The organism is Prevotella aurantiaca, from assembly GCF_015262605.1.
GTDB lineage: Bacteria > Bacteroidota > Bacteroidia > Bacteroidales > Bacteroidaceae > Prevotella > Prevotella aurantiaca.
Map to the genome: position 1 here is coordinate 1 of NZ_JABZSJ010000010.1, position 55773 is coordinate 55773.

A 55773-nucleotide genomic window follows, 5' to 3' on the forward strand; every position below is an offset into this window, starting at 1 on the left:
CGATAACCAGAATCGTGGAAAAGGATTATTATCAGCATAACTTCTGCCTTTGACATTGTAGAATTTCGATGATATTTCCTTTTTCCTGTAGGTTTTAGTGTATATTTTGCTGTCATTGCATCAAAAAACTTGCAGAAGTCGTCTGCCATATAAAATATTTCAGTAACTCCTCCATAGGTGATTATTACGGTTTTTATTTATAACTATTTGTATATTAGCTCCTTAATGCTACAACGATTTTCACTAATCACCAAATCCATAGACACTTATAATTCGTCGAACTCACGGTAACATGAAAGCAAAAACAAGAGAGACTGCAATCTATAAGAGGCTTTACGCGGATACCATCAGTAGTGAGAACATTAATCTTAATATAAAGATTTACACGCTCATAACAGCTGTTTTTTAGGGAATCTCTGCGCTTTCTCTCCTTGCATTAGAGCAGAACGGAGGGAGGGAAGAACTGTTCAGATGTAAAGATTATTCCCATCTGCTTTTTAATCTACGATCTTTTGATGTGTAAAAGGGCATATTTTGCAATGCAAAAGGACACCTTTTACAAGCCCGTTTGTAACCTATTGATATCTTGAAGGTTACAAAGGAGATAAAGAAGGGATATGGTAGGGAAAGTGAAAGATAGCGAAGTGAGAAGTGTAAGGATTTTTGTTTCTGTTCGTTCCGTTGTGTTTTTCAAAGTAAGGTCAGTGTGCTTTGTCATCAGGGTAGCGGCTTTACCGATTCAAAAGGTGGGTGAACAGACTGAGAAACGGACGTGAAGAAGACGAAAAAAACGGCGGGATTGGCAATAAAAAATGTGCCTTTCAGTCGGTGATTTTTTAACGTTCCAACGACAGTTTACAAAGAATTAATTGTGTTTCAGCAACAGAACCATGACCAATAATATGGACCATTATGGATATACTGTAAGCTGAGAGTCTACTTAATAGATTCAGCTCGCACGCTCTATGTCCTCCTTTAAAAAGGACAAAGAGCTTCACGAGCTGTAGAAGGAGAAGTTTTCAATTCAACTTATATCACTTCTCAAATAGATTACCGATATCCTTATGCTATAGAAGAAGAAGTTTTTATCTCAACTTATAGCCCTTGAATGCATAGAAAAGGATATAAGAGAAGCTGACAAAACAGATCCCATACGCATATTGAATGTTGCTAACATCCTTAATAAGTCCGAACAACACAGTGATAACAGCACCACCGATAAGTCCCATTGTCATTAGTGATGAGCCTTCCTTGGTATATTTACCCAAGTCCATAAGAGCCAAAGGCCAGAATGCTGGCCACATCAATGAGCAGCCTAATGCCATAATACCTACAGCATAAATACTATAAACACCCGGGAGTAACAATACAAGTAGCGTTCCAAACAGTGCAACGAAGGAACAGATCTGTAAGGCTTTCGTCTGTGAAAGATACTTAGGAATAAGAATAATACCTACGATATATCCTATACTGATGCTGATTGGGGTAATCCATGAGTACGTATGAGGATGAGGAAGACCTAATTCACTTGCATAATCTATAAGTGTACCCAAGACGATGGTCTCTGAACCAACATAAAAGAATATGGCAATTGCTCCAAGAACAAGATGTGGGAACTGGAAGACAGAATGCTTACTGTTTGCGTAGTCGGATACTGCTGAATCTGCATCAGCGTCATCTTCTCCAGCAGCTTTCACCTCTGGCAATGGTGATATAAGTGCTACGACACCTAAGATTACAAATAAGCAGATTATAACCAAGAACGGTTTGTCAAGATCTTCCAAGCCAACACCTCCACTATTACTTGCAAAAAGAGCAATAAACAAAGGTGATACAGGCCATGCTAACTTGTTTATCATGCCCATAATAGAGATTCTTTTTGCTGCACTTTCCGTTGGTCCAAGGATTGTTACATAAGGATTTATAGCAGATTGTAGGAACGTATTAGCTGTTCCACAAAGGAAAGATGCCAATAAAAAGATAATGAAACTCCTTTCAGCTGCAGAGAGAATAAAAACTCCGAAGGCTATAGCAAACATGGCAAAAGCTGCAGCCATCGTACGCTTATACCCAATTTTACTTATCAATAAGCCTGCTGGATAACCAAAGATAAGGAATGGTAAGAACGTAGCACCTATAAGCATATATGCTTCTGTGGACGAAACGCTTAGCGAAACCTTCAATACTGGTACTAATAAGGAATTGATTCCCAATGCAAAGCCACAAGTAAAGAACATGAAAGCAAGGAAAAGCATTGGTGTAATGAAGTTGTTTTTTTCTTTCATAGAGAATCTTTTTTGAATTAAAAATTAATTGTTATGTTTTAAAAATCCGCTTTTTTTGACTATAGTTATCTTTAAAATGCAAAGTTACTACTTTTTTTAATAATAACATACACTATCTTTGCGTTATTATAGACTATATTTACATTTGCAGAAAAAGATGGTAATACTTGATAGAAAGATAGTACATAATGTGCAAACCATGTGCAGTCACATTACATACACTGAGTTTAATCTACCATTTCATAGACATTCCGAATATGAACTCATCCTGTTTACCAGCGGAAGTGGGACTGAATTTGTTGGAGAGGGGGTTGCTGACTACAAAAAGGGCGACGTTGCACTTATCGGAAGTAATATTCCCCATCTGCATTTATGCAAAAGTAGAATGGGAAATAGCCAAGAAACAGAAGCTATGGAACATAGTACAAGTGAAACAATACAGTTCAGTCCAGGCATATTTCCACCCGATATTCTTAACCTACCAGACTATGAACATATTGCTGATTTGCTATCGAAAAGCCAGTATGGCATACGTTTCTATGATGAAGGATTATATGAGGACCTCCTCTCAAGGTTATCTTTGTTCGATTCACAGTCCTATACAAGGCGTCTGATTGCTTTGTATGAGATTCTCGAAAGATTATATAACTGTTCACAAACAAAGCTATTATCACCAATAGCATTCAGCCATTACAAAGCTCCTAATACCGATACTGCCATTGACAAGGTATTCACCTATTTATATAATAACTTCCAGAAGAAGATTGTTCTGGCGGAACTTGCTGACTTTGTTAGTCAGAATCCGACGTCACTTTGCCGATATTTTAAGAAATGTACCAACAAGAGTATATTCCAAGTACTTGCCAATATACGCATTGAATATGCTTGTAAATTACTAACTCATTCGAACCTTACGGTCAATGAAGTGGCTTTTAACTCGGGATACAATACACCAACACTGTTTTACGAACAATTCTTAAGAGAGATACATCTAACCCCAAATGAATACAGACAACACATTAACGCTGAGAAAATCAGCAACCATATGAATATAACAATTGGTTCGCCGCAAGACTCAACACATAGTAAATAACGTGAGTTCGACGGATTCAGAACGATGTAAGGGGAGTGTAAATGATCCTTTGTACATTGATGCACGGCTTCTTTGGAAACAGGCAATAGGCAGCAATTGCCCCTAATAAGTTGACGATGAAATTGTCAAAGCATCTATGTCTGGAGTGTTCCACCTGCGAAATGTTCTTAAGTTCATCATTCACAGTCTCTATAATGGCTCTTTTTCTGAGTAAAAGTCTGTCTGAAACACTCATTAACGCTCCTTTCATGTTACTTTTCAATTTGGTAATAAGCTGTATTCCGTCAACGAAAAGCCTTTGAAAGAGGTTAATAGTTTTAAAACTATTATTGGTATATTTTGTTGTGCTTATTATGAGCTATACAGATACTGTTTCTTGGGGACTTTGGAAAAAAAATCCATTTCATCTTGGTATGCTCTTTATAGTGATATTTGATAGAATACAAAACAAAATGCTTTTCCCTGACGAAAATAAAAAATAATATAAACGCGCCAATAGAAATAGTTTTATTGGCGTGTTTGCTTTATTTTTATTTCTTTCCTGTACTCAATTATTTTTTCGAACAATAATTCCTAAGTAGCGATAAATTGCCCATGCAATGATAGAAGTAAAGGCATAGACAAGTAGGAAAGCGATAACAACACGATAGTATTGGCCTGAATAACCCATACCGATACGTTGTAATAAAGAAGAAACAATAAGTGGTATGCCTCCAGAAAAGAAATAATAAACAATGCTACGCTGCCCTGTCCATTCTAACCATGTAACGTTTCCTAACTGTTTAGCTAAACTAACAAGGAATAAAGTGCAAATAAAGGTATCGAAAATAAATATGCACCAATTGTTTACTTGTATGGGTTCGATAAGCAGACTTATGCCTTGCGTATGTTCATATACTTTTATAATTACTAAAAGTATAAATAAAAAGAAAGATGATGATAGGTTGTGGAAACGGTGGAAAACATTTTCCCATTTATGGTAAAAATAGCCAAAACAAAGGATAGGGAGTGCCATACAAGCATTTTCTATTTGCCAATAAATATTGGAATAACGTGTGGAAAGAAAATAACAAGCTACCGACCCTATAAGAGAAAGTATTAATAATCCCCAAGTTTTACCTTTGCATGCCCATAACACAGTGGAAAAAACAAATTCTGCTACAATAAGAGCCGCTATGAACCACGATGCTTGTCCTGTAATAACAGAAAGTAAGGTTTCTGAAATATCGAATCCGTGTGCAAAAGCTTTAGGAATAGCGATAAAGGTTGTAAAAACAACATAAGGCAATAATAGATATTGTGCAATGGCTTTAAGCTTATGTTGCAGCAAAAATGGTGTGTCTTTATAAAAAAGATAACCTGAGAGAAAGAAAAAAGCGACCAACACATTGGCTACATAATAATTGTAGCCGATAATGTTGTCGCCTGTATAATATATTTCAGTATGGTCGAGCAATATAGCCACCATACAAAAACCTCGCAATAGGTCTATCCAGTGTTTGCGTTTATTTTGTTTTAATTCACAACTGCTATCTTGCATACTGTTCCGTTATTACCTTCTTGGTCGGCTGTTTGCACCATGTAAACTCCCGATGCTACACGTTTTCCGTTTAAATCGTTGCCATCCCATGTAAATGTACCGCCATTACTTGTACCTTTTGCTACGAGTACGCCATTTGTGGTAACAATTTTTACATCAGAATTGTAAGCTAAACCAACAACTGTTATCAAACCTGTGTAACCTGGACGTACAGGATTAGGATAAGCATAAGTGTCTTCTCCGCCTGGATTATCAGATGGTTTTGTAGCATCACTCATATACGAGCATAATCCTTTTTCGGTTCCGATGAAAACTTCGCCTGTTTTGTCGTTGATGGCAATACTTTCTATATCGTTTGAAAGAAGTTTGCTGTTACTGCTTAGGAAGTGTTGTACCTGTTTCATGTTATCGGCACTGATAAGATAAACACCATTTCCATTTGTACCAAACCATTTTCTGCCGCCACCATCAATAGCTATGCTCGAAATATCTACACCAGCCAATAAATAATCAGCAAGATTTGTTCCGTCGTTACGTGGTATTTTTATTTGTTCGAAAATAGCATCTGAAGGATTTTGCATCTGGTCTACATTAAGACGAAGTGGTCCAACATTTGTTCCAACCCAAATATTTTGATAAGCATCTTCTACTACGCAACGCATTTGAATTACCATGATAGGCGCACCATCTTGGTTTTTGAAATTCTTGAAAACACTTAGCTTGTCGGTTTCGGGATTATAGCAAAATAAGCCTGGTGCTTCGTAGTGGTTGTTTACAAACCATATTAAACCGCGACTATCAAGAATTGGACGACGCATTACTTGCAGAGTTAATTTACCATTCATAAGTTCTGGTTTAGAATGGTCGGTCATAGTTCCGTCGGGCGATAACTTTAATAAAGAAGTTTCTCTGGTACCGCAATTCAATATCCATAAATTATTTTTTCTATCGAAAATCAATCCTTGAATAGGCACATAGTCGTTGCCCAAATCTTCATTAGTAATAGTATTAATAGTGGGGTGCAGAAGACTATTTTCTTTATTGAAATACTTCTTTAATTTGCCATCTAAAAATTCGTATAATCCTGCTCGTCCTCCTACAAATACGTGTTCAGGATTCTTCGGGTCTACTGCTAAACAGTTCATATCGTGATAGTAATAACCCGTTATTTTGTCTAATTCGTCTTGGAAGATACTCCATTCGTCTTTTTTCAATATCTGAATGGTTCCAGGTTGGTTTAGTCCTATTGCTCCTGGTTCGAATGCTCCACCTGTTGAATAAAGACGATCGTTAAGATATTGCATGAAGAAAAAACGATTGTATTTAGGACCACCTGGTTGTAAAGCTTTTACTTTCTCCAATAATTCAGGTGCAATAGTTTTGTTTTGTGCTACATAGTTACTTACCCATTGCCAATTGTTTTTATCCAATAGATTATCGGAAAGCAATGCTCGGAAGATTCCTTGTTCGCTGCTTGCAGCATAAATATAGTTTCCTTCTATAAATGTATAGTTTACATTGAAACCAAGATTGTAAGTATCGCTTATTTCGGCCTTGCCTACATTTACTTTTAATATGCCAAATCCTGTTGAGATATAGCAATACGCCCCATTTGTATAAAGACTATTTATCTTTTTATTGGCTGTCATTGCTTTTCTGTAATAATCGGAAAGGCTTATAATTTCGCCTTTTGAGGTAAGAAGATCAATATTTTGGTCCGAATAAGCAATTACCAATCGCTGGGCTACATTGTTCCATGCAATAAATTCAATGTGAGTATCATTCAGTCCATTTATCTTGTCGAATGTCTGAATACTATTGTCCTTTTCGTTATAAGTGTAAAGGTCATTAGATGCAAGTACATAAAGCAGATTGCCTCCTTTCTCAATCCATTGCACATTACTATATGCCATATAGTTTTTCCATGTACCTGTACCACTGCTAAAACTATAGAGTGGAAACATAAGAAGCAAGCAAATAATTGCAAGTATATTTGTTCTTTTCATCATTTTCTGATCGAATTATAGTGTAAGAAATAAATAAGCTTATAGATATTAAACAAGAAAACGCTTGGATTATTGCCTTTAAGGTTGTGTTTTAACGGTTTATGTAGAAGTTTATAAAGCCACACCCCTACCCAACTGATGTGCATTTTACGCAGTTTTTCAGCCATTTCTAATAGGTTAGAATAGCCTTTCAGTTCAGTTTGGAAAATAGAAAGGGTGCGCAATGCCTCTTCTGTTTTGCGTAGAAACACTGCGTTAAGTTCAAAATCGTCGAATAAAACAGGATTGTCGATATGGTTGATTTGGGCATTTAATGCTTTGAAGCGTTTTCCAAGCAGTACATCTTCAAAGCCATATTGCTTTATATCTTCATTATAAGGTGTTGTTCCTACCAATTTTCTGTGAGCCATGAAATTGGTACTGAGGTGCTGATAAGGTGTTTTTCTTCTATTTTTAGCACTGATTGCTTCTTTTGAAGCATGTTCATAACGGTATCTAAGGTTGTTGTTCCATCTGTTTTCGTCTTCAACAATACTAATACCACCCACCACAACATCGCCTTCGGCTTTTAGATAATTGTGTATGAACCGTGTATTGTTAAGGGAAAGGTCGCCATCAATAAATAAAATCCATTCTTTTGACGACTGAGAAACAAGATAATTGCGGATAGCCGACCTACCAATATTTTGTTCTCGTTCTATATATTGAACGCCTTCAAGTTGCGAAATAACTCTGTTTTTTATTATAAACCTTTTATCAGGCGATGCATCGTCGGCAACAATAATTTCGAAATCTGCCCCTTCTGCTACACACTGTCGTTGCAATTCACTGATAAGTGCAGTGCAATCACAGTTATAAGTGGGCAGCAGAATGGACAAACTTTTATTCATTATATTTGCTTTAGATATTCGGCAAGCTTACGAACGGCACGAGCTCGGTGCGAAATTTGGTTCTTAATATCTTCTCCAAGTTCCGCAAAACTCTTGTCATAGCCTTCAGGAATAAAGATAGGGTCGTAACCAAAACCTTCTGTTCCCGATTTTTCTGTAGCAATATGACCTTCTACTCTACCTTCAAATTGATGTTCTTTACCATCAATAATTAAAGATATTACTGTTCGGAAGTGAGCTTTTCTATTTGTTGTATCGCCTAATTTACAAAGCAATTTGCGCATATTTGCTTCGCTATCGTGATCGGTATGTTCATCGTATCGTGCTGAACGTACACCAGGTTCACCACCAAGTGCATCTACTTCGAGGCCCGTATCATCGGCAAAGCAATTCAAACGATAGTTATCGTAGATGTAATGCGATTTTATACTTGCATTTCCTTCCAACGTATCGGCTGTTTCTGGTATGTCCACATCACAGCCAATATCTTTTAACGATACAATATCAAAGTCGTTTCCAAGAATGTCTTTAATCTCGGAAAGCTTGTGTTTATTATTTGTAGCAAATACTATTTTCATTTTATTGTTCGTTGTTTGTTTCCGATTGATTGTTCGGATAGACTTGAGACAGCACCTTTTCAGCATTCTTAGTGCTTACTTTTATTTTGTCGAAGCCTTCTCCATAGACACCAATTACTGAACTTTGGCTGACAAAAGCCAATGGGTCGATAATCTTGACAATGCGGAATATAGACTGACTTTCGTTGCGTTTTGCCATTAAGCAAATTACTTTTACGTCCTTTCCAGTGTACCAACCATGTCCATCAAGTATTGTTATGCCTCGGTCGCGTTCTTGCATGATAGCGTCAGCAATTTCTTCATACTTCTTTGAAAATATGAGAAACTGCACAGATTGGCGTCTTAAGTTCATTACGTGGTCAAGTATGAAGCACTCAATAAACATGGTACATAAACCGAAAACGACTTTATGCAGACGTTTAAGATAGCTTCCAAACTGTGGGAAAAGCATACAACTGCCTATAATACATATATCGACAGCCATTAGAACTTGGCCTAATGAAATGTTTTTATATTTGTTTATACAGGCTGCCACAATATCTGTACCGCCCATACTGCCACCATTGAGGAAGATTACAGCCATTCCTGTACCTGTAATACAACATCCCACAATGAGAGACATAAACTTTTGGTCTTCACCTAATATCTTTATAAAATTTCCGCTCGCATCTAAAGGCATTAGTTCTTGTGCAAACTTTAGCATGAAATACAAGGCCACAATAGCATAAATAGTCTTCATCAAGAACTTTATGCCCAAGATTTTCAATGCAACGCCTAACAATGCGAGGTTGACAATCATATAAGTGTTCTCCAGTTTAAACTGTGTTGCATAGTAAATAATAGCCGATAAACCTGTTACGCCACCTGTTACAATCTCGTAAGGCATTAAAAATACTGTGAATGCCGATGCATATAGAAGCAGACCTATTGTTATTAAGACATAGTCTTTTATCTCGCTTCTGATTAATTGTTGATTTATTGTCATATCCTGATAATTATTAGGCACATTCGTGATTGTTCTTTCAGTTCACGAATGTGCCCTATTTAAAATTTATTTATAAACGATGTTTACAATCTTCTTTGGTACAACTATCACTTTTACGATAGTTTTTCCTTCTGTGTATTTCAAACTTCTCTCATCGTTTACAGCTGCTTTTTCAATATCTTCCTTGCTTGCATCAGTAGGGAAAGTCATCTGAAAGCGTGCTTTTCCATTGAAAGAAATGGTGAGTTGAACCTCGTCTTCAGTCAGATTAGCTTCGTCCCAAGTTGGCCATTGTGCATCGCAAACACTATTCTTCTCACCAATCGCCTCCCAAAGTTCTTCAGCAATGTGTGGAGCAAATGGAGCTATTAAGATAAGTAAACTGCGTAATAAGCCACGATTGTTGCACTTTTGCTGTCCCAACTCGTTTACACAAATCATGAAAGCAGAGATCGCAGTATTGTAAGAGAACTGTTCTATATCGCCAGAAACCTTCTTTATAAGCTTATGAACACTCTTCAGCGACTCTTTTGAAGGTTCGTTGTCGTTTAATTCCTGTTGATATAGCTTCCAGAACTTCTTCAAAAAGCGGAAACAACCATCAATACCATTGGTGTCCCAAGGTTTACTTGCTTCGACAGGACCAAGGAACATTTCGTATAAACGCAAGGTATCGGCACCATATTGCGCTACAATGTCGTCGGGATTGACAACATTGAACATCGACTTCGACATCTTTTCCACTGCCCAACCGCAGATATACTTACCATCTTCAAGTATGAATTCGGCGTTTTCGTATTCTGGACGCCATGATTTGAAAGCTTCAATATCGAGTACATCGGCATGAACAATGTTCACATCTACGTGGATTGGTGTTGTTTCGTATTCACCTTTCAATCCATGACTTACGAATACGGGAGCTTTAGAGTGGTCGTCTGAATTGATACGATATACAAAGTTAGAACGTCCTTGTATCATTCCTTGGTTCACCAACTTTTCGTATGGTTCTTCTTTGCAGCTATAACCATAGTCGTGAAGGAACTTATTCCAGAAACGACTATATATCAAGTGTCCAGTTGCATGTTCTGTTCCACCCACATATAGGTCTACATTCTGCCAGTATTCATCTACTTCCTTACCCACCAAAGCTTTGTTATTATGTGGATCCATATAACGAAGATAATAGGCAGAGCTACCTGCGAAGCCTGGCATTGTATTCAATTCCAATGGGAAGATAGTTTTATTGTCTATCAATTCCTTGTCTACAATCTTCTTATTCTGTTCGTCCCAAGCCCAAGCTTTTGCTCTTCCCAATGGTGGTTCACCTGTTTCGGTTGGTTCAAATTTGTCGATTGAAGGCAATTCGAGCGGTAAGCATTCCGCTGGAACCATATAAGGCATACCATCTTTATAATAAACTGGGAAGGGTTCGCCCCAATAACGCTGACGTGAGAAGATGGCATCGCGCAGGCGATAGTTCACCTTCACCTTGCCTAATCCTTGTTCTGTAACATACTTTTTTGTTGCTGCAATAGCTTCTTTCACCGTAAGTCCGTTCAAAGAAAAACCTCCTTCAACAGATTTTACTGGGCTATTAATAACAATACCTTCCTTTGCGTCGAAGCTTTCTTCCGAAACATCAGCACCTTCAATAAGTGGTCTGATTGGCAAATTGAAGTGTTTAGCAAATGCATAGTCGCGACTATCGTGTGCAGGTACAGCCATGATTGCACCTGTGCCATAGCCCGAAAGCACATATTCTGATATATAAATAGGAAGACGTTCACCTGTGAATGGGTTTATGCCGTACGAACCCGTGAAGACACCAGTAACTTTTCGGTCGGTCATACGATCGCGTTCTGTACGTTTCTTTACGTATGCCAAATATTCTTCTACTTCTGTTTTCTGCTCTTCGGTTGTAAGTTCTGGAACCAATTCGCTTTCTGGTGCAAGTACCATAAAGGTTACACCAAACATGGTATCGGCACGTGTTGTAAAGATAGTAATGTCGTGTTCTATTTCTTTATTCTCATCTTTGCTGGGTGTAAGGCTTTTAAATACAACCTCTGTTCCCTCTGAACGGCCTATCCAATTGCGCTGTGTTTCTTTCATAGACTCTGTCCAGTTTACCTTTTCCAAGCCTTCCAGCAAGCGTTGAGCGTAAGCTGATACGCGCAGACACCATTGTTTCATTTTCTTTTGAACGACAGGATAGCCTCCACGTTCGCTAACTCCATCAACAACTTCGTCGTTTGCCAATACCGTTCCCAAGCCAGGGCACCAGTTTACCATTGTTTCGCCAAGATAAGCAATGCGGTAGTTCATCAGTATTTCTTGCTGTTCTTTCTCGCTCATGCTTGTCCAATTTCGGGCAGAGAATATTTTTTCTTCACCTTGCGCTACGTTGAGATTGAGTGTTCCCTCTTCTTCAAAATGGAGAATGAGGTCGGAAATAGGTTTTGCCTTACCATCGTTGTTATCATAATACGATTCAAACATACGTTGGAATGCCCACTGTGTCCAATGATAGTATTCAGGATCGCAGGTGCGCACCTCACGATCCCAGTCGAAACAAAAGCCTATTTTATCTAATTGTTCACGATATCGTGCAATATTTTTATCAGTTGTAATGGCTGGATGTTGTCCTGTTTGAATGGCATACTGCTCGGCAGGCAATCCGTAAGCATCGTATCCCATTGGGTTTAGCACGTTGAAACCCTGCAAACGCTTATAGCGAGCATAAATATCGCTGGCTATATAGCCGAGAGGGTGTCCCACGTGTAGACCAGCTCCCGATGGATATGGGAACATGTTAAGCACGTAGAACTTTTGTTTGTTCTTATCTTCAACAACCTTATAGGTTTTGTTTTCAACCCATTTCTTCTGCCATTTCTTCTCAATGTCGGTGAAGTTGTATTCCATTCTTATGTTTGTTTTATTTTGATTACGTCGTTTGTGAACCATAATTTTGGTAAGGCGAAAACGCTTCTCCCTACCCTACAATTAGTTCAAGTAAATAACAATGTGTTACTATCCAATTTGCAAAATTACTAATTTTCATAGGGATAACAAGTCTTTTACCTAATTAATTTAGTGAAAAGCAGAAAAGAAGGGGCGGTTACATATAATTGTTTGGCAGAAATATGATAGGAAATAATTTTCCTTTTTTGTTGGACGAGAACGTTGTTATTGGAGATTTGGGAGTGAATTAACATGTCTCTGGCAATAAACGATAATGGTTATATCTATAATTTATAGTCTTTCTAAAGTCCCTATTAATCTTTAAGCTGATAGGTGGAAAATGGTTTTGTTTTTGTAAATATAATCTCCTTAAAAAATAGTAGTTTCGGTTTTGTATTATAAAAGTGCCTGTTTTGCCTTGCAATATAGGCACTTTTGCCTTGCAAAACAAGCCATTTTATAACGTAAAACAATGGGTTTTATAAAGCGTTGGTAAAGAGATTGTTATGCGAAATATATGCTTTAGAAAATATTTTACATGCTTTTATTCTATGTAAATTAAAGGTTATGAGAAGGAATTGATACTTCTTTATTTTACAATAGAGTATGATTATTTAGGTTTAATTAGGTTGTAAAATAAACTAAATTACAAGTTTAACCGTTCAATAATGGCATTTGGACTAATACTATTCATGCATTTAAAGTCGCCACGGTGGCACGGTTTGTTACCGAATACAGAGCAAGGGCGACATTCCAATTCGGTGTTTTGCACGGCATCTTCCTCTTTTTGGTTCCAACCGAGGAACCCACAGTAAGGGTGAGTGGCTCCCCAGACGCTTACAACACGCGTTCCAACGAGAGAAGCAAGATGCATATTGGCACTGTCCATAGAAATCATGGCATCAAGATGGCTAATTAAAATAAGCTCTTCGTTAAGTCCATGCAGCACTTCAGAAGCGCAAATGCAGCCTTTATACTTTGATGCCCATGTGTTAAGGATTTGTTTTTCTTCCTTTCCGCCTCCAAAAAAGAACATGCGGAGATTGGGATATTTCGTAGAAAGCACCTTTACAACTTCTTCCATCTTCTCTTTTGGATACATCTTTCCATTGTGAGCAGCAAAAGGAGCAATACCTATCCAGCGTTCGCCATTAGGTTTTTCACCTATTATATTAGGGAGCTGTGAGAGCTGGTTGCCACCATTTGCAAATAAAGAGTTATAAGAAAGATTGATGGGATAGCCCAATTTAGTTAATACTTCTGCATAGTTTTGGAACGATGTGGGCTGTTGTTCCATAACTTTATCCTTTTTCCGGCACAGCTTTCGCTTACCATTCTTGTGCTTATCAATGTGTGCTGTTTTGTTTCCTGCAAGGAAAAAGCGTATTCTTATGTATTTTGAGCGTAGCACATTATGGAAATCGGCAATGGCTGTAGGCTGTTTTGCCTTCAGCCTGCCGTATAGTTGGTTCAGTCCCTTGATGCCTTTGTATTCGTTTTTCAAGTCAGCTGCAAAGAAATCTACATTCTTTGGCATATTGCTGAAAAATGCTTGGGCAAATGGACGAGAAATAACGCTGATGCGAAGATTGGGATATTGATGTGCAAGAGAATAGACCACAGGGACCGTCATAGCAACGTCGCCCATAGCAGAGAAGCGTATGATGATGATGTGGTTGGTCTTCACCTTTTACTTTTTGTATAGTACAGGGTTGGTAGCAGGGTCGTTGTACATCTTCATTTGGCGATAAACCTTCATGTATTTACGTCCTGCTTGGATGTCATCAAGCAATTGGTCGATAGCAGTTCCTAGGTCTACTTGTTGTTCAAGTAGTACGTTCAACTTGTTTTTGCACTTTTGAATGTGTTCTGCAGAGGCATCGGTGCGTTCAGCTTGCTCCTTCATATGATATATTTTGAGTGCAAGAATAGACAAACGGTCTACTGCCCATGCTGGACTTTCAGTATTGATGGTAGCTCCTTCTTGTACTTTCACGTCAGAATATAATTGGCGGAAGTATGAGTCAATCTGTTCTACAAGGTCTGTACGGTCTTGGTTAGAACGGTCAATACGACGCTTTAGACTCATTCCATCTTCTGGAGCGATGTGCGGATCGCGTATAAGGTCTTCGAAATGCCACTGAACTGTATCAATCCAGCACTTCAAATACAATCTGTTTTCAATAGAATCTCTTTCGTATGGATTATTAATAGGTGTGTCTACATTGTCCGTGATGTGGTAATCGCGGATAGCTTGACTAAAAATCTCATTACAATGTTCCGTGAATGACATATTTTTTCTCTTTTTATTTTTTCTGCAAATATAGCTCAAATAAATCATATACACAAAATAAAAGCAAGGCATTTTTACATATGAAAGACCCTTTATGATAAAAGATATATTACAACGATACACGAAAGGTGGTTAAAATGATTCACCGAAGAAGTACAAGTAAGTTTCTAATCATCTGTTATAATGTATTGATTTAGCGCAATATAATAGCAAAAGTGCTATTTTTATTGCACAAATGCATATAGTTTGTGCATAGATAAGTGCTTTTTTAAGCAAAAAATTTGCGTGTATGGAAAAATTATCTTTCCTTTGCAGCCGAATTTTAGAGTTAGAAAGTTAATATTAAACATTTTAAAACTTACGATTATGTCAGAAATTGAATCAAAGGTAAAAGCAATTATCGTAGATAAGCTTGGTGTAGACGAAGCAGAAGTTAAGCCAGAAGCAAGTTTCACAAACGACCTCGGCGCTGATTCTTTGGATACAGTTGAACTTATTATGGAGTTTGAGAAGGAATTTGGTATCTCTATTCCAGACGATAAGGCAGAAAAGATTGCTACTGTAGGCGATGCCATTGCTTATATCCAAGAGAACGCAAAGTAAGAAGATATATAAATGATGGTTGGGAGCTTCGGCTTCCAACTAACTTTTAATCTTTAACATTTACTTATTTCTTACTTAGGTTTCGTTCATTCAGAGTCTAAGACAAGAAAAGGAAGTTAAGGAGTTAAGCTAATCGTTTTACTTACGTTTTAGAACTGTTATAGTAGAACTTATTGCTTAACTCCTTAATTTTATTCTCTGAAAAGAAACCAAAGGCGTCTCGTAAAATCACGATGACAGAATTTAAATTAGCAAATTAATGGAACTAAAAAGAGTAGTAGTAACAGGACTTGGTGCAGTTACTCCATTGGGAAACAATCCTGAAGAAACATGGAAAGCAATGCTCGAAGGTAAGAGTGGTGCTGGTCCTATTACTAAATTCGATACAACTAATTTTAAAACAAAGTTCGCTTGTGAGGTAAAAGACCTTAATGTGAACGATTATATCGATCGTAAAGAGGCACGTAAACTAGACCGTTATACACAATTGGCACTCGTTAGTGCTATTCAAGGCGTAGAAGATTGTGGAATAGATTTGGAAAAAGCAGATAAAAACCGCATAGGTGTGGTTTATGGTGTAGGTATTGGTGGTATCAAAACCTTTGAAGAGGAAATCAGTTATTATGCTCTTCATAGAGAAGATGGTCCTAAGTTCAATCCTTTCTTTATACCAAAGATGATTGCCGACATTGCTTCTGGACACATTAGCATTCGTTTCGGTTTCCATGGTCCTAACTTTACCACAACATCGGCTTGTGCTTCATCTACAAATGCCATTGGTGCAGCGTTCAATTTAATTCGATTGGGCAAAGCTGATATGATTATTAGTGGTGGAGCTGAGGCTGCTATTACCGAATCAGGAGTAGGTGGCTTTAATGCAATGCACGCCCTTTCAACTCGCAATGACGATGCAGAACATGCTTCTCGTCCTTTCTCTGCAAGCCGTGATGGCTTTGTTATGGGTGAAGGAGCAGGCTGTTTAGTTCTCGAAGAGTTGGAACACGCAAAGGCTCGTGGCGCTAAGATATACGCAGAGTTGGTTGGTGAAGGCGAATCAGCCGATGCTCACCACATCACAGCGTCACATCCAGAAGGTTTAGGAGCGCACTTGGTAATGCAAGCAGCTCTCGATGATGCAGGTTTGAAGCCTGAAGACATCGACTATATCAATGTTCATGGTACATCAACTCCTGTAGGTGACGTATCAGAAGTAAAGGCTATTGCTCAGCTTTTCGGTGAATCAGCCTTCAAACTCAATATTTCGTCAACAAAGAGTATGACTGGACACTTGCTTGGAGCTGCTGGTGCAGTTGAAGCAATGGCTTGTGTGCTCTCTGTTCAAAACGATATTATCCCTCCAACCATTAACCATGAAGAGGAAGATAAGGACGAAGAAATTGACTACAACCTGAATTTTACGTTCAATAAGGCCCAGAAACGCGAAGTACGTGCTGCACTTAGCAATACATTCGGCTTTGGAGGCCACAATGCTTGCGTGATTTTCAAGAAGTATGCTGAATAAAATTATCGATAGAATAAAGCTCCCTTTCCGCAAGGAAAAGGAGCTTTATTTGTCTTTATACCAAATAATAGGGGTGCTTCCCCATAACCTTTCCTATTATAAAACCGCTCTTTTGCACAAGAGTGTGGCTCGAAGGAACGAGAAAGGGAAGCCCGTTAATAACGAACGCTTAGAGTTTCTGGGCGATGCCATATTAGATGCCATTGTGGGCGATATTGTTTATGCGCGCTTTCCTGGTAAACGTGAAGGCTTTCTCACCAATACTCGCTCGAAGATTGTGCAGCGCGAGACCCTTAATAGATTAGCCAACGACTTGGGAATAACGAAGTTAATCTTATCGAGTGGACATTCTCAATCACACAATAGCTATCTAGGTGGTAATGCTTTTGAGGCTTTAGTGGGCGCATTATACCTTGACCATGGCTACACAGCCTGCATGAAGTTTATGCAACGACAAATCTTAGGCGACCTTATCAATATTGATAAGCTAGCTTATAAGGAGGTAAACTTCAAGTCAAAGCTTATAGAATGGACACAGAAACACAAGGTTTGCCTTGAGTTTAAGCCGCTTTCTTTCGGTAAGGATAAGGAAGGTAGCCCTACTTTTAGCTTCCAAGTTGTGCTGGAAGGCATTGCTTGTGGTGAAGGAAATGGCTATTCGAAGAAAGAAAGTCAGCAAGAAGCTGCTAAAGTAACCCTCCAACGTATTCGTAAAGAGGCAAAGTTTGCTGATAAAATCTTTGCTGCCAAGAAGCAACGCATTGCTTTGGAAGAACCAGGAAGTTCCAATACTATTGAAACAACGGAGGAAGAGGCACTTATTTTGCAATCGTCTGTTGAACCAAACGATACCCTTTCTGTTGTAGATGAGCAAGAACAAGTTTCTGTTACCGAAATTGACGAGAAGGAAAGCATAATAGCTGAGGCTGAAGCGAAGGCGTTTGAATAAAGCTATAATAGCAATACGGCCAAACGCAAAGTATCCCGAAGAATTGAAATTGAAGTGTAAAATAATGTTCTTTTGGTAATCAATATCAAAATAAAGCAGTATTTTTGCACTACAAAGAAATAAACGTTTATTTAGAATATGGCATTAAAATGTGGTATAGTAGGTTTGCCAAACGTTGGCAAATCTACACTTTTCAACTGTCTGAGCAGTGCCAAAGCACAGGCAGCAAACTTTCCTTTTTGTACAATTGAACCTAACTTGGGTGTTATCACTGTGCCCGATGAGCGCTTGAACAAGCTCGCTGAGATTGTTCACCCCGGCCGAATTGTGCCTGCTACCTGCGAGATAGTAGACATTGCTGGTCTTGTTAAGGGTGCAAGTAAGGGCGAAGGACTGGGCAATAAGTTCCTTGGCAACATTCGAGAGTGTGATGCAATTATTCATGTTATACGCTGTTTCGAAGACGATAACATCGTTCGTGAAGGTGGAGCAGCCGTAAATCCAGTTGAAGACAAAGAGATTATAGATACCGAACTTCAGCTTAAGGACCTTGAAACCATCGAGGCTCAGCTTGCTAAACAACAGAAAGTAGCTGCTGCAGGCAACAAAGATGCTAAGGTTATGGTAACCGTCCTTGAAGCTTACAAGGCTGTTTTGGAGCAAGGAAAGAATGCTCGTAGCGTGCAATTCGATAGTAAAGAAGAGCAACAAGCGGCTCACGATCTTTTCCTTCTTACTACAAAGCCTGTTCTTTACGTTTGTAATGTAGACGAAAACAGTGCCAAAGATGGTAACGAATACAGCAAGCAAGTAGAGAAAATAGCTGCTGAGGAAGGTGCAGAAGCGATGATTATTGCTGCAAAGACGGAAGAAGACATTGCATCGTTGGAGAGTTACGAAGACAAGAAGCTCTTCCTCGACGAGCTTGGATTGGAGCAAAGTGGTGTAAACCGCCTCATCAATAAGGCTTATCACCTCTTGAATCTTCAGACATTCATCACCGCAGGCGAGATGGAAGTAAAGGCATGGACATTCCATAAAGGCTGGAAAGCTCCTCAATGTGCAGGTGTTATCCATACAGACTTTGAGAAAGGATTCATTCGTGCAGAGGTTATTAAGTACGAAGACTATCTCAAGTATGGTTCTGAAGCAGCCGTTCGCGAAGCTGGAAAGCTTGGTGTAGAAGGCAAAGAATACATTGTTCAAGACGGAGACATCATGCATTTCCGTTTCAACGTATAATTTTAAGGAGGATTAAATAATGCTGAATAATCTGCTTTATATAGCATGGCAGCCTAACGAATACCTTGTACGCTTCGGCTCGATGGGCATTCGTTGGTATGGAATGTGCTGGCTTGTGGGCTTTGCCGTTGCATATCTCCTTATGAGATGGCTTTTTAGACGCCACAAGATAGCCGACGAAAAGTTCGAGCCTATGTTTCTTTACGTCTTCCTTGGGGCGTTTATAGGTGCTCGTTTGGGTCATTGTTTCTTTTACGAACCTAAGGAATTCTTCGATTCATGGCAGCATTTTATAGAGATTTTCCTTCCAATTAAGTTCCTTGCAGGCGGTGGTTGGAAGTTCGTAGGCTATCAAGGATTAGCTTCTCATGGTGGTGTTGTCGGCCTCCTCGTAGGTCTTTACCTTTATATAAAGCGTACAAAGCTGAATGCTTGGGTGGTTTTAGACTTTATGGGCATCTGCTCTACCGTAACATCGGTGTTTATTCGCTTGGGCAATCTAATGAATTCGGAGATTATAGGAAAGGTAACTGACGTGCCTTGGGCGTTCATCTTCTACGATGTTGATACTTATCCACGCCACCCAGGACAACTTTACGAGGCGATAGCTTACTTTGTTTTCTTCTGGATAATCTTCCTTATTTATAGAAAATATCCTAAGAAAGTGGGCACAGGACTTTACTTCGGACTATGTCTTGCGCTGATTTTCACTTTCCGTTTTTTTATCGAATACACGAAGGAAGTACAAGTAGACTTCGAATCAAATCTGCCTATTGATATGGGACAGATACTCAGTATACCATTCGTAATACTGGGAGTATGGTCGATTATGAGGTCGAGAGGTAAGGAATACAACGGCTAAAGTAATTGAACAATACCAGAAATAATTCACAATGACGGCTCTGCAAGTTTATTGCAGAGCCGTTATTGTTAGTGGGCAGAAAGGTTCTTATAAAACTTTATGGAGGAAACAAATTACTTATTGTAGCCTTCGGACATGAACTAAAGGCTGGTTTGGTTTTATATCAAAGATACTTTGTTTTTGTAAAGAAAACAGTATAAAATAACAATAGAACCACTTTGACTTTACAAAAGCGGCTGTTTTGCGATGCAATATAGGCTCTTTTACCGTGCAAAACAGCCGCTTTTGGAACGCAAAACAATGGGTTTTGCAATACTTTGATACAGAGATAGTTAAGCGATAAATATTATTGAAATAAATCTTTACACTTTATTTACTGTTCGGAAGTACAATTCGCTTGATTTCGTTGAGCTTGTTCAATGCCTCAACAGGCGTAAGGTTGTTGATATCTAAGCCTATAATCTCGTCTCGTATCTGCGTTAATACAGGGTCGTCAAGTTGGAAGAACGAAAGCTGAACCCCTTCCCTACTCTGCTCAAGCTTCTCTGCTGATGGCTTTCCTACGCTACCTACCTGCGCATTGTCGGTCTCCAATTCTTTCAAAACAACATTGGCACGCTTTACAATCGACTTCGGCATACCTGCAATGTCGGCAACATGGATACCAAAAGAATGCTCGCTACCACCTCGTTCTAACTTTCTTACGAAGATAATCTTGCCGTCTAACTCCTTCACAGATACGTTAAAGTTCTTTATTCTTCGGAAACTCTTGGCCATTTCGTTAAGCTCATGGTAGTGCGTAGCGAAGAGAGTACGAGCCGTTGCACGTGGTTGTTCGTGCAGATACTCTACGATTGCCCAAGCAATGCTGATACCATCGTAGGTGCTTGTGCCTCGTCCCAGCTCGTCGAACAATACCAACGAGCGAGGCGTAACATTGTTTAGAATGTTCGATGCTTCGGTCATTTCAACCATAAACGTAGACTCTCCAAGCGAAATATTATCGGAAGCACCCACTCGAGTGAATACTTTATCGACCAAACCTATTCTCGCACTCTCTGCGGGAACGAAACAACCAACCTGCGCCAATAGTACTATGAGAGCGGTTTGACGCAACAGAGCCGATTTACCAGCCATATTAGGACCAGTTATCATCATTATCTGCTGTTGCTCGTTGTCGAGATATACATCGTTCGGAATGTATTGTTCGCCAAGCGGAAGTTGAGTTTCTATCACAGGGTGGCGACCTTTCTTGATGTCAATTACCAAACTATCGTCTACCGAAGGGCGTACATACTTGTTTTCTTCAGCTATGTTTGCGAATGACAATAGGCAGTCGAGGCGTGCCACGAGGTTGGCATTGATTTGTATTTGAGGGATAAACTCCTGCATATCCTGTACCAATTCGTTGAAAAGACGCGCTTCGAGAGCGAGTATTTTCTCGTCGGCACCAAGTATTTTAGCTTCGTATTCCTTCAGTTCTGGGGTGATATAGCGCTCTGCTTGTGCAAGGGTTTGCTTGCGAATCCAGTCCGCTGGCACCTTATCCTTAAAAGTATTGCGCACCTCAAGGTAGTATCCGAAAACGTTGTTGAAGCCAATTTTCAGCGAATTGATGCCTGTTTGAGCCGCTTCTTTCTCTTGAATGTCAAGCAAAACCTGCTTTCCATTGTCGCGAATCGACCTCAATTCGTCCAGTTCAGCGTTGAAACCATGTGCTATAACGTCGCCTTTAGCAATCAGTTGTGGCGGTTCTGGCTTAATTTCTTGCTCTATTCGGTCTCTAATCGACTCGCAAAGATTCAGTTGTTCGCCTACTCTCTTCAGCGCATCGTTGTTTGCATAGAGGCAAGCGGACTTGATTGGCAGTATAGCACGTAGGGCAATCTTCAGCTGAACAACCTCTCTCGGCGACACTCGGCCTGCTGCTACTTTCGAAATAATGCGTTCCAAGTCGCCCATACGGTGGAGTTGGTCGTTCAGGCATTGGCGGAAATCGGGTTCACGGAAGTAGTATTCCACTATATCCAAACGCTCGTTAATGGGCTTTACGTCCTTTAATGGGAACACAAGCCAGCGATGCAGCATTCTGCCACCCATTGGAGTAATGGTTCGGTCTACCACGTTGAGCAGCGAAGAACCATCTTCTTGCATTGGCGCAACAAGTTCTAAGGAACGAATAGTAAAGCGGTCGAGTCGCACATACTTCTCTTCTTCAATGCGAGCGAGCGATGTTATGTGGTTAATATTAGTATGCTGGGTAAGTTCTAAGTACTGCATAATAGCCCCAGCAGCTATTACTCCGTTGTTAAGATGGTCTACACCGAAACCCTTCAGATTCTTTGTTCCGAAGTGTTTCAGCAGTTTCTGGCGTGCAGAAAGGTCGGTAAACACCCAGTCTTCCATTTCATACACACACAGGCGTGTACCGAAATGGCGTTCAAAGTCAGACTTTCGGGCACGGTCGTACAGCACTTCCTTTGGCGAAAAGTTGCCAATGAGCTTTTCAACATAGTCAAATGTGCCCTCACCGGTAAGGAATTCTCCTGTAGAAATGTCGAGAAAGCTAACTCCGCACGCCCCTTTTCCGAAGTGAACAGCCGCCAAGAAGTTGTTTTCCTTATAGTTTAGCACGTTGTCTCCCATAGCAACGCCCGGTGTAACAAGCTCTGTTATACCTCGTCGCACCATTTTGTCTTCGGCAGACAAGCCCCGTTTGCCCTTTAAAGCCTCACGTTTCTTCTTCGGATCTTCGAGTTGGTCGCATATTGCAACGCGTTTTCCAGCACGAATAAGCTTTGGTAAGAAGGTATCAAGCGCATGATGGGGAAATCCAGCCATCTCATCTCCAGCGGCAGCACCATTATTTCGTCGTGTCAAAGTAATGCCGAGGATTTTAGAAGCTTCTATGGCATCGTCGCAATACGTTTCGTAGAAGTCGCCACACCTAAAGAGCAATAATGCATCGGGGTGCTTTTCTTTCATCGAAAAGAATTGTCGCATCATCGGAGTGAGCCCTTTGTTGTCTTTTGCCATATTGTTTTTACCTTTCTTACCTTTCGTTATCGTAATTCGTGAAATGCAAAAATACGAATTTTCAGCATACTTTCCAAACGATAATCAATTTATTTAGACTTGGTTTAATGGTCTGTTTTATGAACTCAGCACTATAATTTGAAACCGATTCCAAGCCTTACATCGTAGGTTGTTGTATGACAATTGGGCCGATAATGATAATGAAAATTGCGGAAAACAAATAGCGAAGAAGCTGCCATAAACCAATGTTTAGATAGTGAAATCTCTATTTTGGGTTGTAAAAGAAAGGTTATTACCTTGCCACGGTCGCCCAAAACACTGTAATCAATGTATTCTTTAGCCTCATCTTCGTCTTCGTAACCATGCCAAGAGAATAGTCTTTTTAAGTCGGCGAGTAGGCTAAAGCGAGCAATAGAGCCATAATTGAAACCAGAAAAGCTTTTAATACTATAGCCACTGCCTAAGCTATACTCGCGATTATAGCGGTTGTTGTGATAGTCGGATAGGGCACCACCCAACAAAACACCATTGAAGTAAAGTTCAGAAAAGCATTTTAGCAGTCCTAAATGGTAATACCAAGCTACACCAAGTCCCATACTTGCAGCTTCAGACACTTTGTATGGCACTGTTCCATTGATGGAATCGGTTGAATAAAAGTCGAAATTTTGATACAATCCTATGGTTGTCGTGCTATGTTTGCTTTGTAATAATGGCCAGTTGCGTAGTTGTCCGATGATATTAGCATTACTTACGAGTGATTGTTCCATACCTGGACTGAGCCCTAAGTTAGCTCTAAAGAAGTCGTAAGGGCGTTTATTTGATGCTTCAACGGGCGAACCATAATCAAAACTAATGTTGAAAACGGTGCGATAATGTGGTTTTACTCCTGCATTATGGCTGTCGAGCATTTGTATATTAGTAAGAATGGAACAGTCAAGCGGTATATTTGTAGTTGTTTCCAGCTTGCTTTGACTTTTCGATACACGGAAAGCTTCACCCGATATTAAGCGAGTAAAGCCCCGAGAAGGGTTTATTATTGTACCGATTACTTCGCTTACAACACGTTGAAAACCACGTTTGCGGTTATCGAAAATGCGGTCTGAAACCCTATGCAGTACCTCCCCCATTGCCAATCCGCCCGCTGATGTTGTTATAAAGTCGTTGATAGACGGGCGTTCCATTTCTCCGCTGATTTCCCACATTACGCTTCCAAGAGCTACATAAGGTATGGTTTCAACGTAAGACAAGCCATTACTGCGTGCTGCATTATAGTATATTGAGCCATGATAGGGGTGTAAGAACATGTTAGTCCTAAAGATATCGCTGTCCCAATACCACTTTTTGGGCGATAGATTCCTGCTTATCGTTTTCGAAGTAACTTTCGAATAAGGAGTATCGAGTATGTATCTGTCAAAAGCAAGAATACTAAGATTAGCCGCAACAACTTGTGTTGCTGCGCACCAAGGATTCTTCCGAACAACAATTGTATCGGGAATAGAGTCTTTCTGCTGTGTTCTCTCTATTGAAACTGTATCCTTATACGTGTCAAGTAATGTATTGCTGCCAATGAGGCCTATTTGAGTGGCAAACAAGTTGGCAAGCAAAAGTATATTTGCAAGTAGCACTTGTGTTATATTTATTGCTACAAAGGTAGATAATACTTAGAGAATTGCTTAAAAGAACAGATTTTTTTAACTACAATTACGACATTCAGCGCTCTTCATAGATATTTTAACGAGTGCTTAATGTTACTCGAAAAATAATATATTGGTTTTACTTTTCTGAATAGAAAAAATCTCTTTTATTTCTTATTTCATATGTGATGATTAAACAATAAGAATGTAAAGATTTTACATAAGATGTAGTATTGTGTAACAAGCTTGTTATCAGTGTTTTGCAATAGAGCCTGTTTTGCATTGTAAAACAGGCTCTATTGCACGGCAAAAGTGCCTATATTGTCGTGCAAAACAGGCACTATTACAAAACGAAATAACTTATGTCGTTTTCTAATAAAGAAATCTTTACAAAATCAATGCTATTATGTGAACTTTTAATTCAATTTTTTAAGAGAAGGCAGAAGATTACTATAATTTTTAGAAAAGTATTCCGTTATAATGGTAACGCAGTCAAAGCGATTGCCAATAAAAACTTAAAGAATAACAGATTATGATTCTTACAACAACTCCAAACATCGAAGGTTATAAGATTTTAGAGTACAAAGGACTTGTAACGGGTGAAACAATTATTGGTGCTAACTTTATAAAAGACATCTTTGCAGGTATCAGAGACATTGTAGGCGGACGAAGCAAGTCGTACGAAAAGGTGTTGCAGGAAGGCAAGGAGACTTCTATTCAAGAAATGATGCAACGTGCACAGGAATTGGGTGCAAACGCTATTGTGGGCATCGACATCGATTATGAGACAGTAGGGCAGGGCGGTTCGATGCTGATGGTGGCTGTTTCGGGCACCGCAGTGCGTATATAATAAGTCTTTAGCACATATATAATAAAAGGAGTTAAAGCGTAAAGAGAACTTTGAAGAGGTTGTTTTTAATCCTCTTTATTCCCTTTACGCTTTAACTCCTTTGTAGTTTTCAGCCTTTATTTATCCAACTTCCAAGTTACACCGTCCTTGGTATCTTTTACTTGGAAGCCAGCTTCAGCAAGTGCATCGCGTATTTGGTCGCTTACAGCCCAGTCTTTATTGGCTTTTGCTTTTGCGCGTAAATCGAGCACCATGTCCACTACTTTGCCGTAAGCAGCCTCTCTTGCGTCATTGTTAGCGCCACGTTCGTTTATCAAACCCAGTATATCGAAAGCAAAAAGGCTCATGGTTTCGCTGAGTTCCTTTAAGTCTTCTTTGCTAATTTGCGCTTTATGGTCGATAAGAAGATTCACTATGTGGCACGCTTCGAATAGGTTTGAGATGACAGCAGGGGTCATAAGGTCATCGTTCATCGCATCGTAACACTTTTGTCGCAGTGCTGCAACAAACTTTTTAGTATTCTCATCGCTTGCAGTAGCGGCTTGAATACGCTTCAAATCCTCTATAGCGTTCATCAATCTTTCGTATCCTTTCTGTGCAGCTTGTAGGGCTTCGTTTGAGAAATCTACCGTTCCGCGATAGTGAGCAGATAGGATAAAGAAACGAATCGTCATAGGAGAGTAAGCCTGTTGTAACGTTTCGTGGTTGCCAGTGAAGAACTGTTCCAGCGTAATGAAGTTGTTTAACGACTTACCCATCTTCTGTCCGTTGATGGTTATCATGTTATTGTGCATCCAATACTTCACCATTTGCTCGCCTTGGGCTGCTACTGCCTGTGCAATTTCGCACTCATGGTGTGGGAAAACCAAGTCCATTCCACCTCCATGTATATCAAAATGCTTGCCAAGGTACTTCCTTCCCATCGCCGTACACTCACAATGCCAGCCTGGGAAGCCCTCACTCCAAGGCGAAGGCCATCGCATTATGTGCTCAGGCATAGCCCTTTTCCATAAAGCAAAGTCTACTTGGTTTCGCTTTTCGCCCACTCCGTTAAGCTCACGCGAGTTGTTTATCATGTCATTAAGGTTACGACCAGACAGAATACCATAACGATGGTCCTTGTCAAACTTAACTACGTCGAAGTAAATGCTGCCGTTACTCTCGTAAGCGTAACCGTTTTGCATTATCTCCTTAACGAGTTCTTCTTGCTCTATAATGTGTCCTGTAGCGTGAGGCTCTATTGATGGCGGCAGAACATTAAGCGAACGCATTGCATCATGATAGCGATTGGTGTAGAATTGCGCTATTTCCATAGGCTCAAGTTGCTCCAATCGTGCTTTCTTTGCTATCTTATCGTCGCCTTCATCAGCGTCGTGCTCTAAGTGTCCTACGTCAGTTATGTTGCGAACATAGCGCACTTTATAGCCAATATGCTGTAGATAGCGAAACAAAATATCGAATGTTATTGATGGACGGGCGTGTCCCAAGTGTGGATCACCATATACAGTAGGACCACAAACATACATTCCGACATTCGGAGCAGCTATCGGCTGGAAGCGTTCCTTCTGCCGATGCAATGTATTATATATAACTAAATTCTGCATTTGCTTAGTTCTTTATCATTAATAATAGGTGCAAATTTACAAAATAAATAGGAGTTAGCCTACTTATCCATTAAGTTTTATTATCTTTGCATTGGATAAAGCTTTAACAACAAGGCTGAGATTTTAGAAAAGATATGCGACAAATAATTCAACATTTCACCGATAACGACGCTTATACGTTTAGTTGTCAGTACTACATTATGCAGACTTATCCTCGTGCCGAGGTAGAATATACATTCTTCGATCGCAATGATACAATCTATCCGAAGGGGTTTGCCGAACTTCTAAACGAACAATTAGGATATATGCCTAATGTTATTATCACGGAAGAAGAGATTGCTTTCATGAAGAAACGTATGTATTACCTACCTCAATGGTACTTTACCTTTCTTCGAGGCTATCGGTTCAATCCGCACGAACTTACTGTTACACAGGACGAAGAGGGGCATTTGGATATTAAAGTACGTGGCAAATGGTACTCAACTATTATGTGGGAGATGCCGATTTTAAGTATTGTTTCGGAGTTAATGCATCATCTTCAAGGCGATATAACAGCCTATAATCCTAAGCGAGAGTACGAACGTTGCGTGGAAAAGACACATAAGATCCTCTCAAACGGACTTATTTTAAGTGATATGGGTACTCGTCGTCGTATGTCGTTCGACCACCACAACATGGTTATCCGAACGATGAAGGAGGTTTATGAACAGGGTGGCTTTACCGATAATGATGGTTTTCACCCTTGGACAGGCCGCTTTGCAGGTACCAGTAACGTATATCTTGCGATGCAATACGACCTTGTTGCGATTGGTACAATGAGTCATCAGATTATCGAATTCGAGGAATGTGTAAGTGGAATATTTGAGTGTAACTTCAACGTAATGCGCAAATTCAGCGATGTTTACGATGGAGACAACGGTATTTATCTTTACGATTGCTTTGGCGATAAGGTGTTCTTCAGCAACCTTTCTAAGCGTATGGCGATGATGTTTAACGGTTTACGTGTAGATAGCGGTGTGGAAGAGGAACAGTTAGAGAAGATTATTGCAAAGTATAAGTCGCTTGGTATCGACCCAGCCACGAAGCAAGTGGTATTTAGCAATGGCCTTGATATCGACCGTGCCATAGAGATTCATAAGTATGTTGACGGAAGAATGAAAGATAGTTATGGTATGGGAACCTACCTTACCTGCCATGTTGAGAACGTAAAATCAATGAATATTGTCGTGAAACTCACCCGAATGCGTATTACAGAAAGTCGCGAGTGGCACGATTGCGTGAAGCTTTCGTGTGATAAAGGTAAGACACTTGGCAATCCAGAGAAGTGTGCTTACTTGCAAATGATGATAGGGTAGGGCAACAATTGTTTTATTTTTAGGCTGCCTAAGTCCTTAAAACAGCAGTGCACGGGCAAACTCCCAAACTACAATACCTGCTGTAACACTTACATTTAGTGAGTGTTTTGTGCCGAATTGAGGTATTTCGAGGCAGCCATCGCTTAGGTCTACAACCGATTGATGCACACCTTTTACTTCGTTTCCAAGTACTACGGCATAGTGCTTTTGGGCAGTTGCATCGTTGTTGATAGGCGAAATATACTCCGAAAGGTCTTGTAATGCAGTCGAACCCTCTACTTGTTCAACACTATAAACGAAGCAACCTTTCTCTTTTAGCTGCTTTACAGCATCTTCAGCACTACTAAAATACTGCCAATCGACTGAGTTTTCAGCCCCCAAAGCCGTCTTGTGTATCTCTGCATTGGGGGGTGTTGCTGTGATTCCGCATAGATAAATCGCCTCAATACGGAAAGCATCGCACGACCGAAAGACGCTGCCAACGTTGTGAAGCGACCGCACATCGTCGAGAACAACGACGAGCGGTAGCTTTCGACTCTGCTTAAATTCCTCAAGCGAGAGGCGGTTCATTTCTATGGTACGTAGCTTTCTCACTCGCCTTTTATATTGAATGCCAATGCGTAAGCCTTTATCTTTTTTACCATCGACAGCAGTCCGTTGCTGCGTGTAGGCGACAAATGTTGGTGCAAACCTATGCGCTCGATGAAGTAAAGGTCGGTATCGAGTATCTCTTTTGGTGTATGTCCGCTTACAACCCTGATGAGCAGGGCAATAATTCCCTTTGTGATAAGTGCATCAGAATCGGCTGTAAATACTAGTTTATCGTCCTTAATATCGCATTGAAGCCATACTCGGCTTTGACAACCGTCTATTAAATTCTGTTCAGTTTTATATTCTGCACCCAGTCCTTCAAGCTCGTTTCCGAGGTCGATAAGCATTTGATACTTATCCATCCATTCGGTAAACTCGTCAAACTCAGCAATTATTTCGTCTTGTATTTCGTTGATTGTCATCTTCGTAAATATATTATTGTTTATCTAATCATGTGAATACGACGGTAGTTATAGCGTCGGCGACCAAACATATTGTCTATTTCCAAGACACCATTTCCGCAGGCGAGTATGCCAAAAGCAGCTGCAGAAGCAGTAAAAGCTGAGTAATCTAATGCTGCCTTAAAGCCCATAGATGTTGCCATTGCGATAGCGAAGGTAAGTATCATCAGCCCTGTAATCGATGCAGTCCACTTCAATTTCAGTCCAGCAAGCAGACAAATAGAGAGCAAAACCTCAAGTACCGTAGCTGTCCATGCCAGTACGGGCACAGCATCGGCAGGTATATAAGGTATCAACGATTGTGTATAGGCAATGAATTTGTCCATGTCGCCCCACATACACAGTTCTTTTGGCCATAATCCGAGGCGGTCTGCAACTGCCGAAAGCATAGATGAAGCTACGGTAAGGCGCAGAAATAGTTTGGCAATTTGTCGTAGGTCTATCATGATTTATTATTTTTTTATGAAGTATTTTTACTCTATATTGGTCTTCAGAAGCTTGTAAACCTTATCGTTCGGGCGCACTTTGTCGGGCACAGGAATAGACACTCGCCAGCCCTTCTCAGCCTTATCAACAGGTTGAAGGTCGTATCTTATCTCGCTTGCATCGAACTTTAGAATGCCAGTTGTGGGTCCTGTGATGAGCATATTCTGTCCTTTCTCTATCTCAGAAGCCTCTACTGCTATTTCAGCAACGCCGAGTTTAGAGAAGTATTTCATTACTTTACCCACCAAAACCTTCTTTTCTGTTGCCTTATTTCCGTAGTTCTTTGTCCATTCGCCCAAGCGTTGACCTTGATAATAGCCGTCCCAGAAGCCACGATTGAACACAGTTGATAAGCGTTCGTCCCATTGGTTCTTCTTCTCTTCGGTATAATTGCCGTCGAGTACGCTCTGTATTGCCTCCTTATAGCACGTTACCACCTCGTAAACGTATTCTGGACCACGTGCTCGTCCTTCTATTTTAAAGACTCTAACACCTGCTTTCATCATCTTGTCGATAAAGCGAATGGTCTTTAAATCCTTAGGACTCATTATGTATTTATTGTCTATCTCAAGCTGATTGCCTGTCTCGTTGTCGGTAACGGTGTACGAACGGCGGCAAATCTGCGTGCATTGTCCACGATTGGCAGAGCGGTTCGAGTCGTGCAAACTCATATAGCATTTTCCCGAAATAGCCATACAGAAAGCACCATGACAGAACATTTCAATGCGAACAAGCTCGCCACGAGGTCCTCGAATGTCCTGTTCTTCAATCTGTCGGTATATTTCTGCTACCTGGTCCATGTTCAGTTCGCGTGCCAAAACAGCTACATCGGCAAACTGTGCATAGAATTTCAGTGCTTCTATATTCGATATATTGAGCTGTGTAGATAGGTGTACTTCCATGCCAACCTGGCGACAATACACCATAACAGCTACGTCGCTGACGATGACAGCGGTGATATTGGCAGCCTTTGCAGCGTCAATTATCTCGCGCATAGTATTGATGTCCTCGCCATAAATTACGGTATTCACCGTTAGGTAGGTCTTTATGCCACGTTCGTTGCAGGTTTCTGCTATCTCATTGAGGTCTTCTATCGTGAAGTGGTTGGCCGAATGAGAACGCATATTCAGCTGTCCGATACCGAAATAGATAGAGCCTGCACCTGCCTGAATGGCTGCTGCGAGACTTTCGCGAGAGCCAACAGGGGCCATTATTTCATATTCTTGTATATCCATACTTATCTTTTGTGCAGGCAAAGTTACTACAAAATAATGAGAATGATTGCAGTTTGAGAACGAAACCAGTATTTTTCGACTTTACTACCATGGCTTGGTAGTGTTAGTACCATGGCGTGGTACTATTGCTACCAAAGCATGGTAGCATTACTACCACGCCTATATATTAAGCGCTTATCGACTATATGCCACCGTTTCAAAACCTCTTTTGCAAACCTATGCTGCTACTTTTGTTGGTTTTTAATGTGCTTCCAGCCAGTTCTTTCCCCAACCAGCATCGGCTATCAGAGGCACATTGAGCGGGTAGGCGTTTTGCATTTCCTCTATAACAATGCGTTCTACACGCTCTTTTTCGTCGGGAAGTACCGAGAAATTGAGTTCGTCGTGCACTTGCAAAATCATCTTTGAGCGAATATTTTCGCGTTTAAAGCGTTGCCAAATGCGCACCATGGCCACCTTTATAATGTCTGCTTCAGCTCCTTGTATAGGTGCGTTGATGGCATTTCGTTCGGCAAATCCCCTCACAGTAGCGTTACGACTGTTGATGTCGGCAAGGTAACGGCGTCGGCGGAAGATGGTTTCAGCGTAGCCTTTTTGCCTTGCTTCCTCTTTAGCTCGCTCCATATAAGCCTTTACCTTTGGGAAAGTGGCGAAGTAACCGTCTATTAGTTCCTTCGCTTCAGCGTTAGGAATATCCATGCGTTGGGCTAAACCGTACGTGGTAATGCCATAAATAATGCCGAAATTAGCCTGTTTTGCTTTCTTACGTTGCGTGTCTGATACGCTATCCATGCTCTCGTGCCATATCTTAGCCGCTGTTGCGCGGTGTATATCCAGCCCTTCGCGGAAGGCTTCCATCATGTTTTCGTCTTCAGAAAGATGGGCCATGATGCGCAATTCAATCTGACTATAGTCGGCAGAGAAGAACTCGCACCCTGCTTCTGGTATGAAACACTTGCGTATTTCCTTGCCATCGTCAGTCCTTACAGGAATGTTTTGCAGGTTCGGATCGCTTGATGAGAGTCTGCCTGTAGCTGTAAGAGCTTGGTTGAACGACGTGTGTATGTGTCCAGTATGGGGTTTTATAAGTTTTGGAAGGGCATCAATGTAAGTGCTTAGTAGTTTTTTAATACCTCTGTATTCCAATATTTTATGCACGATAGGGTGCTTATTCTCCAAGCTCACCAATACTTCTTCGCTTGTAACATACTGTCCTGTCTTGGTCTTCTTTGGCTTTTCCATTACCTGGAGCTTACCAAACAGAATTTCGCCGACCTGCTTTGGACTTGAAATATTGAAACTTTCGCCTGCCAATTCGTATATTTCCTGCTCGTATTGGTTCATGCGTTGCGTAAAAATATGCGAGGTTTCTTCCAGCGCCGCTGTATCTAAACGAACGCCATGCAGTTCCATATCGGCAAGCACAGGCACGAGAGGCATCTCTATTTCCCAGAATAATTCTTCGGCTTCCACCTCCTTTAGCTTCGGTTCGAGCACGTTTTTCAGTTGCAATGTTATATCTGCGTCTTCGCAAGCGTACTCGTAAATATCGCTTGGAAGTAGGTCGCGCATATTCTTTTGTTGCTTTCCTTTGGCACCTATGAGGCTCTCTATCGAAATGGTTTTGTAGTTTAGAAGAGTCTCTGCCATGTAGTCCATGTTATGGCGAAGCTCTGGTTGGATAAGATAATGCGCTATCATGGTGTCGAAGAACTTACCTTTTAATGTAACGCCATATTTATGTAACACTTCGTAATCGTACTTAATGTTTTGTCCAATCTTCAGAATCTTCTCGTCTTCGTATAATGGTTTAAATATATTTACCATCTTTAAGGCTTCTTCACGATTGGCTGAGACGGCGACATAGAAGGCCTCTTTTTCGGCAACGGAGAAGCTTAAGCCCACCAATTCTGCGTCGATGGCGTCTGGAGATGTCGTTTCTGTGTCTAAACTGAGGAACTCTTTTGTCAAGAAATAATCACAAAGTTCCTGCGCTTCTTGCTCATTATCAATGAGTTTGTACTTGTATGGCACTGTTGAAAGGCTGCAGGAAGGGCCTTTTTTCGCCTCTTCTGCATCTTCGGGCGTATTTTCTGCAAACAAATTGAGCTGTAAATTGTCTGTCTTTTGCACTTTTTGACTGCCTTTAACAAACTTGTTAAGAAGTGTTTTGAACTCCAATTCGGTGAAAATTGTGCGTAGTTTGTCTTCGTCGGGTTGCTGTATCTTCAATTCGTCCCATTCCATATTGAATGGAACATCGGTGCGAATGGTTGCTAAGAATTTCGACATCTTAATATCATCGACAGCATTTTCCACTTTCTCTCTTAGCTTTCCTTTAATCTGGTCGGTATGTTCGAGCATGTTATCAATAGAGCCAAACTCGTTGATAAGCTTTACAGCAGTCTTTTCTCCTACGCCCGGACAACCAGGAAAGTTATCGGCTGAGTCGCCCATAAGCGCCAGAAGATCGATTACTTGGGCTGGGGTAGGGATACCATACTTATCTTCTACCTCTTGCACACCTATTATATCGTAGCCCCCGCCATGCCTTGGCCGATACATATAAACATTCTCTCGGATAAGCTGACCATAGTCTTTGTCGGGCGTAAGCATAAAGGTGGTAATGTTGTTGTTGCCCGCCAGTGTTGCAACCGTACCGATAATGTCGTCAGCTTCGAAGCCATCGACCTGTAAGATAGGTATGCGCATGGCTTCAAGTATTTGTTTTATGTAGGGGACAGCGAGCTTTATATCTTCTGGTGTCTCCTCTCTTTGTGCCTTATATTCGGGGTATGCCTCGTGGCGAAAGGTGAGTCCGTGGTCGAAAGCCACAGCAATATGTGTGGGATTTTCCTTTGTTAGCACTTCGTTTAGCGTATTGCAAAAGCCCATAATAGCCGATGTATTCATTCCTTTTGAGTTGATACGTGGGTTTCTAATGAGGGCGTAATACGACCGATAGATAAGGGCGTAAGCGTCGATGAGAAACAATTTGTCCATTGTAAAAATATTATTTAAGGGTAAAATTACTAAAAAAATGCCATATTTACCGATATTATTCATTATTTTTGTATCAAAATAGTTTTAGGAATGGATTATCTGTCGATTATAAAAGAGCCGATTAGTCAGGAATTAGACGACTTTATATCACTGTTTAACAAATCTTTAACACACGAAGAAGGCTTGCTTTCGCATGCGTTAGAGCATATTAGGAACAGGGGAGGGAAGCGTATGCGCCCCATACTTATGTTGCTAATAGCGAAGAATTTTGGCGAAGTTACATTCGTGGCACAGCATGCTGCCATTGGCTTGGAACTGCTACACACAGCCAGTTTGGTGCATGACGATGTGGTAGACGAAAGCGGAGAACGGCGTGGACAGGCGTCGGTGAATGCTACTTATAATAATAAGGTAGCCGTATTAGTGGGCGATTACATTCTTTCGACGGCGCTTCTGAACATGGCTTATACCAAGTCGGAAGATATTGTGCGCGATCTTGCAGAGCTGGGACGTACGCTTTCTAATGGCGAAATATTGCAATTGACCAACATTTCCAACCAAGAGATATCGGAAGAAGTATATTATCAAGTAATAAAACAAAAGACAGCGGCTTTGTTTGAGTCGTGTGCGGTGATTGGAGCAAAGGCTGGAAAGGCATCGCACAGCGACATTGAGGCTGCTAAAATGTTTGGACAGCGCATCGGAATCATCTTCCAAATAAGAGATGATATATTCGATTACTACGATTCTAAGGAGATAGGAAAGCCTACGGGCAACGATATGCTCGAGGGAAAGCTGACACTTCCTATTATATACGCACTGAAATCTACGGGTAATAAGGAAATGACTGCATTGGCAATGAAGGTGAAAGAAGGAACGGTAACTGCTGATGAAATTGCCCAATTAGTGGCTTTTGCAAAGGAAAGCGGTGGTATAGAGTATGCCGAAAAGAAAATGTTAGAGTTTCACAGTGAGGCTTTGCAGTTTATTTCAAACTATGTTCACAACGAAGCGATAGCCAGTGCGCTAAAAGCTTACTTGGATTTTGTAATTCAACGAAAGAACTAAAGCAAACCTAAAAATATCGTTTTTCTTGATGAATAGGAGTAAATAAGGCAAAGTGTTTGTAACAATGACCATCAATTAAAAGCTCTTTGCCTGACAAAAAACAAAGGCTGAACTTCCATAGAGTGGGGGTTCAGCCTTTTAGTTTACTTTTTTCAATCTCTGTACAAAGCCTCTGCAATGCTGCTGCGAAGACCCTACAATACTGCTGCAGATAGCTTGCAGTGATGTTGCAGAATCGTAACACTGTTTTTGCAAAGCCTATTCGCTATTTTAAAGCACTATATACGGCAATCTGCGTGTATTGGTACAAAGATATAAAAAGCCCGATTTCAGCGCTGAAATCGGGCTTTATTGTGTTTTTTGAAAGATGGTTTAGAAGAACTTAACCTCTTTGCCTTCAATGTCACTTAGCAACAAATTGGTTAGACGACTGGTGCCAAGACGGAACCAATAGTTCGTTAGCCACTTCTCGCCGAGTATTTCTTTGTAAATGGTATAGAAGATAATAGCGTCCATAACGGTATTTATGCCGCCTGCAGGCTTTAGTCCTACTTGGATACCAGTCTTGTCATAGAACTCTTTTATAGCTGTACACATCACGTAAACAGCCTCTGGTGTTGCGCTAATCTTCTCTTTTCCTGTGCTTGTCTTGATATAATCAGCACCTGCAAACATAGAAAGTAGGGCTGCAGTCTTAATGTTTCGAGCGTTCTTAAGGTCGCCTGTTTCAAGGATAACCTTCATTGGTATGTCGCCACAAGTCTGCTTTAACTCGTTCACTTGGTCGTAAACATCTTCATAATCGCCTGATAGGAACTTGCCAACAGGTAGCACTATATCTATTTGAGTAGCCCCATCCTTGATGGCAAGAGCTGTTTCGATGGTCTTAACTTCAAGGAATGTTTGCGAAGAAGGGAAGTTTCCTGTTACGTTTGTTATATCTACACCATCTACTTCCAAGCTGTCGGCAATGAGTTTTGTGAAGCATGGATACGCACAAATAGCTCCAACGTGTGGAAGGGTAGGGTATTCTTGAGCAAATTTGTTCACTTTCTCTACCATTGCGAGCACTCTTTCCTCTGTATCATCGGTTTGAAGAGTCGTTAATTCTACGCTTCCAAGAAGGAATTTCTTAACGTCTAAAGTGTCGTTTTCAGGTACTTTGTCTTCTATAATCTTTTTAACTGCCTCCTTAATACCCTCGTCTGTTATATCGAGATTGTATTGTTTCAGCATCTCATCATACTTGCTGGTAAGTTTAATTTTACCGTCTTTGCTTTGCATAATAATTTATTATTTAATTTAAATATATGTTTTCTTTAATCTATTATACGAAACCTTAGGCTTGAATTCAGATGTTATCAGTCGGCTGCAGTAGATGTTTCGATTTGCGTTAGCTTCTTATTTTCTTTGTGTCTGTCTTTGTCACGCTTTGTTTTCTTGTCGAAACTCTTTTGTAATTCATTTGTAAGGTCTACACCAGTTTGGTTGGCTAAGCACATCAGAACCCACAGAACATCTGCCATTTCCTCTCCTATATTGGGCTTTTCGCCTGCTTTAAAGCTTTGGTCGCCATAGGTTCGAGCCATCACACGCGCCAGTTCGCCTACCTCTTCGGTAAGGCAAGCCATGTTAGTAAGCTCGCTAAAGTAGCGCACTCCATATTGTTTAATCCAATTATCAACAAGCTTTTGTGCTTCTCTAATGCTTATTTCGTTCTGCATTTTGCTATTCTTTGTTCTTAGTGTCCATACATATTGTAACAGGACCGTCGTTAAGCAATTCAACTTTCATGTCTGCACCGAACTCTCCTTCGCCCACAGTCTTGCCCATTGCAAGACTTAATTCCTTGCAGAAATTGTTGTATAAAGGAATGGAAATATCGTGTTTGGCAGCATGAATATAGCTTGGGCGGTTTCCTTTCTTATAGCTTGCCATGAGTGTAAACTGCGAAACAACAAGGGCTTCGCCACCTATTTCCATAACACTTTTGTTCATTACACCTTGCTCATCGTCGAAGATTCGTAGGCCAACAATCTTGTTTACAAGCCATTTAATATCGTCTTCGCCATCGTCCTCGCCTATGCCAAGGAGAATAAGTAAGCCTTTTTCTATCGCTGACTTAATGTTTCCGTCGATTGTTACTGATGCGTGTTTAACGCGTTGTATTACAACTCTCATATCGCAAATGTACTTATTTTATTTTAATTATAGGGAGTTTGGGTGGAAATAATTGTATATTAGCACAGCTTTTGAGCCTCCTATGATGTCAGTAAGTGTTTGAATATCAGCTTCTTTTACCTTTTTGACAGTCTTGAAGTGCTTTAATAGCTGCTCTTTACTTTTACTTCCAATTCCTTTAATATCGTCTAACTCGCTATGTAGTTGGTGTTTTGAGCGCTTATCTCGGTGGAAAGAAATTGCAAAACGGTGTACCTCGTCTTGTATTTGGGTAAGGATTTTAAAGAGTTCGGAGTTTGTTGGAATACCAATTGTTTGTGGTGGAAATCCAAATAGTAACTCGTTGGTTCTGTGACGATTATCTTTTGCTAATCCAGCTATAGGGATTTTGAGCTCTAACTCGTCTTCAACGATGGCTCTTACAACCTCGATTTGTCCCTTACCACCATCAGTTATGATGAGATCGGGTAGGGAAGTACCCTCTTCTATCATACGTTTGTAGCGTCGTCGTACTACTTCTTGCATGGAAGCATAGTCGTCTGGACCTACAACAGTCTTTATATTGTATTTTCGATAGTCCTTTTTCGAGGGCTTCATGCCCTTATATACCACGCAAGCAGCTACAGCATCGGTGCCTGAAATGTTTGAGTTATCGAAGCATTCTATTTGGTAAGGTAACTTCGCAAGCTTAAGCCGTTCTTGCAATTCTTTCATTAAACGTGTTTGTTTCTGCTCAGGATTAAGCTTTTCTACTTGCTTTAGTCGATCGAATTTGTGCTGTTTAGCATTCATTTGAGACAGTTCAAGCAAATGTTTCTTATCTCCTCGTTGTGGAATAAAGAAGGTTGCGTCTTTTATATGGAAGTCTAATTCAAAGGGAACGATAATCTCTTTAGCTGTACTCTTAAAGCGTTCTCGAATCTCTGGAATAGCTTCGTTGAGTAGTTCTGCATCCGTTTCATCTAACTTTCGCTTATATTCAAAGGTGAAACTTTGGTTTATAGCACCATTTGTAACGTGTAAATAGTTGATAAAAGCATTTTTCCTGCTGTCATCATTTACGATGGAGAAGACGTCTACGTCGGCAATTGTGTAGCTAACAATTTCGCTTTTTGCAGCAAAATTCTCTAATGCGATATAACGTTGCTTGTATGCTTCTGCTTCCTCAAAGCGTAAATCCGCTGCACATTCTTCCATTTTGGCTTTCATTAAGCGTTGTACTTCGCGTGTATTACCCTTTAATATTTGACGAGCCATTGCTATGTTCTGCTGATAATCTTCGTACGATTGCTTATCAATACAAGGCGCTCCGCAGTTTCCCAGATGGTATTCTAAACACGGCTTATACTTCTTTTGTTCAATCCCTTCCTTTGTAATCGGGAATCGACATGTGCGTGGTTTATAGAGTTTCTTTACTATTTCGAGTATGGCATACATACTGCTGATGTGGCTGTAAGGCCCATAAAAGCTGCCATATCTCTTATTTATGTTACGAGTATTAAAGATTCGAGGATAAAACTCATTTGTTATGCAAATGCTTGGGTAGGTTTTGCCGTCCTTTAGCAGTACGTTGTAGCGTGGTTGGTACTGTTTTATAAGCTGGTTCTCTATCAATAGCGCATCCTCTTCGCTATTTACGACAGTATAAGTTATATCATAAATTTTAGAAACAAGTACTTTTGTCTTGAAACGGTCGGCTTCTTTGTGGAAGTAAGACGCTACACGGTTTTTTAAATTCTTAGCTTTGCCCACGTAAATAATAACGTGTTCCTTGTCATAGTATTGATATGTTCCAGGTCTCGAGGGCAAATTAGATACTATGTTCTTAAGATAAGCTATTCGTTTATCGTTCTCTTCTTTTGTCATACGTCTTACTTTATTGTATTAAAGCGTTTTACTTAAATCTTGTTTCACGTGAAACAAAGTTGCAAATAACGCTGATTAAATCTTTAGAATCTTTCTTTAAAGCAAATACCTTTATATTTACAGTCTAATGCAGAATAGTTTTTATATAGCTAAAACCGAAAGACAAGGATGTTGTGCCTTTCGGTTTATTTGCTTTTTCTGCTCTTTCTTAAGATAGAAAACCATATATAATAAGGTGATAGTCTTGGTTTGGGAAAACAGAAATGTCTTTTCTAAGTGATAGTAAATGCTGTTTTGTGATGCAAATTAGCGCTTCTGAAAAGAGGTTCAGGAATTAATATCACAATTAGCACAGCTTAAAATTGCAGTAAAGAGGATATTTCTATATCCTTATCAAAAGTATTACGGCAGTCAGGAAATTCGCTTTGCAGTTCTATTATAAAGTTACAATAAACCTTCTTAGGCTTAAACTTCTTTACTAGATTACACGCGGCGCGCATTGTTCCGCCTGTAGCGAGTAAGTCATCGTGTAATAGAATAACATCATCTTCACATATAGCGTCTTTATGAATCTCTATTGTGTCAATTCCATACTCCTTTGCGTAGTTTTCTTGAACGGTTTCACAGGGTAGTTTACCAGGCTTGCGACAAAGCACAATGCCCGCTCCAAGTCGCAAAGCGAGTGCTGATGACATTACAAAGCCACGACTTTCAATACCTACTATCTTTGTAATTCCTTTATCTTTATAAATCTCATGCATTTCATCTATGATTTCTTTAAGTGCTTCAGGAGATTTAAACAAAGTGGTTACGTCGCGGAAATTGACACCTTTAATAGGCCAATCGGGTATGCATCTTAAATTTTCGAGTAGTATTTTGCTGTTCATAATCAATTAGTTATGTATTTATTGTTTTTTAATTGTTACACGTGAAACGTTTAATAAGTTATCTTCCCATGAGTACTAAAAGCACGTTGATGTCGCTAGGGCTAACGCCTGGGATTCTACTTGCTTGTGCAAGAGTTTCAGGTTGTATGCGTTCTAATTTTTGGCGGCACTCTGTTGATAAATCATGAATCTCACTATAATTGAAGTGACCCTTTATTTTTATATCTTCAAGGCGGCGCATTTTCTCTGCAAAAGTACGCTCACGTTCGATATAACCTTTATATTTTATTTTTATTTCAGCTGCTTCTCTAATCTCATCTTTTCTGTTTGGTGATTCTTCCAATACATCTTTAAGATGTGATAAGTGTTCTGCCAAACCATACAAACTTATACCAGGACGTGCAATTAGTTCTGAAATTTTAAATGGACCCTGAATTGCAGAACTTCCAATTGTGTCTAAATAACCATTAATTTCGTTCGGTTTAATCGAAGTTATATTGCAATAATCAATTATTCGTTCTATATTTTTTTTCTTTTGGAGCCACCAATCATAGCGTTCGCGCTTTACTATGCCAAGATTATAACCTTTTTCTGTTAGTCGTGCATCTGCATCATCTTGGCGAAGCAATATCCTATATTCAGCTCTGGAGGTAAACATTCTATATGGTTCGTCAACCCCTTTTGTTGTTAAATCGTCGATGAGTACGCCTATATAGCTTTCATCACGCTTCATAAGCAAGGGTTTACTTCCTGCGCATAGCAGTGCTGCATTTATTCCTGCTACTATTCCTTGACCTCCTGCTTCTTCATAGCCCGTAGTTCCATTTACTTGACCCGCTAAGAACAATCCTTCAATAATCTTTGATTCCAACGATGGATTGAGTTGCGTAGGGTCAAAGTAATCGTATTCGATTGCATAACCTGGGCGATACATCTTAGCGTTGCGTAGGGCTGGAATCTTTCGTAGCGCTTCTAATTGTATTTCCCACGGCATAGATGAAGAAAAGCCATTCAGATACATTTCATTTGTGTCTACACCTTCAGGCTCTAGGAAGAGGGGATGTGTGTCTTTGTCTGGGAATGTTACAAGTTTAGTTTCAATAGACGGGCAATAACGAGGACCTATACTTTGTATTTGTCCGTTGAAAAGGGGAGATTCTGTAACTCCTTTACGTAGAATATTGTGAGCTTCCTCATTGGTGTTACATGTCCAACAAGGTAGTTGTGGAAGAGTTCTGCGCGGCCCGAAGTAAGAAAATTGATGGTAATCATTTTCGCCTGGTTGTGCTTCCATCTCATCAAAGTGAACCGAACGTTTATCTATTCGTACTGGAGTCCCCGTCTTCATTCTATCTTTGCGCACTCCCCAATATGTTATACTTTCCGCAAAGTTATGTACTGCTGGTTCAGCACAGCGACCGCCTTCCACCTGTTTTTTACCTATATGCATGAGTCCGTTAAGGAATGTTCCAGCTGTAATGACTATTGCGCGTGCAAAAAGCTCTATGCCCCATATTGTACGTACTCCTATTGCGTGCCCATTCTTTACGATTAGTTCTTCAGCTTGGTCTTGGAATATATCAAGATTATCTGTAAGGTTCAGAGTTTTTTTCCATTCTGTTATAAACCTCTCCCTATCGCATTGCGCTCTTGGGCTCCAAACAGCTGGTCCTTTCGAGCGGTTGAGCATCCGAAACTGAATAGCAGTAGCATCAGTAACAAGTCCCATTTGACCACCCAAGGCGTCAATTTCTCTCACAATTTGCCCCTTTGCAATTCCTCCTATTGCAGGATTACAACTCATTTGGGCTATTTTGTTCATGTCCATTGTTACCAAACATACCTTTGCACCAATATTAGCAGCGGCTGTAGCTGCTTCGCAACCAGCATGTCCGCCGCCAATCACTAGCACATCATATTTGAAAGTAATGCTCATTCTTTTTCTATTTTTTGGCAAAAGTAAGAAATTAAATTGAATTATTTAGCACAATTCCGACATATTGCTATTACATATTCCTTCCTTTTCCTATTTTCCCATTTGTATTTTCTTCAGAAATATTGTGATAATATCATTTTCTATATATTTGTAATATCACTATAAATGTGTCAAGCAAATGCTACTTACTTGTTATAATTATAAGATTGTTTTCGCTTAACTTTTGTTACTTTACCTAGGTTTTCACTTCTTTATCTACTTTAATAATTGAGATTGTAGTTTCATTTCGTTTCTTACTGCTTGTTTAGACGATGTCAATATTACGCTTTAAGCACCTATTGAAAGGTCGTTTTTTATTAAAAAAACTTCGCTTTATCATTATTTTATAGTATTTTTGCAGCGGATACATTCCCACTTGATACCAACTTTTGGGTATTTGCTGAAAGAATGATACTTTATCAGTATACCCCTTGGATTATGCATTTACAAAAACAAGATCAAATTAATTCAAACAGTTTAAATATTAAAAAACAAAACATTTATGTGGTTAATCAATTCTTCTATTGGTAGAAAAGTTGTGATGTCTGTAACAGGTATCGCACTTATTCTATTCCTGACATTCCACATGTCGATGAATATTGTTGCGCTTTTCTCTGGAGAGGCCTACAATATGATTTGTAAATTTCTTGGTGCAAACTGGTATGCAGTAGTTGCTACTGTAGGCCTTGGAGCACTGACAGTGGCTCACATCGTTTACGCTTTCATCTTAACTGCACAGAATCGTAGTGCACGTGGTAACGAACGTTACGCTGTAACAGGTTCAAGTCCTAAGGTTGAATGGGCGTCTAAAAACATGTTGGTGTTGGGTATCATTGTTCTATTGGGCTTGTTGCTTCACTTGTTTAATTTCTGGTACAACATGATGTTTGCAGAAATAATTGGTATGCATCAAGATATTGACCCTTCAAATGGCTTTGAGTACATTATTAAAACATTTGAGAACCCAATTTATGTTGTAATTTACATCATTTGGCTTTGTGCTATCTGGTACCATCTATCACATGGTTTCTGGTCAGCAATGCAGACTCTCGGTATCAGCGGTAAGGTTTGGTTCAACCGTTGGAAGAAGATAGGTTTGGTTTATACCACACTTCTCATGTTAGGTTTCTTAATTGTTGTGCTTGCTTTCGCATTCAAATGTGCACCAAGCCTTTGTGGAACCTGCTTTATTCATTAATTCTAATAGAAAGATACAAAGATTATGGCTAAGATATTAGATTCAAAAATTCCAGAAGGACCAGTAGCAGAGAAGTGGACCAACTATAAGGCTCACCAGCGTTTGGTTAATCCTAAGAATAAATTAAAGCTTGATGTAATTGTTGTTGGTACCGGTTTGGCTGGTGCCAGTGCTGCAGCATCGCTTGGCGAAATGGGCTTTACTGTTTACAATTTGTGTATTCAGGACTCACCACGTCGTGCTCACTCTATTGCTGCTCAGGGTGGTATTAATGCTGCAAAGAATTATCAGAACGATGGCGACTCAGTTTATCGTTTGTTCTATGATACTGTAAAGGGTGGCGACTATCGTGCTCGTGAAGCAAATGTTTATCGTTTGGCAGAAGTTTCTAACAGCATCATTGATCAATGTGTGGCACAAGGAGTACCTTTCGCACGTGAGTATGGTGGTATGTTAGCAAACCGCTCTTTCGGTGGTGCACAAGTTTCACGTACATTCTATGCAAAAGGTCAAACAGGTCAGCAACTTCTTCTCGGTGCTTATTCAGCATTAAGCAAGCAGGTTAATGATGGTCGTGTAAAACTTTATACACGCTATGAAATGGAAGACGTAGTTGTTATTGATGGCCATGCACGTGGTATTATAGCAAAAAATTTGGTAACTGGCGAACTTGAGCGTTTCTCTGCAAATGCAGTTGTTATTGCAACAGGTGGATATGGTAATGCATATTTCCTTTCTACTAACGCTATGGGCTGTAACTGTACAGCAGCTGTTCAGTGCTATCGTAAGGGTGCTTATTTTGCAAACCCTGCATACGTTCAGATTCACCCAACTTGTATTCCTGTACATGGTGATAAGCAATCTAAGCTTACATTGATGTCAGAATCATTGCGTAACGATGGTCGTATCTGGGTTCCAAAGAAGATAGAAGATGCTAAGGCATTGCAGGCAGGAACAAAGAGAGGTTCAGATATTCCAGAAGAAGACCGCGACTATTACTTGGAGCGCCGTTATCCAGCATTTGGTAACTTGGTTCCTCGCGACGTGGCTTCACGTGCTGCTAAAGAACGTTGTGACCATGGTTTCGGTGTAAATAATACAGGTTTGGCTGTTTTCCTTGATTTCTCTGAAAGTATCAACCGTCTTGGTTTGAATGTTATTCTCCAGCGTTATGGTAACCTCTTTGATATGTATGAAGAAATTACTGACGTAAATCCTGGTGAATTAGCTAAGGAAATTAATGGAGTTAAGTACTACAATCCAATGATGATTTACCCTGCTATCCACTACACAATGGGAGGTATTTGGGTAGATTATGAATTGCAAACCACTATTAGTGGACTCTTCGCTATCGGCGAATGTAACTTCTCTGATCATGGTGCTAACCGTCTTGGTGCTTCTGCATTGATGCAAGGTCTAGCAGATGGCTACTTTGTATTACCTTATACTATACAGAACTACTTGGCAGATCAATCTCTTTGGACTAAGATCCCTACCGATCATCCAGAGTTTGTTAAGGCTGAGAAGGGTGTTCAAGACGAAATAGATCGTCTTATGAATATCAAGGGTAAGCGCAGTGTAGACTCTATTCATAAAGAGCTTGGCCATATCATGTGGGATTACGTAGGTATGGGTCGTACAGAAGAAGGATTAAAGATAGGTCTCCAAAAGATGAAGGAAATACGTAAAGAATTCGAAACTAACCTCTTTATTCCAGGAAGCAAGGACGGACTCAACGTAGAGCTTGATAAAGCAATCCACCTTCGTGACTTCATTACAATGGGTGAGCTTGTAGCTTACGATGCACTTTCGCGCAATGAAAGCTGCGGTGGTCACTTCCGTGAGGAGTATCAGACTGAAGAAGGTGAAGCTAAGCGTGACGACGAAAATTACTTCTACGTAGGTTGCTGGGAGTATAAGGGCAGTGATACTACTGAACCTGAACTCATCAAGGAACCTCTCCAGTACGAGGCAATTAAGGTTCAAACACGTAACTACAAGAACTAATTTAGGTCAAAGTTGCTTTGGCAACACATTAAAAAGAAATCAACGTAATGGAAAAAATAATAAGTTTCACGCTTAAAGTATGGCGTCAGAACGGACCTACAGCACAAGGTCATTTTGATACATTCGAGATGAAAGATATCCCTGGTGATACTTCTTTCCTTGAAATGCTGGATATTCTCAACGAGCAGCTTATCGAAGATGGCAAAGAACCTTTTGTCTTCGATCACGACTGTCGTGAAGGTATCTGCGGTATGTGTTCTCTTTACATTAATGGACACCCACATGGTCCAGCTACAGGTGCTACAACCTGTCAGTTATACATGCGTCGTTTCAACGATGGAGATGTTATTACTGTTGAACCATGGCGTTCTGCTGCATTCCCAGTAATTAAGGATTGCATGGTAGATCGTGGTGCATTCGACAAGATTATACAGGCTGGAGGTTACACAAGTATTCGTACTGGACAACCACAAGATGCTAATGCTATCCTTATTCCTAAGGAAGATGCTGACGAAGCAATGGATTGCGCTACATGTATTGGTTGTGGTGCATGTGTTGCAGCATGTAAGAATGGTTCAGCAATGCTTTTCCTTTCTTCTAAGGTAAGTCAGTTGGCACTTCTCCCACAAGGCCGTCCAGAAGCTGCTAAGCGTGCAAAAGCAATGATTATGAAGATGGAAGAACTTGGCTTTGGTAACTGTACAAATACTCGTGCATGTGAGGCTGAATGTCCAAAGAATGAATCTATTGCTAATATAGCTCGTTTGAATCGAGAATTTATCAAGGCAAAGCTTGCTGATTAAAGCATGAAAAAGTAAGAATAGAGAGACAAAAGTTTCTCTTAATCAAAAAAGAAGAAACCCCGCGATGCAGATTGCATTGCGGGATTTTTTTATTTTTTATATACGACTAAAGCCATTTTCATTGAGCTTATGCTGTAAGCATAATGAATGGTATCCTTGAAGGGACTCCATATTCTCTTTTCTTGCTTATGATAAGTTTCCTTTACCTTATTATATTATTATATATAACAAATGAAAAAAGAAGCTTGAAAAAATATAATTATAAATTCAACAATTTGTAATTACAAAAAATAAAATTATAATTAAGTTTTTTAATTTTGTAATTATAATTTTCTGATAAGTAAATCCCTCTTCTTTTGACCGACAATATTTCCTTTGCAAGGGAAGGATATTTACTTCACCTGATAATAGAAAAACAGCACCAAGTTTAATATAATTGGTCTGCTGTTTTACATTTTAACTACTATAACTTTTAAAATTACAATATAATCTTTGCGTCACACTTCGTTAGCTTTTAATTCAATATAAGAATAGCTGAAGCAAAGACTAGAATATTATTTGGGTAGGTTTTTTGTGGTGGCAAAAGTGGCTAATAAGATCTTTTGATAAGTTTAACCTTAAATAATTTCTTTCAAATCACGGGTTTTGGCAATGAATTTATTTGCACGTTAAAAAATCAATAATATATATACATAAAATTTAAAAGGTTTATTGTTGATATTTCTGTAAACGCCTTAACAATAGATGAATAATATTATTAAAGGAATTAAAGAAATGTAACTTAAATACAAAAATCGGCACTTTTTGAGTATGAAAATACATTAAATAAAAAAATATTATACTTTATTTTGTTGGTATTATTATTTTTTGTACTTTTGACCCGATAAAAGTGCAAAAACGATAACTACGACCGAGTTAACGAGAGAACAATAAATGCAAGAAATTAGACTTTCTATGCTCAAATTGTTGTAAGATAAAAATAACTATTAATATCATATATCTAATTTAAAAGTATCATTATTATGAACAAAAAAATTATCTATCTGTTGACAACAGCAGCAATCTTAGGGCTAAGTAGTTGCTCTAATGTTGATGACACAATTGATGTTAGCCAACAACAAAAGAAGGGTATTATTACCGACCAAGCAGAAATCCAAGCTTATCTTGGTAGTCTTAAAGCACCTGGAGCATCAGCTACAATGCGTGCATCTGCACCTACAACTTCTGATGTTAGTACTGAAGAAGTACCTGGTTATAACGATGGTATGCCAGGATACTGGGTTATAACAAAGAAGCACTATAAGGCTTCTGCTATGTTCGACGAAACAATGATTCTCGATCCTAACGCAGAAATCCTTTATCCAGGTTGTGTTTTGAAAGGTAGCTCTATTGAAGATGGTACCTATACTCCATTAACTGAAGCTGAAGTAGGTGATATTACTTTCTCTATTAGCAAAGTAGTAACTGAAGGTACACCTTCTGAAAGCATCAGAAAAACTATTTTCAACCCACGCTTAAGTGAATATCGTGAAGCATTCAACGATTGGGCAAAGTTGAACTATCAGCCAAATGCTGTAACATCAATGCATAGTGTTGAGTCTATTACTTCTAAAGAAGAAGCAATGGCAAAGGTTGGTGCAACATTCAGAAACCAATATGTAGACTTTGGTGCTAACTTCGGTTTCGATTTCGATAAGGAACAGAACCATATCTTGGCTAAGTTTATTCAGAAGCAGTACACTGTTACTACCGACTTCCCAAAGACTCCAACAATCTTCACCTCAATCAATCCATACCTCATCGACCAATATCAACCAGTTTACGTAAGCAACTTGACTTATGGTCGTATGATTTTCTTGAGTGTTGATACTAAGCACTCTCTCAGTGAAGTACGTGCTGCCCTTAACTTTGCAATTAAGGCTATCGATCTTAACATTGAACTTGAGACACAATATAAAAAGGTGCTCGACGATAGTAAGATCAACGTAACAATCATTGGTGGTGGTGCAAAGAGCCAGAGTACGGCCCTTATAAATGGTTGGGAAGGCTTCAAAGAGTATATGACTGCAGATATCTCAATGTCAGAAGTAACTCCTATCAGCTTCTCTTTGCGTTATACTAAAGATAACTCTATGTGCCGTGTAGTATCAAATGGCGAATACGATGTTATTACTCGTTCTTTCGTTCCTGAATTTAAGGAAATGTACCTTGAACTTAGCCTTTCAGGACTTAAGGGAACAGAAGGTAGCCGTAAGGTAGAATATGGTCCAGAATTTGAATTGTATGGTACAGGTTGGATTACTTATAATGGTGAAAAGATCTCTGACATCTTCAACATTGGTCGTAAAAACTATATCAACGTTAAGAAGGGTAAGGAGTTTACACAAGTAACAGGCCAAAAATGTATCGTTTGTTTGAAGAAGAAGGATGACGAATCATTCCAAGACTTCCTCCGCAACCGTGTACGTGTTTATACTCACATGCGCGACTACGATGCACGAATCATACCGAAGAACGATAAGGATTATAGCGAAACATACCAAGAATTCTTTGTTTCAGATCTTCTTGCAAAACAAAAGAGCATGGAACCTAAGTTCTCTGTAGTTGGTAGTGGTGCAGGCGTAACAGTTGAAACGCAATTCGAAATTTCAAGCATTTACTTTAAGTAATAAATTATAAGGAAAGGTTCTGTTGCGGCATTCTGTTGTAACAGAACTTTTTCTGCTTTTATGACTTAATCTAATATTTATTAGTTAATCTTATTTGTAAATCTAAACTTGTTTACAATGAATAAAATGATTAAGAAATCATTCAAAGTTGCATGTGCAGCTTTTGGAGTGGTTATTCTCTTCTCATGTTCAGATCGAGTAGAATCAGTCGATACTGTAACTAATGAAAGTGTTTTTGTTAACCAAGACGAAGCTATTGAAATCGCAAAGCGATTCATTCAGAACAATGGAACCGATGCTGCCGCAACACGTGCGGTAAGTGGAGGAAAATTAAAAGTAGTTTTGACCGATGAAAAAACTGCTACTCGTACAGGCGGAATTACTCATCCTTCATACTATGTAATCAATCTCGATTCTACAGCTTATGTTGTAGTATCTGGTTCAAAGGTTACTTCTCCAGTTCTTGGTTTCTCTTTCGATGGTCCGTTTGTAACAGAAAATATTCCTGATGGAGCTCAGTACATGTTTAATGAGTTTGCATCACAGATTAAAGTTGCTAACGTTAAAATCAAACCTTCTGCAGAAACAGAAAATATGCGTGAAGCTTACTTAGAGCCTTCTCCTACTCGTGCAGAAGCTATTGTAGGACCATTGTTGGGCAATATTAAGTGGAATCAAAGTCCTTACTACAATGCCTACTGTCCTTCCAATACACCAGTAGGTTGTGTTGCAACAGCAACATCGCAGATTATGCGTTACTATAAGTATCCAAAGCGTGGTACAGGTTCTCACAGCTACAGATCTTCTTATGGTACATTGTCATTTAATTACGATTATGACATCAACTGGGATAATATGCCTGGTCCAGTATTGAGACAACGCAATGACGATATCGCACGTTTCTGCTATGGTGTTGCAGTTTCTATCGATATGGGCTTTAGTCCTTATGGTAGTGGTACTTGGCAACAATATGTGCCAAGAGCATTGAAAACATATTATAAATATCCATCAGCAGTACAGAGCGCTGAACGTTCTGACTACACTTACGAACAATGGGTAGCACTTGTTAAGCGCGAACTTGATGCTAGACGTCCTGTACAATATTGTGGTGGTGGTAGCGGAGGAGCTCACTCTTTTGTTTGCGATGGTTATACTCAAAACAACTACTTCCACTTCAATTGGGGATGGGGAGGTATGTCAGATGGTTACTTCCTACTTTATGCTCTCAATCCTGGCTCATTAGGTACTGGTGGTGGCGCTGGTGGTTATAATAATAACCAATCTATCGTTGTTAATTTCGCACCTCCAGGTGGTGTAGAACCAAATCCAGATCCAGAACCAAACCCTAATCCAACTCCAGAACCAGACCCAGTAGATGAAGGTGGTTATCCTAAAGCATGGGGAAAGCAATGCCAAACTACATTTATTAAGAATGTACAAATTGGTTCTGTAGGTAACGAAACTGGTAGTTCAGGTACAGGATATGCTTATTACAATAAAGACCTTATTGCATTGGCTCCTGGTGCAACTTATGAATTAACACTTACTCCTGGTTTTACAGGCACTGTATATACAGAATACTGGACAGCATGGATTGACTTCAATGGCAATAAGAAATTCGACAGCAACGAAATGATTGCTTATGGTCTTTCAATGGGAGGTGCAAAACTAACTCGTAGATTTACTGTTCCTACAAGAGCAACACGTCATAAGGTACGTATGCGTGTTTGTATGAGCTGGGGAACTTATGCAAAATCAGAAGGAAGCTTTACATCTGGTGAGGTAGAGGATTACGATATCCAGGTATCTGATGATATTAATCCAACACCAACTCCAAAACCAGATCCAAAACCAGACCCAGATCCTAAGCCAAATCCAAATCCAGAGCCAAATCCAACACCATCAGGTTATTGTCAGACTGGTGTAACAAGCCCATCTACTGCAAACATTCGCTTTGTAGAGCTTGGTGGGATCCAGAATTATTCATCTTATACTTCAGGTGGATACTCTGATTTCACAAATAAGGCAACAACTGCATACTCTGGTTATAGCTTGCGTTATACCTTGAGTCCAAACGGAAAGAGTGGTTATAACTACTGGCGTATGTGGATAGACTTTGACAATGATAAAGAGTTTGATAGTTCTGAAATGGTACTTCAGAAGGTAGCTTACGGAACAATTTATGGCCGTATCAACCTTCCTCGTGGCTTATCAAAGGGTTATCACCGTGTTCGTATCTCTATGAAGCAAGGTGGATATGCTGATGCTTGCGACCGTTTCGAGGTTGGTGAAGTTGAAGATTATTTGATTTACGTTAAGTACTAAGGTTAATTTATCTCATCAATTTATAGCCCAATGCATGGATAAAAGCTCCAGCATTGGGTTTTTCATTATTTTATTGCTATATTTGCAGATTAAATAATAAGATTATTCTAAATGATAGAAGATATGAAACATTCCTTTCAATATTTATTTAGCGTGGGTCAAAGGACGCTAAAGACTTTCAATAGCATTGCAATACTATTGTTAATGCTTACTTCAGCGACTTTAATATCCTGCAGTAAAGAAGATCCAGAACCAACTGATGACGACTTTACAAAAGAAAAAACAATCTTTGTTTATATGCCTTGGACAGGTACAAAACAGAACTTGTATGATTTCTTTGTGTACAATATCGAAGATATGAAGAGAGGTATTGTTGAGCAACATGGTCTGAAAAGTACTAACTTATTGGTTCTAATTGCTAATTCAAGCACCAAAAGTCATCTTATGAGAATTACTTATCGTAACGGAAAATGCTATAACGATACTCTCAAAGTTTACAATGAAGGTGCTATGAATACAGCAGATAAGATGGCGAGCTTATTAAATAAGGTGGTTGAAATTGCCCCTGCTCCTACTTATTCTATGATTGTAGGTAGCCATGGAGTAGGCTGGATATACGCTTCAAGTACATCAGCACATATCCGTAATCGTATTGCTGCTGACCGAGACAGAAACGAAGCGTTAGGATTACCTATTACTCGACAGACTCGTTACTTTGGTGGTTCAGACATTCAGATGGATATTGATGCTCTCGCTAATGGTATACGACGTTCTAGACTTCAGCATTTGCAGTTCTTGCTCTTCGACGATTGCTACATGGCAAATATAGAAACAGCTTACGAATTGAACCGTGTTACCGATTATCTAATAGGTTGTCCAACCGAAATTATGGGACATGGAATGCCTTATCGCCAAATGTGGAAGTTCCTTTCGCCTACAAAACCAGATTATAAGAGTGTAGTAGATGCGTTCTATACCTTCTATTCAAACTATGCTATTGGTCAAAATAAATATCATTATGGAACTATTTCCGTAACCGATTGCAGCAAAGTAGATGCTATGATGAACGTGCTTAGCTCCATTCATAGGAAATATAAAATAGGAAAAGCAGTTAGTTCAGACCTTCAAGTACTTGATGGTTATGTTCCAGAAGTCTTTTTTGACTTCGGGGATTATATTCGTCGCCTATGCTCAAGAGATGTTGAACTAACGAAAAAGTTTGATGCTGCCTTAACAGAACTTGTTCCTTACGAGGCTCATACCGAGTATTATTTCTCGTCTTTGACCAATGCTGGAGAACATCGCATAAACACTTGTAGTGGATTAACCATCTCTGCGCCATCTACTAATACTATGGTGGTGAAGAGTAAGCCTAAGAGCCATTTCTATGCGCTTTTTAGATAACAGGCAAAACAAGTAAAAAATAGAAGTAATAAAAGTTGAGAGTAAAAATCGAATAAAACTTTAAAGCAATGGCAAATAACAGCGAACACACAGCAAGAGTAGGGTTGTTTGTGGGAAGTTTCGACCCTTTCACCATTGGACACGACTCAATTGTACGTCGGGCATTGCCTTTATTCGATAAAATAGTGATTGGTGTAGGCGTGAACGAGCGCAAAAAGTATATACAAAACACCGACCAACGTGTGTCTACAATACAGCAACTCTATGCCGATGTACCAAAAATAGAGGTGAAAGCATATACCGACCTAACGGTAGACTTTGCCCATCGCGAGCACACCACCTATTTTATAAAAGGTGTTCGTACCATAAAAGATTTTGAATACGAGCGCGAGCAGGCAGATATTAATCGCCTTCTGGGTGGTATGGAGACTCTTTTACTTGTGGCAGAACCACAGTTTGCCAGCATCAGCTCAAGCCTTGTGCGCGAACTTATACACTTTGGTAGAGACGTTAGTGAGTTTCTGCCACAGAAACGATAAAACAATTACCGAATGATAACATACAATGCAGAGGGCGTTAAGCTCCCAAAGATAGGTAAACGCGATACTACTCGTTGGATTAAAGCAGTAGCAGCGAGCCACAACCGTAAGGTTGGCGAGATTGGTTACTTGTTTGTTGACGACGAGAAAATACTTGAAGTGAACAACGAATACCTTGGCCATGACTACTATACTGACGTTATCACCTTCGATTATTGCGAGGGTAACGTGCTCAATGGCGACATTGTAATATCGCTCGACACAGTTCGTACGAATGCAGAGAAGTTTGGAAAGACTTACGAAGAAGAACTTTTTCGTGTCATTATCCATGGTGTACTCCATCTTTGTGGTATCAACGACAAAGCGCCCGGCGAACGAGAGATAATGGAAGAAAACGAAAACAAAGCCTTAGCATTGCGCTAAGGCTTTGTTTTGCAGTCCTAATCATACTGCCCAATCATCAAAGGGAGTTGTTATAAACAGCTTCCTTTTTTTGTATCGAAATACTTGTTACTTGTAAAGAAAAATACAAATGAAAAACCATGAAAACTGTTTCGCACGCTAATAGTGCCTATATTGCGTTGCAAAAGTGCCTGTTTTATCGTGCAAAACAGGCACTTTTGATCTGCAAAATAGGCTATTTTGTAAAGTGTTGATTACGAAAGTGTTACGCGATAATACCTGTTCTGTAAATTCTTTACATTTAAATTGCCTTACTTTAGTTTGTTGAATAGGTTTTTACCATCAAGTTTCAACATCCTCCTCCTCCGTTTCTACCAGTCGTTTCCCTTCTATTCCGCCCTATCCACGTGCAAGTGTTGCCCAATTATAAAATATTTTCTATAAATTAGAAAAAACGCAAAAATATTACTACCTTTGCATGACTATACTATCTTTCTTTAGATACGGACTCTGGCTAAAGGAGGAGTCAAGGAAAGAAACAAATAAAAACTAAGAGTTCTAATTTTATTCCTAAACAATATTATTATGAGAATTAAAACTTTATTATTTGCAGCTTTAGCTCTTGTGCCATCTGTTTTATCGGCACAGGTAATTGAAGGAGATGTGTTAGTAAAAGCCGATGGTGCACCTATCGACTACAAAATTCCTGAAGGAATACGCGAAATTGCTCCGAATGCCTTTGCAACTTCGTCTGTAAGAAGCGTACAATGTCCAGCTTCTCTCGAAGTTATTGGGCAGTGCGCGTTCTTCTATGCTGTCGACTTAAAGTCGGTTACGTTTGCTCCAAACAGCAAATTAAGAGTGATTGGAGAGCAGGCTTTTAGCGATTGTACTAACCTTGAGACTATCGAACTACCTAATTCAATAGATTCTATTGGTACAAATGCTTTTGTATTGTGCGAAAATCTGAAGAAGGTAACCATACCTACTGGTCTTAAAAAGCTTTCGCGCAGTACGTTCATGTCATGTTCTAACCTCATGAAAGTGAAGTTTCCAGAAACTTTAAAGGAAATAGACGAAACATGTTTTGCCAACTGTGTATCGCTTACTTCGCTTACTTTAACGGGTGTAGAAACAATTGGCGAACGTGCTTTCTACAACTGTAAGGTGCTTACAAATGTGAAACTGAACGAAGGTTTGAAGGAGATTAAAGACAATGCTTTCCAGCGTTGCGTTGCACTCGAAACTCTTGAACTGCCTGCATCAGTTGAAAAGACAGGTGCAAAGCTTTTCTTACAATGTCCAGAGTTTAGTGGTTTCACTGTGGTTGCAGGCAGTACGCACATGATGACAGCCGATGGTGTACTCTATTCTAAGGATAAAACCACGCTCTACGAGTGTCCACAAACACTGAAAAGCGACAATTTTGTTGTGCCTGCTGAAACCAAACTAATCCGCTCTATGGCATTCTTTGAGTGTCAGGATATAAAAGCGATTACACTTCCAGCAAATCTTGAGAAGGTAGGTACAGGTGCTTTGTCGAATAATGGTATGGCTTTGTTCAACTTTACTACAAACAACTATATGGTTCACGAGGACAATGCGCTTTATTATAGAAGTACAACTGGAAAAGGACTCTACCTTATTGCAGTTCCTTGCAAGGGCACTAAGACCGAATTTATGCTTCAACCAAAGACTTCTTACGTTGCTGATTATGCTTTTTCTTATAACAACAACGTGCAGAAAATATATCTACCCGACTCTGTGGTAGGTATTGGCGAACGTGCTTTCTATGCCTGCCATGGCTTGAAAGATATTTACGGCTATCGTAAAACAGCCCCAACTCTCGGAGAAGAGGTGTTTGGCGATGTTGAATTTAATAAAGTGTACTTACACGTAAGAAAAGGTTCGGAGAAGTCGTATGCCGACAATAACTGGTTGTTCTTGTGGGGCGACAACATTGAAGGTGATTATCCTGCTGTTGCAGATGTTGTAAATGGCGTTGTTACAGTAGGTTCAGCGCTCTCTGTTATTAGACAAAGTGAAACCGAAGTACGCATTATAGCCGATAAAACCATAGGTTCTGTAGAGCTATACAATACTTCAGGCGCTTTAATTAGCGTAAGCAAGCCACTCGGTAGTAACGAAATTGTGCTGACTTTGCCTCATTGTGGTGTTTATGTTGCTAAGTTGAGACTTGCTGATGGTAGCATAAAGGTTGTAAAAATCTAAACGGAAACTTTATTATAACGGCTTCTGTGATTCTTTCATGGAAGCCGGTTTTTGTTCTTCATGTGTTTATACTGCTCTCTTTTTATGTTGTAATAAGGCTTATGTGACAAAAATGTGCTTAAAATCTCCCATTCCCCTTTTATTTCTTAGGAG

At 39.7% G+C, this 55773-nt stretch carries 42 protein-coding genes and 1 pseudogene; 18 read left to right on the top strand and 25 right to left on the bottom strand.

The window, feature by feature from the left end; translation table 11 throughout:
- Both HXN26_RS03170 and HXN26_RS03175 read right to left on the bottom strand, forming a co-directional pair.
- Nucleotides 1-149 (bottom strand): annotated as a pseudogene (locus tag HXN26_RS03170) (IS982 family transposase); the annotation flags it as partial.
- Nucleotides 150-1085: 936 nt separating this feature from the next.
- On the bottom strand, nucleotides 1086-2285 hold the full coding sequence (locus HXN26_RS03175; RefSeq protein ID WP_273158636.1) for an MFS transporter: 1200 nt from the start codon (nucleotides 2283-2285) through the stop codon (nucleotides 1086-1088).
- Between the two features lie 157 nt (nucleotides 2286-2442).
- On the opposite strand from HXN26_RS03175, the gene HXN26_RS03180 reads away from it, so the two are divergent.
- Entirely contained in the window at nucleotides 2443-3378 is a 936-nt protein-coding gene (locus HXN26_RS03180) for an AraC family transcriptional regulator (protein ID WP_273158638.1), read from the top strand.
- 16 nt (nucleotides 3379-3394) lie between these two features.
- Here HXN26_RS03180 and HXN26_RS03185 read toward each other — a convergent pair whose 3' ends face one another.
- The 9 genes from HXN26_RS03185 to HXN26_RS03225 form a co-directional block, all read right to left on the bottom strand.
- Nucleotides 3395-3733, bottom strand: a complete 339-nt coding sequence (locus HXN26_RS03185; protein ID WP_273158705.1) for a transposase — start codon at nucleotides 3731-3733, stop codon at nucleotides 3395-3397.
- Nucleotides 3734-3925: 192 nt separating this feature from the next.
- A complete protein-coding gene (locus HXN26_RS03190; RefSeq protein ID WP_273158640.1) occupies nucleotides 3926-4918 on the bottom strand; it encodes an acyltransferase family protein in 993 nt (330 codons plus the stop codon).
- Entirely contained in the window at nucleotides 4894-6927 is a 2034-nt protein-coding gene (gene porZ, locus HXN26_RS03195) for a type IX secretion system anionic LPS delivery protein PorZ (protein WP_273158642.1), read from the bottom strand. The genes HXN26_RS03190 and porZ overlap by 25 nt, the downstream gene beginning before the upstream one ends.
- Nucleotides 6924-7814: a glycosyltransferase family 2 protein gene (locus HXN26_RS03200; protein ID WP_273158643.1), complete on the bottom strand. Its 891-nt coding sequence runs from the start codon at nucleotides 7812-7814 to the stop codon at nucleotides 6924-6926. Before HXN26_RS03200 ends, porZ begins: the two co-directional genes overlap by 4 nt.
- Nucleotides 7814-8392, bottom strand: a complete 579-nt coding sequence (locus HXN26_RS03205; protein ID WP_273158646.1) for a non-canonical purine NTP diphosphatase — start codon at nucleotides 8390-8392, stop codon at nucleotides 7814-7816. Before HXN26_RS03205 ends, HXN26_RS03200 begins: the two co-directional genes overlap by 1 nt.
- A gap of 1 nt (nucleotide 8393) precedes the next feature.
- On the bottom strand, nucleotides 8394-9377 hold the full coding sequence (locus tag HXN26_RS03210; protein WP_273158648.1) for a YitT family protein: 984 nt from the start codon (nucleotides 9375-9377) through the stop codon (nucleotides 8394-8396).
- Between the two features lie 66 nt (nucleotides 9378-9443).
- Nucleotides 9444-12299: a leucine--tRNA ligase gene (gene leuS / locus HXN26_RS03215; protein WP_273158650.1), complete on the bottom strand. Its 2856-nt coding sequence runs from the start codon at nucleotides 12297-12299 to the stop codon at nucleotides 9444-9446.
- A gap of 685 nt (nucleotides 12300-12984) precedes the next feature.
- The gene (locus HXN26_RS03220; protein WP_273158652.1) at nucleotides 12985-14025 is read right to left on the bottom strand and encodes a glycosyltransferase family 9 protein; all 1041 of its coding nucleotides are present in this window, start codon (nucleotides 14023-14025) and stop codon (nucleotides 12985-12987) included.
- A gap of 3 nt (nucleotides 14026-14028) precedes the next feature.
- Complete coding sequence (locus tag HXN26_RS03225; RefSeq protein ID WP_273158654.1) at nucleotides 14029-14631, bottom strand: DUF4254 domain-containing protein; 603 nt, start codon at nucleotides 14629-14631, stop codon at nucleotides 14029-14031.
- 366 nt (nucleotides 14632-14997) lie between these two features.
- Here HXN26_RS03225 and HXN26_RS03230 point away from each other — a divergent pair, with 366 nt between their 5' ends.
- From HXN26_RS03230 to lgt, 5 genes are all read left to right on the top strand, one after another.
- Complete coding sequence (locus HXN26_RS03230; RefSeq protein WP_004365096.1) at nucleotides 14998-15234, top strand: acyl carrier protein; 237 nt, start codon at nucleotides 14998-15000, stop codon at nucleotides 15232-15234.
- 259 nt (nucleotides 15235-15493) lie between these two features.
- Nucleotides 15494-16756 carry a beta-ketoacyl-ACP synthase II gene (gene fabF / locus HXN26_RS03235; protein WP_025000295.1) on the top strand — a complete coding sequence of 421 codons (1263 nt, stop codon included), beginning with the start codon at nucleotides 15494-15496 and terminating at the stop codon, nucleotides 16754-16756.
- Entirely contained in the window at nucleotides 16746-17705 is a 960-nt protein-coding gene (gene rnc / locus HXN26_RS03240) for a ribonuclease III (protein WP_273158666.1), read from the top strand. The genes fabF and rnc overlap by 11 nt, the downstream gene beginning before the upstream one ends.
- A gap of 138 nt (nucleotides 17706-17843) precedes the next feature.
- The gene (gene ychF, locus HXN26_RS03245; protein ID WP_273158668.1) at nucleotides 17844-18947 is read left to right on the top strand and encodes a redox-regulated ATPase YchF; all 1104 of its coding nucleotides are present in this window, start codon (nucleotides 17844-17846) and stop codon (nucleotides 18945-18947) included.
- Nucleotides 18948-18966: 19 nt separating this feature from the next.
- The gene (gene lgt, locus HXN26_RS03250) at nucleotides 18967-19809 is read left to right on the top strand and encodes a prolipoprotein diacylglyceryl transferase (RefSeq protein WP_025000298.1); all 843 of its coding nucleotides are present in this window, start codon (nucleotides 18967-18969) and stop codon (nucleotides 19807-19809) included.
- 369 nt (nucleotides 19810-20178) lie between these two features.
- On the opposite strand, the gene mutS is transcribed toward lgt, so the two are convergent.
- Both mutS and HXN26_RS03260 read right to left on the bottom strand, forming a co-directional pair.
- The gene (mutS, locus tag HXN26_RS03255) at nucleotides 20179-22845 is read right to left on the bottom strand and encodes a DNA mismatch repair protein MutS (protein WP_273158669.1); all 2667 of its coding nucleotides are present in this window, start codon (nucleotides 22843-22845) and stop codon (nucleotides 20179-20181) included.
- Between the two features lie 131 nt (nucleotides 22846-22976).
- Nucleotides 22977-24470: a DUF3943 domain-containing protein gene (locus tag HXN26_RS03260; protein ID WP_273158670.1), complete on the bottom strand. Its 1494-nt coding sequence runs from the start codon at nucleotides 24468-24470 to the stop codon at nucleotides 22977-22979.
- 541 nt (nucleotides 24471-25011) lie between these two features.
- Here HXN26_RS03260 and HXN26_RS03265 point away from each other — a divergent pair.
- Nucleotides 25012-25329 carry a heavy metal-binding domain-containing protein gene (locus HXN26_RS03265; RefSeq protein ID WP_025000300.1) on the top strand — a complete coding sequence of 106 codons (318 nt, stop codon included), beginning with the start codon at nucleotides 25012-25014 and terminating at the stop codon, nucleotides 25327-25329.
- 116 nt (nucleotides 25330-25445) lie between these two features.
- On the opposite strand, the gene cysS is transcribed toward HXN26_RS03265, so the two are convergent.
- Entirely contained in the window at nucleotides 25446-26933 is a 1488-nt protein-coding gene (cysS, locus tag HXN26_RS03270; RefSeq protein ID WP_273158671.1) for a cysteine--tRNA ligase, read from the bottom strand.
- A gap of 134 nt (nucleotides 26934-27067) precedes the next feature.
- Here cysS and pncB point away from each other — a divergent pair, with 134 nt between their 5' ends.
- Complete coding sequence (pncB, locus tag HXN26_RS03275) at nucleotides 27068-28288, top strand: nicotinate phosphoribosyltransferase (protein ID WP_025000302.1); 1221 nt, start codon at nucleotides 27068-27070, stop codon at nucleotides 28286-28288.
- A 36-nt stretch (nucleotides 28289-28324) separates the two neighbouring features.
- On the opposite strand, the gene HXN26_RS03280 is transcribed toward pncB, so the two are convergent.
- From HXN26_RS03280 to polA, 5 genes are all read right to left on the bottom strand, one after another.
- Nucleotides 28325-28882 (bottom strand): RNA methyltransferase, encoded by a 558-nt coding sequence (locus HXN26_RS03280; RefSeq protein ID WP_273158673.1) that lies wholly within the window; start codon nucleotides 28880-28882, stop codon nucleotides 28325-28327.
- Nucleotides 28879-29301: a SufE family protein gene (locus HXN26_RS03285; RefSeq protein WP_273158674.1), complete on the bottom strand. Its 423-nt coding sequence runs from the start codon at nucleotides 29299-29301 to the stop codon at nucleotides 28879-28881. Before HXN26_RS03285 ends, HXN26_RS03280 begins: the two co-directional genes overlap by 4 nt.
- Before the next feature lie 20 nt (nucleotides 29302-29321).
- Nucleotides 29322-29786: a DoxX family membrane protein gene (locus tag HXN26_RS03290; protein ID WP_273158676.1), complete on the bottom strand. Its 465-nt coding sequence runs from the start codon at nucleotides 29784-29786 to the stop codon at nucleotides 29322-29324.
- A 27-nt stretch (nucleotides 29787-29813) separates the two neighbouring features.
- The gene (locus HXN26_RS03295) at nucleotides 29814-31061 is read right to left on the bottom strand and encodes a peptidase U32 family protein (RefSeq protein WP_273158677.1); all 1248 of its coding nucleotides are present in this window, start codon (nucleotides 31059-31061) and stop codon (nucleotides 29814-29816) included.
- A gap of 240 nt (nucleotides 31062-31301) precedes the next feature.
- Nucleotides 31302-34064: a DNA polymerase I gene (gene polA / locus HXN26_RS03300; RefSeq protein WP_273158679.1), complete on the bottom strand. Its 2763-nt coding sequence runs from the start codon at nucleotides 34062-34064 to the stop codon at nucleotides 31302-31304.
- A gap of 90 nt (nucleotides 34065-34154) precedes the next feature.
- Here polA and HXN26_RS03305 point away from each other — a divergent pair, with 90 nt between their 5' ends.
- Nucleotides 34155-35132 carry a polyprenyl synthetase family protein gene (locus tag HXN26_RS03305; RefSeq protein WP_273158681.1) on the top strand — a complete coding sequence of 326 codons (978 nt, stop codon included), beginning with the start codon at nucleotides 34155-34157 and terminating at the stop codon, nucleotides 35130-35132.
- A 372-nt stretch (nucleotides 35133-35504) separates the two neighbouring features.
- On the opposite strand, the gene deoC is transcribed toward HXN26_RS03305, so the two are convergent.
- The 6 genes from deoC to mnmG all read right to left on the bottom strand — a co-directional run bounded on the left by deoC (nucleotide 35505) and on the right by mnmG (nucleotide 41996).
- Nucleotides 35505-36416, bottom strand: a complete 912-nt coding sequence (deoC, locus tag HXN26_RS03310; protein ID WP_273158683.1) for a deoxyribose-phosphate aldolase — start codon at nucleotides 36414-36416, stop codon at nucleotides 35505-35507.
- 77 nt (nucleotides 36417-36493) lie between these two features.
- Nucleotides 36494-36856, bottom strand: coding sequence for a nucleotide pyrophosphohydrolase (locus HXN26_RS03315; RefSeq protein ID WP_199897113.1), 363 nt, complete (start codon nucleotides 36854-36856; stop codon nucleotides 36494-36496).
- A 4-nt stretch (nucleotides 36857-36860) separates the two neighbouring features.
- Nucleotides 36861-37313 carry a D-aminoacyl-tRNA deacylase gene (gene dtd, locus HXN26_RS03320; protein ID WP_273158685.1) on the bottom strand — a complete coding sequence of 151 codons (453 nt, stop codon included), beginning with the start codon at nucleotides 37311-37313 and terminating at the stop codon, nucleotides 36861-36863.
- Between the two features lie 27 nt (nucleotides 37314-37340).
- A complete protein-coding gene (uvrC, locus tag HXN26_RS03325; RefSeq protein ID WP_273158687.1) occupies nucleotides 37341-39179 on the bottom strand; it encodes an excinuclease ABC subunit UvrC in 1839 nt (612 codons plus the stop codon).
- A gap of 356 nt (nucleotides 39180-39535) precedes the next feature.
- Nucleotides 39536-40066 (bottom strand): adenine phosphoribosyltransferase, encoded by a 531-nt coding sequence (locus HXN26_RS03330; RefSeq protein WP_025000312.1) that lies wholly within the window; start codon nucleotides 40064-40066, stop codon nucleotides 39536-39538.
- A gap of 58 nt (nucleotides 40067-40124) precedes the next feature.
- Nucleotides 40125-41996: a tRNA uridine-5-carboxymethylaminomethyl(34) synthesis enzyme MnmG gene (gene mnmG / locus HXN26_RS03335; protein WP_273158706.1), complete on the bottom strand. Its 1872-nt coding sequence runs from the start codon at nucleotides 41994-41996 to the stop codon at nucleotides 40125-40127.
- 547 nt (nucleotides 41997-42543) lie between these two features.
- Here mnmG and HXN26_RS03340 point away from each other — a divergent pair.
- From HXN26_RS03340 to HXN26_RS03380, 9 genes are all read left to right on the top strand, one after another.
- Nucleotides 42544-43239: a succinate dehydrogenase cytochrome b subunit gene (locus tag HXN26_RS03340; RefSeq protein WP_273158691.1), complete on the top strand. Its 696-nt coding sequence runs from the start codon at nucleotides 42544-42546 to the stop codon at nucleotides 43237-43239.
- 24 nt (nucleotides 43240-43263) lie between these two features.
- A complete protein-coding gene (locus HXN26_RS03345) occupies nucleotides 43264-45246 on the top strand; it encodes a fumarate reductase/succinate dehydrogenase flavoprotein subunit (RefSeq protein ID WP_025000315.1) in 1983 nt (660 codons plus the stop codon).
- A 47-nt stretch (nucleotides 45247-45293) separates the two neighbouring features.
- Entirely contained in the window at nucleotides 45294-46049 is a 756-nt protein-coding gene (locus tag HXN26_RS03350) for a succinate dehydrogenase/fumarate reductase iron-sulfur subunit (RefSeq protein WP_025000316.1), read from the top strand.
- Nucleotides 46050-47071: 1022 nt separating this feature from the next.
- Complete coding sequence (locus HXN26_RS03355) at nucleotides 47072-48718, top strand: thiol-activated cytolysin family protein (RefSeq protein WP_273158695.1); 1647 nt, start codon at nucleotides 47072-47074, stop codon at nucleotides 48716-48718.
- Nucleotides 48719-48835: 117 nt separating this feature from the next.
- Nucleotides 48836-51043: a C10 family peptidase gene (locus tag HXN26_RS03360; RefSeq protein WP_273158697.1), complete on the top strand. Its 2208-nt coding sequence runs from the start codon at nucleotides 48836-48838 to the stop codon at nucleotides 51041-51043.
- A 123-nt stretch (nucleotides 51044-51166) separates the two neighbouring features.
- On the top strand, nucleotides 51167-52447 hold the full coding sequence (locus HXN26_RS03365; protein WP_273158699.1) for a clostripain-related cysteine peptidase: 1281 nt from the start codon (nucleotides 51167-51169) through the stop codon (nucleotides 52445-52447).
- Nucleotides 52448-52515: 68 nt separating this feature from the next.
- Nucleotides 52516-52986: a pantetheine-phosphate adenylyltransferase gene (gene coaD, locus HXN26_RS03370; RefSeq protein ID WP_273158701.1), complete on the top strand. Its 471-nt coding sequence runs from the start codon at nucleotides 52516-52518 to the stop codon at nucleotides 52984-52986.
- Between the two features lie 12 nt (nucleotides 52987-52998).
- Entirely contained in the window at nucleotides 52999-53409 is a 411-nt protein-coding gene (ybeY, locus tag HXN26_RS03375) for an rRNA maturation RNase YbeY (RefSeq protein WP_025000319.1), read from the top strand.
- Nucleotides 53410-53973: 564 nt separating this feature from the next.
- On the top strand, nucleotides 53974-55620 hold the full coding sequence (locus HXN26_RS03380) for a leucine-rich repeat domain-containing protein (RefSeq protein ID WP_273158703.1): 1647 nt from the start codon (nucleotides 53974-53976) through the stop codon (nucleotides 55618-55620).
- The last annotated feature ends 153 nt before the right edge of the window (nucleotides 55621-55773 follow it).

Excerpts from the sequence above, each read along its gene's own strand:
- HXN26_RS03330 (WP_025000312.1), bottom strand. The coding sequence starts at position 40,066 with ATGAACAGCAAAATACTACTCGAAAATTTAAGATGCATACCCGATTGG.
- polA (WP_273158679.1), bottom strand. The coding sequence starts at position 34,064 with ATGGACAAATTGTTTCTCATCGACGCTTACGCCCTTATCTATCGGTCG.
- HXN26_RS03355 (WP_273158695.1), top strand. The coding sequence starts at position 47,072 with ATGAACAAAAAAATTATCTATCTGTTGACAACAGCAGCAATCTTAGGG.
- HXN26_RS03265 (WP_025000300.1), top strand. The coding sequence starts at position 25,012 with ATGATTCTTACAACAACTCCAAACATCGAAGGTTATAAGATTTTAGAG.
- pncB (WP_025000302.1), top strand. The coding sequence starts at position 27,068 with ATGCGACAAATAATTCAACATTTCACCGATAACGACGCTTATACGTTT.
- HXN26_RS03225 (WP_273158654.1), bottom strand. The coding sequence starts at position 14,631 with ATGTCATTCACGGAACATTGTAATGAGATTTTTAGTCAAGCTATCCGC.
- HXN26_RS03315 (WP_199897113.1), bottom strand. The coding sequence starts at position 36,856 with ATGCAGAACGAAATAAGCATTAGAGAAGCACAAAAGCTTGTTGATAAT.
- HXN26_RS03380 (WP_273158703.1), top strand. The coding sequence starts at position 53,974 with ATGAGAATTAAAACTTTATTATTTGCAGCTTTAGCTCTTGTGCCATCT.
- HXN26_RS03290 (WP_273158676.1), bottom strand. The coding sequence starts at position 29,786 with ATGATAGACCTACGACAAATTGCCAAACTATTTCTGCGCCTTACCGTA.
- HXN26_RS03360 (WP_273158697.1), top strand. The coding sequence starts at position 48,836 with ATGAATAAAATGATTAAGAAATCATTCAAAGTTGCATGTGCAGCTTTT.
- HXN26_RS03180 (WP_273158638.1), top strand. The coding sequence starts at position 2,443 with ATGGTAATACTTGATAGAAAGATAGTACATAATGTGCAAACCATGTGC.
- HXN26_RS03205 (WP_273158646.1), bottom strand. The coding sequence starts at position 8,392 with ATGAAAATAGTATTTGCTACAAATAATAAACACAAGCTTTCCGAGATT.
- deoC (WP_273158683.1), bottom strand. The coding sequence starts at position 36,416 with ATGCAAAGCAAAGACGGTAAAATTAAACTTACCAGCAAGTATGATGAG.
- uvrC (WP_273158687.1), bottom strand. The coding sequence starts at position 39,179 with ATGACAAAAGAAGAGAACGATAAACGAATAGCTTATCTTAAGAACATA.
- cysS (WP_273158671.1), bottom strand. The coding sequence starts at position 26,933 with ATGCAGAATTTAGTTATATATAATACATTGCATCGGCAGAAGGAACGC.
- HXN26_RS03200 (WP_273158643.1), bottom strand. The coding sequence starts at position 7,814 with ATGAATAAAAGTTTGTCCATTCTGCTGCCCACTTATAACTGTGATTGC.
- HXN26_RS03365 (WP_273158699.1), top strand. The coding sequence starts at position 51,167 with ATGAAACATTCCTTTCAATATTTATTTAGCGTGGGTCAAAGGACGCTA.
- lgt (WP_025000298.1), top strand. The coding sequence starts at position 18,967 with ATGCTGAATAATCTGCTTTATATAGCATGGCAGCCTAACGAATACCTT.
- mutS (WP_273158669.1), bottom strand. The coding sequence starts at position 22,845 with ATGGCAAAAGACAACAAAGGGCTCACTCCGATGATGCGACAATTCTTT.
- porZ (WP_273158642.1), bottom strand. The coding sequence starts at position 6,927 with ATGATGAAAAGAACAAATATACTTGCAATTATTTGCTTGCTTCTTATG.
- HXN26_RS03345 (WP_025000315.1), top strand. The coding sequence starts at position 43,264 with ATGGCTAAGATATTAGATTCAAAAATTCCAGAAGGACCAGTAGCAGAG.
- HXN26_RS03305 (WP_273158681.1), top strand. The coding sequence starts at position 34,155 with ATGGATTATCTGTCGATTATAAAAGAGCCGATTAGTCAGGAATTAGAC.
- HXN26_RS03340 (WP_273158691.1), top strand. The coding sequence starts at position 42,544 with ATGTGGTTAATCAATTCTTCTATTGGTAGAAAAGTTGTGATGTCTGTA.
- HXN26_RS03285 (WP_273158674.1), bottom strand. The coding sequence starts at position 29,301 with ATGACAATCAACGAAATACAAGACGAAATAATTGCTGAGTTTGACGAG.
- coaD (WP_273158701.1), top strand. The coding sequence starts at position 52,516 with ATGGCAAATAACAGCGAACACACAGCAAGAGTAGGGTTGTTTGTGGGA.
- HXN26_RS03350 (WP_025000316.1), top strand. The coding sequence starts at position 45,294 with ATGGAAAAAATAATAAGTTTCACGCTTAAAGTATGGCGTCAGAACGGA.
- ybeY (WP_025000319.1), top strand. The coding sequence starts at position 52,999 with ATGATAACATACAATGCAGAGGGCGTTAAGCTCCCAAAGATAGGTAAA.
- HXN26_RS03230 (WP_004365096.1), top strand. The coding sequence starts at position 14,998 with ATGTCAGAAATTGAATCAAAGGTAAAAGCAATTATCGTAGATAAGCTT.
- HXN26_RS03175 (WP_273158636.1), bottom strand. The coding sequence starts at position 2,285 with ATGAAAGAAAAAAACAACTTCATTACACCAATGCTTTTCCTTGCTTTC.
- fabF (WP_025000295.1), top strand. The coding sequence starts at position 15,494 with ATGGAACTAAAAAGAGTAGTAGTAACAGGACTTGGTGCAGTTACTCCA.
- ychF (WP_273158668.1), top strand. The coding sequence starts at position 17,844 with ATGGCATTAAAATGTGGTATAGTAGGTTTGCCAAACGTTGGCAAATCT.
- leuS (WP_273158650.1), bottom strand. The coding sequence starts at position 12,299 with ATGGAATACAACTTCACCGACATTGAGAAGAAATGGCAGAAGAAATGG.
- rnc (WP_273158666.1), top strand. The coding sequence starts at position 16,746 with ATGCTGAATAAAATTATCGATAGAATAAAGCTCCCTTTCCGCAAGGAA.
- HXN26_RS03190 (WP_273158640.1), bottom strand. The coding sequence starts at position 4,918 with ATGCAAGATAGCAGTTGTGAATTAAAACAAAATAAACGCAAACACTGG.
- dtd (WP_273158685.1), bottom strand. The coding sequence starts at position 37,313 with ATGAGAGTTGTAATACAACGCGTTAAACACGCATCAGTAACAATCGAC.
- HXN26_RS03210 (WP_273158648.1), bottom strand. The coding sequence starts at position 9,377 with ATGACAATAAATCAACAATTAATCAGAAGCGAGATAAAAGACTATGTC.
- HXN26_RS03295 (WP_273158677.1), bottom strand. The coding sequence starts at position 31,061 with ATGGATATACAAGAATATGAAATAATGGCCCCTGTTGGCTCTCGCGAA.